General features: G+C 62.6%; 50 protein-coding genes (2 of these 50 running past the window's edge). 27 read left to right on the top strand and 23 right to left on the bottom strand.

All coding sequences use genetic code 11. From position 1 onward, the window contains the following. On the bottom strand, positions 1 to 113 hold the 5' portion of the coding sequence (locus ACLFLU_RS14680) for a molybdate ABC transporter substrate-binding protein (RefSeq protein WP_426412884.1). It extends 637 nt beyond the left edge of the window; only the first 113 of its 750 coding nucleotides appear in the window; it begins with the start codon at positions 111 to 113; its stop codon lies off the left edge, out of view. On the opposite strand from ACLFLU_RS14680, the gene ACLFLU_RS14685 reads away from it, so the two are divergent. Together ACLFLU_RS14685 and ACLFLU_RS14690 are read left to right on the top strand one after the other, a co-directional pair. After that, positions 112 to 1,179, top strand: a complete 1,068-nt coding sequence (locus ACLFLU_RS14685) for a LysR family transcriptional regulator (RefSeq protein ID WP_426412885.1) — start codon at positions 112 to 114, stop codon at positions 1,177 to 1,179. The genes ACLFLU_RS14680 and ACLFLU_RS14685 overlap by 2 nt on opposite strands. A 329-nt stretch (positions 1,180 to 1,508) precedes the next feature. After that, positions 1,509 to 3,479, top strand: coding sequence for an oleate hydratase (locus ACLFLU_RS14690; RefSeq protein ID WP_426412886.1), 1,971 nt, complete (start codon positions 1,509 to 1,511; stop codon positions 3,477 to 3,479). 25 nt (positions 3,480 to 3,504) lie between these two features. Here the strand turns inward: ACLFLU_RS14690 and ACLFLU_RS14695 are convergent, their stop codons facing one another. Beyond that, positions 3,505 to 4,482: a DUF2336 domain-containing protein gene (locus ACLFLU_RS14695; protein ID WP_426412887.1), complete on the bottom strand. Its 978-nt coding sequence runs from the start codon at positions 4,480 to 4,482 to the stop codon at positions 3,505 to 3,507. A gap of 252 nt (positions 4,483 to 4,734) precedes the next feature. Between ACLFLU_RS14695 and ACLFLU_RS14700 the strand changes: the two genes are divergently transcribed. From ACLFLU_RS14700 to ACLFLU_RS14725, 6 genes are all read left to right on the top strand, one after another. Then, positions 4,735 to 4,923 carry a hypothetical protein gene (locus ACLFLU_RS14700; RefSeq protein WP_148778718.1) on the top strand — a complete coding sequence of 63 codons (189 nt, stop codon included), beginning with the start codon at positions 4,735 to 4,737 and terminating at the stop codon, positions 4,921 to 4,923. A gap of 15 nt (positions 4,924 to 4,938) precedes the next feature. After that, positions 4,939 to 5,700, top strand: coding sequence for a hypothetical protein (locus ACLFLU_RS14705; protein WP_426412888.1), 762 nt, complete (start codon positions 4,939 to 4,941; stop codon positions 5,698 to 5,700). Between the two features lie 302 nt (positions 5,701 to 6,002). Beyond that, positions 6,003 to 9,422: a CHAT domain-containing protein gene (locus tag ACLFLU_RS14710; RefSeq protein WP_426412889.1), complete on the top strand. Its 3,420-nt coding sequence runs from the start codon at positions 6,003 to 6,005 to the stop codon at positions 9,420 to 9,422. Positions 9,423 to 9,463: 41 nt separating this feature from the next. Beyond that, the gene (locus tag ACLFLU_RS14715; RefSeq protein WP_426412890.1) at positions 9,464 to 9,910 is read left to right on the top strand and encodes a hypothetical protein; all 447 of its coding nucleotides are present in this window, start codon (positions 9,464 to 9,466) and stop codon (positions 9,908 to 9,910) included. Positions 9,911 to 9,922: 12 nt separating this feature from the next. Further along, positions 9,923 to 10,120, top strand: coding sequence for a hypothetical protein (locus ACLFLU_RS14720; protein ID WP_426412891.1), 198 nt, complete (start codon positions 9,923 to 9,925; stop codon positions 10,118 to 10,120). A 2-nt stretch (positions 10,121 to 10,122) separates the two neighbouring features. After that, the gene (locus ACLFLU_RS14725) at positions 10,123 to 10,887 is read left to right on the top strand and encodes a hypothetical protein (protein ID WP_426412892.1); all 765 of its coding nucleotides are present in this window, start codon (positions 10,123 to 10,125) and stop codon (positions 10,885 to 10,887) included. 32 nt (positions 10,888 to 10,919) lie between these two features. Here ACLFLU_RS14725 and ACLFLU_RS14730 read toward each other — a convergent pair whose 3' ends face one another. Further along, positions 10,920 to 11,750: a LysR family transcriptional regulator gene (locus tag ACLFLU_RS14730; RefSeq protein WP_426412893.1), complete on the bottom strand. Its 831-nt coding sequence runs from the start codon at positions 11,748 to 11,750 to the stop codon at positions 10,920 to 10,922. Positions 11,751 to 11,844: 94 nt separating this feature from the next. On the opposite strand from ACLFLU_RS14730, the gene ACLFLU_RS14735 reads away from it, so the two are divergent. Then, complete coding sequence (locus tag ACLFLU_RS14735) at positions 11,845 to 12,672, top strand: MBL fold metallo-hydrolase (RefSeq protein ID WP_426412894.1); 828 nt, start codon at positions 11,845 to 11,847, stop codon at positions 12,670 to 12,672. On the opposite strand, the gene ACLFLU_RS14740 is transcribed toward ACLFLU_RS14735, so the two are convergent. Next, positions 12,669 to 13,358, bottom strand: a complete 690-nt coding sequence (locus tag ACLFLU_RS14740; RefSeq protein WP_426412895.1) for an L-2-amino-thiazoline-4-carboxylic acid hydrolase — start codon at positions 13,356 to 13,358, stop codon at positions 12,669 to 12,671. The two genes, ACLFLU_RS14735 and ACLFLU_RS14740, sit on opposite strands and share 4 nt — an antisense overlap. Before the next feature lie 136 nt (positions 13,359 to 13,494). Here ACLFLU_RS14740 and ACLFLU_RS14745 point away from each other — a divergent pair, with 136 nt between their 5' ends. Continuing rightward, positions 13,495 to 14,121, top strand: coding sequence for a LysR family transcriptional regulator (locus tag ACLFLU_RS14745; RefSeq protein WP_426412896.1), 627 nt, complete (start codon positions 13,495 to 13,497; stop codon positions 14,119 to 14,121). Positions 14,122 to 14,361: 240 nt separating this feature from the next. On the opposite strand, the gene ACLFLU_RS14750 is transcribed toward ACLFLU_RS14745, so the two are convergent. The 3 genes from ACLFLU_RS14750 to ACLFLU_RS14760 all read right to left on the bottom strand — a co-directional run bounded on the left by ACLFLU_RS14750 (position 14,362) and on the right by ACLFLU_RS14760 (position 18,695). Next, positions 14,362 to 15,282: an outer membrane protein gene (locus ACLFLU_RS14750; protein ID WP_426412897.1), complete on the bottom strand. Its 921-nt coding sequence runs from the start codon at positions 15,280 to 15,282 to the stop codon at positions 14,362 to 14,364. 395 nt (positions 15,283 to 15,677) lie between these two features. After that, positions 15,678 to 17,207 (bottom strand): DUF1254 domain-containing protein, encoded by a 1,530-nt coding sequence (locus ACLFLU_RS14755; RefSeq protein ID WP_426412898.1) that lies wholly within the window; start codon positions 17,205 to 17,207, stop codon positions 15,678 to 15,680. A 12-nt stretch (positions 17,208 to 17,219) separates the two neighbouring features. Then, positions 17,220 to 18,695, bottom strand: coding sequence for a DUF1254 domain-containing protein (locus ACLFLU_RS14760; protein ID WP_426412899.1), 1,476 nt, complete (start codon positions 18,693 to 18,695; stop codon positions 17,220 to 17,222). Positions 18,696 to 19,222: 527 nt separating this feature from the next. Between ACLFLU_RS14760 and ACLFLU_RS14765 the strand changes: the two genes are divergently transcribed. After that, a complete protein-coding gene (locus ACLFLU_RS14765; RefSeq protein ID WP_426412900.1) occupies positions 19,223 to 19,504 on the top strand; it encodes a hypothetical protein in 282 nt (93 codons plus the stop codon). 253 nt (positions 19,505 to 19,757) lie between these two features. Here ACLFLU_RS14765 and ACLFLU_RS14770 read toward each other — a convergent pair whose 3' ends face one another. Both ACLFLU_RS14770 and ACLFLU_RS14775 read right to left on the bottom strand, forming a co-directional pair. Beyond that, positions 19,758 to 21,494, bottom strand: coding sequence for an adenylate/guanylate cyclase domain-containing protein (locus tag ACLFLU_RS14770; protein WP_426412901.1), 1,737 nt, complete (start codon positions 21,492 to 21,494; stop codon positions 19,758 to 19,760). A 334-nt stretch (positions 21,495 to 21,828) separates the two neighbouring features. After that, the gene (locus tag ACLFLU_RS14775) at positions 21,829 to 22,527 is read right to left on the bottom strand and encodes an alpha/beta hydrolase (RefSeq protein ID WP_426412902.1); all 699 of its coding nucleotides are present in this window, start codon (positions 22,525 to 22,527) and stop codon (positions 21,829 to 21,831) included. A gap of 230 nt (positions 22,528 to 22,757) precedes the next feature. Between ACLFLU_RS14775 and ACLFLU_RS14780 the strand changes: the two genes are divergently transcribed. Continuing rightward, positions 22,758 to 23,609 carry a class I SAM-dependent methyltransferase gene (locus tag ACLFLU_RS14780; RefSeq protein WP_426412903.1) on the top strand — a complete coding sequence of 284 codons (852 nt, stop codon included), beginning with the start codon at positions 22,758 to 22,760 and terminating at the stop codon, positions 23,607 to 23,609. A gap of 161 nt (positions 23,610 to 23,770) precedes the next feature. Here the strand turns inward: ACLFLU_RS14780 and ACLFLU_RS14785 are convergent, their stop codons facing one another. The 3 genes from ACLFLU_RS14785 to ACLFLU_RS14795 form a co-directional block, all read right to left on the bottom strand. Continuing rightward, positions 23,771 to 24,757: an ABC transporter substrate-binding protein gene (locus tag ACLFLU_RS14785; protein ID WP_426412904.1), complete on the bottom strand. Its 987-nt coding sequence runs from the start codon at positions 24,755 to 24,757 to the stop codon at positions 23,771 to 23,773. Between the two features lie 390 nt (positions 24,758 to 25,147). After that, a complete protein-coding gene (locus ACLFLU_RS14790) occupies positions 25,148 to 28,396 on the bottom strand; it encodes a CHAT domain-containing protein (protein WP_426412905.1) in 3,249 nt (1,082 codons plus the stop codon). Positions 28,397 to 29,138: 742 nt separating this feature from the next. Then, positions 29,139 to 31,106 (bottom strand): autotransporter outer membrane beta-barrel domain-containing protein, encoded by a 1,968-nt coding sequence (locus ACLFLU_RS14795; RefSeq protein WP_426412906.1) that lies wholly within the window; start codon positions 31,104 to 31,106, stop codon positions 29,139 to 29,141. Positions 31,107 to 31,298: 192 nt separating this feature from the next. On the opposite strand from ACLFLU_RS14795, the gene ACLFLU_RS14800 reads away from it, so the two are divergent. The 9 genes from ACLFLU_RS14800 (at position 31,299) to ACLFLU_RS14840 (ending at position 38,942) form a co-directional block, all read left to right on the top strand. Further along, positions 31,299 to 32,483, top strand: coding sequence for a helix-turn-helix transcriptional regulator (locus ACLFLU_RS14800; protein ID WP_426412907.1), 1,185 nt, complete (start codon positions 31,299 to 31,301; stop codon positions 32,481 to 32,483). A 181-nt stretch (positions 32,484 to 32,664) separates the two neighbouring features. Continuing rightward, positions 32,665 to 33,027 (top strand): ArsR/SmtB family transcription factor, encoded by a 363-nt coding sequence (locus ACLFLU_RS14805; RefSeq protein ID WP_426412908.1) that lies wholly within the window; start codon positions 32,665 to 32,667, stop codon positions 33,025 to 33,027. Further along, entirely contained in the window at positions 33,020 to 33,580 is a 561-nt protein-coding gene (locus tag ACLFLU_RS14810; protein ID WP_426412909.1) for an arsenate reductase ArsC, read from the top strand. The genes ACLFLU_RS14805 and ACLFLU_RS14810 overlap by 8 nt, the downstream gene beginning before the upstream one ends. Then, positions 33,580 to 34,281, top strand: coding sequence for an aquaporin (locus tag ACLFLU_RS14815; RefSeq protein WP_426412910.1), 702 nt, complete (start codon positions 33,580 to 33,582; stop codon positions 34,279 to 34,281). The genes ACLFLU_RS14810 and ACLFLU_RS14815 overlap by 1 nt, the downstream gene beginning before the upstream one ends. After that, a complete protein-coding gene (arsC, locus tag ACLFLU_RS14820; RefSeq protein WP_426412911.1) occupies positions 34,278 to 34,688 on the top strand; it encodes an arsenate reductase (glutaredoxin) in 411 nt (136 codons plus the stop codon). The genes ACLFLU_RS14815 and arsC overlap by 4 nt, the downstream gene beginning before the upstream one ends. A gap of 94 nt (positions 34,689 to 34,782) precedes the next feature. Then, the gene (locus ACLFLU_RS14825) at positions 34,783 to 35,100 is read left to right on the top strand and encodes an ArsR/SmtB family transcription factor (RefSeq protein ID WP_426412912.1); all 318 of its coding nucleotides are present in this window, start codon (positions 34,783 to 34,785) and stop codon (positions 35,098 to 35,100) included. Between the two features lie 50 nt (positions 35,101 to 35,150). Continuing rightward, complete coding sequence (locus tag ACLFLU_RS14830) at positions 35,151 to 36,518, top strand: NAD(P)-binding domain-containing protein (protein WP_426412913.1); 1,368 nt, start codon at positions 35,151 to 35,153, stop codon at positions 36,516 to 36,518. Further along, the gene (locus tag ACLFLU_RS14835) at positions 36,509 to 37,735 is read left to right on the top strand and encodes an MFS transporter (RefSeq protein ID WP_426413994.1); all 1,227 of its coding nucleotides are present in this window, start codon (positions 36,509 to 36,511) and stop codon (positions 37,733 to 37,735) included. Before ACLFLU_RS14830 ends, ACLFLU_RS14835 begins: the two co-directional genes overlap by 10 nt. A gap of 28 nt (positions 37,736 to 37,763) precedes the next feature. Then, entirely contained in the window at positions 37,764 to 38,942 is a 1,179-nt protein-coding gene (locus tag ACLFLU_RS14840; protein ID WP_426412914.1) for an MFS transporter, read from the top strand. Positions 38,943 to 39,428: 486 nt separating this feature from the next. On the opposite strand, the gene ACLFLU_RS14845 is transcribed toward ACLFLU_RS14840, so the two are convergent. The 3 genes from ACLFLU_RS14845 to ACLFLU_RS14855 are packed head-to-tail and all read right to left on the bottom strand — an operon-like array spanning position 39,429 to position 42,889. Continuing rightward, positions 39,429 to 40,013 (bottom strand): DUF1254 domain-containing protein, encoded by a 585-nt coding sequence (locus ACLFLU_RS14845; RefSeq protein ID WP_426412915.1) that lies wholly within the window; start codon positions 40,011 to 40,013, stop codon positions 39,429 to 39,431. Further along, positions 40,010 to 40,588: a DUF1214 domain-containing protein gene (locus ACLFLU_RS14850; protein WP_426412916.1), complete on the bottom strand. Its 579-nt coding sequence runs from the start codon at positions 40,586 to 40,588 to the stop codon at positions 40,010 to 40,012. Before ACLFLU_RS14850 ends, ACLFLU_RS14845 begins: the two co-directional genes overlap by 4 nt. A 9-nt stretch (positions 40,589 to 40,597) precedes the next feature. Beyond that, complete coding sequence (locus ACLFLU_RS14855) at positions 40,598 to 42,889, bottom strand: transglycosylase domain-containing protein (RefSeq protein WP_426412917.1); 2,292 nt, start codon at positions 42,887 to 42,889, stop codon at positions 40,598 to 40,600. A 292-nt stretch (positions 42,890 to 43,181) separates the two neighbouring features. Between ACLFLU_RS14855 and ACLFLU_RS14860 the strand changes: the two genes are divergently transcribed. Together ACLFLU_RS14860 and ACLFLU_RS14865 are read left to right on the top strand one after the other, a co-directional pair. Then, on the top strand, positions 43,182 to 43,697 hold the full coding sequence (locus tag ACLFLU_RS14860) for a YcgN family cysteine cluster protein (RefSeq protein WP_426412918.1): 516 nt from the start codon (positions 43,182 to 43,184) through the stop codon (positions 43,695 to 43,697). A 170-nt stretch (positions 43,698 to 43,867) separates the two neighbouring features. Next, a complete protein-coding gene (locus tag ACLFLU_RS14865) occupies positions 43,868 to 45,457 on the top strand; it encodes an MDR family MFS transporter (protein ID WP_426412919.1) in 1,590 nt (529 codons plus the stop codon). A 6-nt stretch (positions 45,458 to 45,463) separates the two neighbouring features. Here ACLFLU_RS14865 and ACLFLU_RS14870 read toward each other — a convergent pair whose 3' ends face one another. The 8 genes from ACLFLU_RS14870 to ACLFLU_RS14905 form a co-directional block, all read right to left on the bottom strand. Next, positions 45,464 to 47,095: an alpha/beta hydrolase gene (locus ACLFLU_RS14870; protein WP_426413995.1), complete on the bottom strand. Its 1,632-nt coding sequence runs from the start codon at positions 47,093 to 47,095 to the stop codon at positions 45,464 to 45,466. 78 nt (positions 47,096 to 47,173) lie between these two features. Beyond that, the gene (locus ACLFLU_RS14875) at positions 47,174 to 49,138 is read right to left on the bottom strand and encodes a GAF domain-containing protein (RefSeq protein WP_426412920.1); all 1,965 of its coding nucleotides are present in this window, start codon (positions 49,136 to 49,138) and stop codon (positions 47,174 to 47,176) included. Between the two features lie 95 nt (positions 49,139 to 49,233). Continuing rightward, on the bottom strand, positions 49,234 to 50,868 hold the full coding sequence (locus ACLFLU_RS14880; protein ID WP_426412921.1) for a thiamine pyrophosphate-requiring protein: 1,635 nt from the start codon (positions 50,866 to 50,868) through the stop codon (positions 49,234 to 49,236). Between the two features lie 217 nt (positions 50,869 to 51,085). Continuing rightward, positions 51,086 to 51,496: a hypothetical protein gene (locus ACLFLU_RS14885; protein WP_426412922.1), complete on the bottom strand. Its 411-nt coding sequence runs from the start codon at positions 51,494 to 51,496 to the stop codon at positions 51,086 to 51,088. A gap of 239 nt (positions 51,497 to 51,735) precedes the next feature. Beyond that, a complete protein-coding gene (locus tag ACLFLU_RS14890) occupies positions 51,736 to 51,900 on the bottom strand; it encodes a Flp family type IVb pilin (RefSeq protein ID WP_426413996.1) in 165 nt (54 codons plus the stop codon). 186 nt (positions 51,901 to 52,086) lie between these two features. After that, a complete protein-coding gene (locus ACLFLU_RS14895; protein ID WP_426412923.1) occupies positions 52,087 to 52,230 on the bottom strand; it encodes a hypothetical protein in 144 nt (47 codons plus the stop codon). A gap of 222 nt (positions 52,231 to 52,452) precedes the next feature. Beyond that, positions 52,453 to 52,689 (bottom strand): hypothetical protein, encoded by a 237-nt coding sequence (locus tag ACLFLU_RS14900; protein ID WP_426412924.1) that lies wholly within the window; start codon positions 52,687 to 52,689, stop codon positions 52,453 to 52,455. A gap of 58 nt (positions 52,690 to 52,747) precedes the next feature. Continuing rightward, a complete protein-coding gene (locus tag ACLFLU_RS14905; protein ID WP_426412925.1) occupies positions 52,748 to 53,758 on the bottom strand; it encodes a Ku protein in 1,011 nt (336 codons plus the stop codon). Positions 53,759 to 53,993: 235 nt separating this feature from the next. On the opposite strand from ACLFLU_RS14905, the gene ACLFLU_RS14910 reads away from it, so the two are divergent. The 4 genes from ACLFLU_RS14910 to ACLFLU_RS14925 all read left to right on the top strand — a co-directional run. Continuing rightward, positions 53,994 to 54,149 (top strand): hypothetical protein, encoded by a 156-nt coding sequence (locus ACLFLU_RS14910; protein WP_194463199.1) that lies wholly within the window; start codon positions 53,994 to 53,996, stop codon positions 54,147 to 54,149. Positions 54,150 to 54,377: 228 nt separating this feature from the next. After that, positions 54,378 to 55,049, top strand: coding sequence for a response regulator transcription factor (locus ACLFLU_RS14915; RefSeq protein ID WP_027531116.1), 672 nt, complete (start codon positions 54,378 to 54,380; stop codon positions 55,047 to 55,049). Positions 55,050 to 55,137: 88 nt separating this feature from the next. Next, positions 55,138 to 56,514: an ATP-binding protein gene (locus ACLFLU_RS14920; protein ID WP_426412926.1), complete on the top strand. Its 1,377-nt coding sequence runs from the start codon at positions 55,138 to 55,140 to the stop codon at positions 56,512 to 56,514. Positions 56,515 to 56,662: 148 nt separating this feature from the next. Next, positions 56,663 to 56,910: the 5' portion of a hypothetical protein gene (locus ACLFLU_RS14925; protein ID WP_426412927.1), read on the top strand. Its footprint extends 1,156 nt past the window's final position; the window shows 248 of its 1,404 coding nt (coding positions 1-248); it begins with the start codon at positions 56,663 to 56,665; the stop codon falls past the right edge of the window.

Raw genomic sequence — 56,910 nt, forward strand, 5'->3', positions numbered from 1 at the left:
CGGGACAGCACAGGCTTCAAGGACGGAGTGCTGAATACGGTAATCTCCTCGGCAGCCGCGGCCGGTGCACCCAGGCAGGCCGCGACGACTGCGAATACGACCGCTTTCCTCATGACGCTCCCAGCTCCAACAGGCACATTCGAGCTGGAAGCTAGCGAAGCCAAGGCGTATCTTGAAGCTCGCATTTGCTACATATCCGTAGCTTCCTGGGTACGCCTCATGGAATGGTCAGATCGTATCGGGCATCGCATTTCCCCCCGCGATCTGCACGTGTTTCTCGTCGTCGCCGCCGAACTCAACATGGCGAAGGCCGCCGAGCGCCTGTCGGTATCGCGACCGGTCGTCTCGCGCACCATCGCGAGTCTCGAGCACGTGCTTGGCGTGCCGCTGTTTGACCGGGGCGCGCGCGGAAGTGAATTGACCCGCTACGGCGTCGCCCTCGCGAACCACGCCGCCGTCGTTTTCGACGAACTTCGCCGCAGCGTCGCCGCGGTCCAGGAGATGGCGACCCCCGGCACCGGCGAGGTTCGGTTCGCGTCCAGCGAGATCTGGGTGGCTGGTCTCGTTCCCGCGGCGATCGAGCGCGTGTCCCGGCGATATCCTCGCCTGAGATTCGACGTCGAGGCTATCACCCCGTCCACGCTTCAGGCCTATCTCGGCGAGCGCCGCGGTGAGTTTGCCATCACGCGACTGACCCGGAATGCGCCGGAGCCGGACATCGAAGTCGAGGGCCTCTACCGGGAACGGCTCGTGGTCGTCGCGGGTTCGGGGAATTCCTGGATCGCCTGTCGTAAGCCGAAACTGGCGCAGTTGATCCACGAGCCCTGGATCGTCTCGCCATTCGAACTCGACGAGAGCTCGCCCTTCATGAAAGCGTGCGCAGCGGAAGGCCTCTCTCCACCTGCAAATCGCATTCTGAGCAATTCTCTCAATCTCCGCGCCGGGCTGCTCGCCACTGGGCGGTTTCTGACACTCGTTCCGGGCTCCGTCCTCGCGTTCCCGCCGTGGCGCACGCTTCTAAAGCCCATTCGCGTTGATCTACCGAGATGGGAGTTCCCGACAGCCGTGTTCAAGCTGAAGAACCGGACCCTGAGCGCCGGCGCCGAAGCTCTTCTGAGTGCCGTCCGGCTGGAAGCCAGGCGATTCGAAAAGGCCGGCGGCGGCGCAGTCGGGCTCTGATCCTACCGATCCGATGAACCGCCGGTGCCGCCCGCACCGTTCCCGCGTGACGCCGCGCCAGGCCACGAGCAACGCGAGCACGGGCCGCACTTACGCGGGTTTGAGCGCGCGCATTTCCCTGCGCGATCGGGCCGAGCGGGAATCTCAATGTGGCGCAATCGTGATGACACTGCCGACGTGCGTGCGGCAAATTCGCATACGATTGAAGCCAGGCGGAATCCCTTGCGCGATTCACACATCAGGTGTGACCAATGGCGCGAGTATCAGACATAGAAGTCCGGTAAATTCACCAAGCTGAAATCTTCAACTTGGTCCGAGAGAACACCGCCATGGCCAACGCAACGCGAAGCAATCCCGGCAAGACGTTCAAGGTGGAAAACAACACCACCGGCGCATTTTGGCACAATAGCGCGCAAAACACGCTGCCGCCTCCCGACATGATGGGCGCTTACATGCGCAATCGTCCGGTTCCGGCCCATCCCGTGAAGGGTTGCAAGGCGTGGATCATCGGCAGTGGCATCGCGGGCCTCGCGGCCGCGTTCTACATGATCCGCGATGCCGGCATGGCGGGCGAGGACATCACCATCCTGGATGCGCTGCATGTCGAGGGCGGGTCGCTCGACGGCGCAGGCGATTCCGAGAACGGCTACATCATTCGCGGCGGCCGCGAAATGAACTGGAACTACGACAATCTGTGGGACATGTTCCAGGACGTGCAGGCGCTCGAGCTGCCGGCAGGTTACAGCGTGCTGGATGAATATCGTCTGGTCAACGACAACGATCCAAACTTCTCCAAATCGCGGCTGATGCACAAGCGGGGTCAGATTCGTGACTTTGCGACGCTCGGCCTGTCGAAACCGCAACAGTGGGAATTGATCAAGCTGCTGCTGAAGCGCAAGGAAGATCTCGACGACGTCACCATCGAGCAATATTTCAGCGCGGGCTTCCTCGAGACCAATTTCTGGTATCTCTGGCGATCGATGTTCGCATTCGAGAACTGGCAGAGCCTCCTGGAAATGAAGCTCTACATGCATCGCTTTCTCGATGCGATCGACGGGCTGGCGGACATGTCGGCCCTGGTTTTCCCGAAGTACAACCAGTATGACAGTTTTGTTCGTCCGCTCGTGAATCATCTGCGCGAGCGGGGCGTGAAGGTGCAATTCGACACGCGCGTCTACGATCTCGACATGAGCGTCGAAGGCGATACGCGTACCGTGACCGCGATCCGGGCGAAGGTGGGTGGCGCGGATACGACCATTGCCGTCGGTCCGCAGGACAGGGTCTACGCACTGACGGGGTCGATGACCGAGGGCACCGCCTATGGCGACATGGACCATGCCCCGGTGCTCCAACGCGGCAAGCACGAACCGGGCGAGGACAGCGATTGGACGCTGTGGAAGAACCTTGCAAGAAAGTCTCCCGTTTTCGGCAAGCCGGAGAAGTTTTACGGCAATGTCGATCGCTCGATGTGGGAATCGGTGACGCTGACCTGCAAGCCGTCGGCCTTCGTCGAAAAGCTGAAGGAGCTGTCGGTCAACGACCCCTATTCGGGCAAGACGGCCACTGGCGGCATCATCACCTTCACCGACTCGAACTGGGTGATGAGTTTCACCTGCAATCGCCAGCCGCACTTTCCGACCCAGCCCAACGACGTTCTGGTGGTTTGGGTTTATGCCCTGCTCATGGACAAGGAGGGCAACTTCGTGAAGAAGCCGATGCCCGCCTGCACCGGGCGCGAGATCCTTGCCGAGCTCTGCTATCATCTCGGCATCGAGGGGCAACTTGACGACGTGGTGGCGAATACGAAGGCGAGGCTCGCCTTGATGCCTTACATCACCGCGATGTTCATGCCGCGCGCGGCGGGCGATCGGCCACACGTCGTTCCTGCCGGCTGCACCAATCTTGGCCTGATGGGTCAATTCGTGGAAACGTCAAACGACATCATCTTCACGATGGATAGTTCGATCCGTACGGCGCGCGTCGCGGTGTACACGCTCATGAACCTGCCGAAGCAGGTTCCCGACATCAGCCCGACGCAATACGATATTCGCAACATCCTCAAGGCCGCCCGCGCGCTGAACAATGGCGAGCCTTTCCCCGGCGAACGCCTGATGCACCGGCTATTGGACAAAACCTATTACGCTCACATCCTGCCGCCGCTACCCGAGCCCGAGGGGGCGAGACGCGAGATGGCCGAGGGCGAGCTGACTGGAATTTTGGGCAAGGGCAATCAACTGCTCAGCGTCGTATCGGGTTGGCTGGAGCGGATTCGCGAAAACGTCACGGCGCGCAAGAGTTAGAGCAGCTTCGCGGAATCGCGTGTCTCTAGTGGTCCGATGATCCGCCGGAACCTGTCCGCACCGCAGGCGCGGAGCCGGGCTGCACGCCCGGCCGCGTCTGGCTTGCGCCCGCACGTGCGCGCTGGCGTTCGCCGTCATGCAGCGACGGCTGATATTTGGCGCGGGTGACGGCGAGCGTCGAGCCGCGCCAGGCGGCGAGCATCACCAGCGCGGAACGGTCGCTGAGGCGGTCGTAGAGGCGCGACAGCCGGTAGACTGCGTCCACCGAGTTGCCGATCTCCGGCTTGAAGAACAGCAGGATGCGCTGGAAGTTCGGGCTCGGCATGTCGAGCGCGCGCGCGGCGATCGCGAGAGCCTCGCCGCCGGCATCGTCGACGATCTGCGCCGCGACGCGCGAGGGCAGGATCAGGCTGTCGCCGAGCTCATAGGTGAAGTTCTCGACATCGCCCGCGATCGCCGCCATCTCCAGGATCTGGATCGCGCGCTTGGCGCGCACGGTCGGAATCCGCGGCGCGGCCTTCAGCGGCGTCTGCGCCAGATTGTGCAGGATCAGCGCGCGCTGGCTCGCGTCGGCGCCGAAGAACATGTCGTGGATTTCGGCGGCTTCCTTCGGCTGCATCGCCATGCTGGCGGCCATGCGCTGCTCGGCGTCGGTTGGCGTGCGGGCAGGCGAGGGGGCGGATGCAGCACGCGGGATTTCGCGCGCGAGCGGCACTCTGCGGCCTTCCTGCGCTGCGACCAGTCCGAGCTTCTGGAGGACTGGGATCGGCGTCTGCGGATAAATCGCAAGCTTCGCCTTGACGGAAGCGCGTGTCGCGTCGTCGACTTGCTCGATCAGCCGCGTGGCGAGCTCGACGAATTGCCGCTGCTCGTCCTCGCTGTGGGTGGGCGCCTGGACATACAGATCGGTCAGCACCCGCAGCAGCGTCGGGCGAACATCGACGCCCTCGCGGCGGGAGAGTGTCATCAGCCCGTCGAATCCGGGAAACAGCGACTTGGTCATGGAGGCGTACGCAACTTGGAAGAGACGGTTGCCTCAGCCTATCAGGGGTTCCTTTAAAGGCTCGTTAAGGAAAACGAGGTGTGAAGCAAACGCGCTCATTTCAGCCGTTTTCGTGTCGCTGCGGGACGCTCGGGCCGGCCCGTGCGGTTACGGTCCGAAACCCTTGTTTACACCCCGTTAACCATAAACTGATCCTAATGACGCCCATGTTGCAGGGGCGCATTTTGTCGCGCGGCAATTGAGAGAGCTGACATGGGGACCATCATCGAATTTCCGGCCGGTCGCCGGGTGGGCTCGTCGGGGGACGTCACACCGCGCGCGGACATGGGGACGATTCTGATCCTTCCCGTCATCCGTATCGAGCGCGAGGCGGACGAAACCAACGGCGATCGTGGGCCGGAAGCGGGCACAGCGCCGGGGCGCCGTCGTCGTCGTCGCTAGGTTCCGGCCTTTGCAATGCCGGACTCCATCCGCCAGATCCGCACAATCGCAACGGCCATCCTGCTCGCAGCTGTGGGCGCGGCGCTCGCCGCTTGTAGCGGCGGCGATTTCGGCCGCACCCGTGCCGACATGCGCAGCGACGACATGCATCGCTGGCTCGGCGCCGAGGTCACCGGTAGCCTCGGGCTGAAGGCCTCTCAATTCCAGCTCACCGACGAAGAACGTCAGCTTCGCGACCTCGCCTATCCCATGATCGAGCCGCCGCTGTCGCGGCCTGCGTGGAAGAGTGTGTTCGGCGACTACAAGGCGTTGCCGTCGCCGTGGCGGCAGACGATCGTGTTCGACCGCACCATGTATGGCCGTACGCTGATCGACGAACCGCATCGCTCGCATTCCTCGCGCTATGCGCAGCTGATCGAGGACGTGCGCAACGACATCACCCGCTTCGAGCCGTTCTTCGCCAGCGCGATCCGCGTCATCGATCTCGACAGGAAGCGTGAGGCCAGCATGGCGCGCGTCTCGGTGCTGTCGCCGCAGGAAAGGGCCGACGCCGTCGCACGCATGCAGGAGAACTCGCTGATCATCCAGTGGGTCCAGCTGTCGCTCGAGCAGCGTGTCTCGTCCTATCGCTTTGCGCTGGAGCGGCTGGTGATCCAGGCGCCCGACGGCATGGCTGCCGATGCCGACCGCCTGATCGGCGAGCTCGCCGCCCAGACCACCAATCCGCCGGTTGCCTCGCAGCCGGCTTACGGCCGCGCCGTTGTCTCGAAGGGCTGACGGCTCGAAGGGCTGACGGCGGATCGCCGCGCCTGCCGACGCATCCGGTTGCGGCCGTCTCGGCGTCTGCAGCTCCCATCGGCGCGAGCCGCGATCCCGGGCCGCCGTGACGGCGGCCATTCCTGCCATCATGGCGAGAATCACGTCCCGGTGCTACAGGGACGGGGGCGAGAACTTATGTTGGCCGCGGTCGACGCTGTTCAGCTTTTGGTCGAGCCGCCCCGATTGGTGCTTGTTCTCCCAAGCCATGGCGCTAGGATTGGGCACTTATACCAAGTCATTTTGCACGAAGGTCTTTGGAGATGAGCATCAATTCCGCGATGCCGCTTGACGCCCGTCGAAATTCCACGCCTCTGCGAAAATTGCTGGCCCTTGCCATCCTGCTCGGATCGACCGGATCCGCCGCCGCCCTGACCAAGGAGGCGGCGATCGAGAACTGCCGGATGACCGTCGGCAAGCCGATCGTGCACGCTTGCATGCAGGCCGGCGGCGGCCGCAAGGGCGGCGCCGACCTCGAAGCTTGCCGCGCCACTGCGTCTCCGAAGGTCAAGGCCTGCGTGACGGCGGCGCTCAACGCCGCGAACGGTCGCGCCAACGTCGCCGTCGAGTTGCCGAAGGAGGCTGCGCCGAAGCTCGATCCCGGCACCGCCCTGCCAAAGGACTTCGTCGCGCCGCCGCGCAATATCTCCGACATCACGGCGATTCTCGACGGCGAGAAGCCCGACGAGAAGATGATCGCGGAGCTGAAGGCGGACGCTGGCGCTACGCCGACCGGCAAGGAGTCCCGTCAGGATCTCGCGCAATTCTATTTCGATCGCGCCAATGCCCGTGCGCAGCTCGGCCGGCTCGCCGAAGCCACCGCCGATGCCAATAAGGCCGTAGAGGTGGGAAGCGGGGCCATCAGCGCGAACATGATGGGCCGATTGATGCAGCTCCAGTCGCAGCAATATGCGCTTGCAGGCGATCCCAAGCGCGCGCTGGAGATCATGCAAAAGCTGTTGCGCGAATTTGCCACCGTGCCAGGTGGGAAGGGATACGTTTTCAACGCAAACCGCACGGTTGTGGCCATTCTCATTCAGATGGGCGACATCGCGCAGGCAGAAACCTATCTGCGCCGCAGCCTGGCTGCCATTCAGGAATGGCGCACCAGCGGGCTTCCGGGATGGCGCGCCAGCTATGCCAGGTTCGGCCAGACCTGGGAGGGCGAGATCGAGATTTCGCGCGGCATGATCTTCGAGGCGCGGGGCCAGTTTCCCGAAGCCGAGGCTGCCTATCGCGCTGCGGAGATTCGCAAGCTCGCGGGCAACAAGAGCGTGCTGGAGTCGGACAATCCGCCCGCAGAGACCCTTCTGCTGCAAGCCGTTGACACCATGGTGTTGAATCAGGCGCGCATGAAGGCCAGGCAGGGCAGGCTCGCCGAAGCCGAGGTCGATGTGCGCCGGGCACTGCTGTCGCGCCTGAAGGACACCGGCAAGTACAATCCTGTCACGCCGCGCTTCGTCATCGGGTTGGCCAGCATTCTGGTCGATCAGGGCCGTTACGACGAAGCCGAAAAGTTGGGACGGGTTGCGCTGGAGATCAACAAGACGACGGGGGTGCCGGATGACTCGCAGGCGACGGTGCAATTGCTCTCGCAGCTCGCCGGCATTCTGGGCTTGCAGCGAAAATCTGCCGAGGCGAACGAGATATTCGCGAGGATCGATCAGGCGATCGCCAATTGGGAGCCGACGCGCCGCCAGGTGTTCGAGCTGAATCCGGGGCGCATTCTCTCGCTCTACAATTCCGGCCAGCTCGACGCCGGCATCGCTGCCGCCGAGCAACTGGTCAAGAAGCAGATCGGGCGGGTCGGCGAGAACCATTTCGATGCGGCGTCGGCGCGCGGCACGCTCGCGATCGGATTGATGCGCGCACAGCGCGATGCCGACGCGATCCGGGAGTTCAAGGCCGCCATTCCGATCTTGATGGCGAACGCAAACGAGAACGCCGACGACGAGAATACGACCGTCGTGGCTGCGCGCAGCCAGCGGCTCCAGACCATCGTCGAGAGCTACCTCCTGCTGCTCGCGCGGGCCGAAGGCACCGGCAGCGGCGTCGGCGAAGAGACGTTCGGTCTGGCCGACGCGATCCGCGGCCACTCCGTGCAGCAGGCGCTGGCCGCCTCCAGCGCGCGCGCGGCGGCGAAGGATCCCGCGCTCGCCGAGCTCGTGCGCAAGGAGCAGGACCTCACCAAGCAGGTCAATGCCCAGCTCGGCACGCTCACCAACGTCCTCGCCATTCCCTCGGCGGAGCGCGACGAGAAGGGCGTGCAGCAGATCCAGGCCTCGATCGTCGCCTTGCGCGGTGAACGCGACAAGGCGCGCCAGGAGATCAAGCAGAAGTTTCCGTCCTATGCCGATCTGGTCTCGCCGAAGCCGCCGGCCGTCGCCGAAATCCGCGCGACGCTGGCCGACAACGAGGCCATGCTGTCGTTCTATTTCGGGCAGAGCGGCAGCTTCGTCTGGGCGGTGCCGAAGTCGGGCCCCGTGGCGTTCGCGGCCGTCAAGGCCAGTATCGGCGATATCGAGACCAAGATCCGCAAACTGCGCGAAGCGCTCGAGCCGCAGGCGGCGATGATCTCGGACATTCCGCCGTTTGATCTCAAGCTTGGTTACGAGCTCTACGAGCTGTTGCTGAAGCCGGTCGAAAGTGGATGGAAGCCGGCCAGAAATTTGATCGTGGTCACGAATGGCGCGCTCGGCCTGCTGCCGTTGTCTCTGCTGCCGACGGCGCCGGCCGAGGTGGCACAAGACGAAGACCCGTTGTTCGTCAGCTACCGTAACGTGCCATGGCTGGCCCGTACCCACGCTGTGTCGACCGTGCCATCGGCAGCCGCGTTGCGCACGCTGCGGCAATTGCCGCCTGGCAAGCCCGGCCGCGGGGATCTCGTGGCGTTCGGCGATCCTTATTTCAACAAGGATCAGCAAGCCGAGGCAGAGAGCGATCAAACCAAGGTTCAACTCGCCGACGCGGGTGGCAACGTCACGCGCGGCATGCCGCTGAAGCGTCGCAGCAGCCCGAAGCTCGACGGTGTCGATAGCGCCGAGCTCGGCCTCTTGCCTCGTCTTCCCGATACAGCCGACGAGCTGAAATCGATCGCGCTGGCCCTGCAGGCAGACCCTTCGAAGGTGCTGTTCCTCGGCAAGAATGCGACCGAGAGCGCCGTGAAGACGATGAACCTCTCGGGCTTCAGGATTCTCGCATTTGCCACGCACGGTCTTGTTCCGGGCGAGCTCAACGGCTTGACGCAGCCGGCGCTCGCACTGTCATCGCCAGCGGTGACGGGCGAGGGCGGAGACGGCCTCCTGACCATGGAGGAGATCCTCGGCCTCAAGCTCGACGCCGACTGGGTCATCCTGTCGGCTTGCAACACCGGTGCCGGTGCCGGCGCCGGCGCCGAGGCAGCCTCCGGCCTTGGCCGCGCGTTCTTCTACGCCGGAACACGTGCCTTGCTGGTGACCAACTGGTCGGTGCATTCGCAATCGGCGCGGCAGCTGGTGACCGACCTGTTCAAGCGGCAGGCCGACGATCCCAAGTTGTCGCGGAGTGAAGCGCTGCGGCAGGCGATGATGGCCCTGGTCGACGGTCCCGGTTACCTGAACGGCGAAGGCAAGACCGAGTTCGCCTATGCGCATCCGCTGTTTTGGGCTCCTTACACGATCATTGGCGATGGCGGCGTGCGCTGACGGCAAATGAAGAACGGCAAGTGAAGAGAGGTGGAATTGAAATGAAGCGGAATATCTTGCCGGCGCTGATCGCGGCAGGTCTCCTGTTTTCGGGAGCGGCGAGAGCGGCAACACAATTGATCACGGACGAGGAAGCGAAGCTGCCGCCCCCGAAGGGTGCAGTCGCGGCCGACCGGCGCGGCATCTTGCGCGGGCCGAAGGTCGAATTTGTTTCGCCGAGCGATTCGGTCAGCTCGCCCTTGCACCTGGTCTTGAAGTTCGAGTCCTTTGGCGGAGCCAAGATCGATCCGGAGTCGGTCAAGGTGATGTTTCTGAGGACGCCGAACGTCGATCTGACGGCGCGAGTCAAACCGTTTGTCCAGGCCGACGGCATCAACATACAGGATGCCGAACTGCCGGCGGGCGAATATATGGTTCGCGTCGACATCAAGGACAGCGATGGACGGCCCGGCACGAACATCTTCACCTTGAAGGTCGCGCCTAAATGAGGTGTCGTTGAGGTGAAATGTCCCTATTGCCAATCCGAGAATCTGGAGGGCGCCCTGATCTGCGCGTCCTGCGGGCGTGACGTCGCCGTTCCCGCGACGCTGATCGCCGAGCGCGACGATCTCTTGCGCAAGCGGGACGCCTTGCGCGCCGAGCTCAGGCAGGCCAGGGAGGAGATGGAAGCGATTAGGCTACGCAGGAAGTCGCGCTAGCAATGGAATGCCCGTTCTGCGCCGAGACGATCAAGGACGAGGCCATCGCGTGCAAGCACTGCTCGCGCGACTTGCGCGTCGTGCGGCCGACTCTCATCGAGATCGAGGAGATCGTTGCCGAGCTCGACAAGCTCAGGCGCGATCTCGATCGCGTCAACATCCGGCTGGAACGGCAGAAAAATCCACTGCGATATCTCGGAACGCACGCGGTTCTCTACGTCATTATTCCGTCGATATTGCTCACGGTCACCCATATTCTCGTAACCATCACGTTCAATCTCTCGCCGGTCCCGCTCCGGATAGCGTCGATCATCATCCCGCTTCTGTTCGGGCTCCTTGCATATCCCCTGCACAGGGTTTCCGCGCTCGGCGCGCTCGTGCTGGCGTTGCTGCTCGCCAGCGTCAGCATCCAGACAATGCTGACGGTGACGGGCCTCCACGATAGCGTTCCGATCCTGCCGACGGTGTGGGTCGAATGGCGCGAGGTGTTCGAATACGGTGCGAGCATCCTTCTCGCTTTCGTTTCCGGAAACATCCTCGGAGTCGTGATCTTCCAGGTCTTGCCGCGCGTGCTCAGCCAGGGAGGCAAGCCGAACGCATTTGCCTTCAGGATGGCGCGTCTGCTCGGGCAGCATGTCGGTGAGGAACAGCTCCGCCGCCGCGCCCGCTTGATTCAGGATCTGATGCAGACCGTCGGGCCGCTGGCAGGCGTCGCCGCAACGGCCGTTGGTTCGATCTACGCCGGCCTGAAGGGCTTGCTTGGGTAGTCGGACCGTGGCCTCATTTCGCGCAGCCGCGATCAGCGTCCGCGTTTAGATCGTTGCTTCCGCAGCTTCCCGACAAAATCCTTCAGCGCGTCGGCAAGCGGCACAGATGCGCGATAGGCCAGCCCGACCTCGCGTTTGACCTTCACCTCGATCTCCCGGATCGCGATATCAGGATGGCCCTTGGCCACGCCCTCCGGGACGATGGCGATGCCTACGCCGGCCGCGACCAGGGCCATCGCCCAATCCTCCGATTGCGCGATGGCCGCGGATTGACGCCGTTGCGCGGCGCGGCCGAAGAACGCGCTCTGCTCGCAATGGCAGCGATCGATCATGGGGAATTCGGCGAGGTCGGCGGCGCGAAGCCGCTCCTTCAGCGTCAGCGGATGCGACGGCGGCAGTGCGGCGACGTAGCGCTCGCTCCAGAGCGGGACGAAATGCTCGTCATGCCCAAGCATGCTCTTCGAGATGATCCTTGCATCCGCGCGCTCGTCGTGGCCCACGAGCCGGAGCGCGATGTCGCTGCGTGACGTGAGCGGTTTCAGCAGCGCGATGGTCCGGGGCACGTCGAGCGTGCGCATCAGGCCGAGCGTCAGATTGGTCCTGGTGCTGGGCTTGCGGAACAGGCTGCGTGCGGCATCGGCCTCGTCGATGATGCGGCGCGCCAGCGCGTGAAACTGCTCGGCCGAGGCGGTGGGCGCGACGCCCTTCTTGTGCCGGATGAAGAGCGTGGTGCCGAGCTCGGCCTCCAGATTGGTGATTGCGGTGGAGATCGACGGCTGCGACACGAAGCAGGTGCGCGCCGCGGCCGTGAGGTTGCGTTCACGATAGACGGCGGCGAAGTAGCGAAGCTCGCGGATGTCCATAGTCCAATCCTATAGATATCATCAATAGTCGATATTTTACCTATTGATCGGAGGATGACAAGAACGCCGTGTTCACAACAGGCGGGCCTCATCCATGAAAATCCATCATCTCAACACCGGCACGATGTGTCCCATGGGCCGGCGGCTGGTGAACGGCACCGGCAGCCTGTTCCAGCGCGCCCGCATGGTCTGCCATTGCCTGCTGATCGAGACCAGCAGCGGCCTCGCGCTGGTCGACACCGGCATCGGCCTTGGCGATATCGCCACGCCCGGCCGGCTCGGGAAACGCTGGCTGCGACAGACCGCGCCAAAGCTCGATCCGGCGGAGACGGCCGTGCAGCAGGTGAAGGCGCTCGGCTATTCGCCTGACGACGTGCGACACGTGCTGCTGACGCATCTCGACCGTGATCACGCCGGCGGCGTGCCCGACTTCCCCCATGCCGCGATCCACGTCCATCGCGCCGAATACGACATGGCGGTGCTGCGAAAGCCCGCGCCGCCTGAAGGGCGCTATGTCGAGGGGCAATGGAGCCACGGGCCGAGCTGGTCATTCTACGGCGAGGCCGGCGAGGATTGGTTCGGCTTCAAGGGCGTCCGCGCGCTGAGTGACCGGGAAGGGGACATCCTGATGATCCCGCTCGCCGGCCACACGCTCGGCCATTGCGGCATCGCGGTGCGCTCAGGTGACAAATGGCTGCTGCACGCCGGCGACAGCTATTTCCATCACGCCCAGCTCGACGCGTCACCACGCGCGCCGCTGGTGCTCCGCTATTTCCAGCGCAAGGTCGACATGGACCGCAATGCCCGCATCGCCAACCAGACCCGGCTGCGCGAGCTGAAGCTCAGCCACGGCAGCCGCGTGACGATTTTCAACAGCCATGATCCCGTGGATTATGAGAACTGCCGGTGTGGCGCACATTAGCCGAGGCGCAGCCGCGAGAAGCGGAAATTGCAGTGGCTCGCGCCCCCAGCCAGCGTCTGCGTCCGTTCCAGATGGATACCCCGCGTCGCATAGGCGTCGAAATCGAGCCCGCAAATGTTCGGCAAAATCTCCTTGTCGCCATGGCGGCCCGCGAATTTGCAGAAGCCGCATGCCTTGTAGTTGATCCCGAATTCAAAGGTGTCATTCGGCCCCGGCTCGACGAAATCGTAGACAAAATCCTCCGGATACTCTGCCTGATGGCCTTCCGTGATGCTTTTCGCCGCCTGCTCGCGCAGCAATATCTGGTTCTCCGGCGACATGAATTGATCTCCCGCGGCGAGGCGTTCCGCCTCGGGCGCGGTGAGCAACTGCGCCTTGTAGGTCTCCCGCTCGATTTCGCCGATGTCAGGCAGCGGCACGCCGTGCCGCCGCAGCACCCGGCTGATCGCCATGAAGCCGATCAGTCGCATGAAGAAATCGCTCATGCGGCTCGCGGCGCCGCCGACATAGGGCATCTGGGTGAGCACGACGTCGAATTCGTCCATCACATCCTGCCTGATCCCGTCGATGTCAGTGAGATGCGCGCGCTCGCGCAACATCGCCTCGGCGAGATCGAGCCGATGGCGCATCGCGGCCTCCATGGCGCTGCGATGCTGCGCGTAGAAAGGATGAGTCATCTCAGTCATTGGACACCATAAAATCTCCGGATTGCGGGTCGACCCTATCCGGCGACATCGCCGCGGCGCAAAGCATCATTCCTGCGGTTCAGGGCAAGAAAATCTATTGCAAGGCCGCGGCCCATCGGTGTCAAACTGCGGTGCAATGACCTACACCCTTCCGCCGCTCAACGCGCTCCGCGCCTTCGAGGCCGCCGCGCGCCATCTCAGCTTCAAGCTCGCCGCGCACGAGTTGCACGTCACGCCCGCAGCCATCGGGCAGCAGGTGAAAGCGCTGGAGGCGCGCCTCGGTGTGCAGCTGTTCGAGCGGCTGCACAAGCAGCTCGTCCTGACCGCGGCAGGCCAGGCCTACCTGCCCAGGATATCCGACGGCTTTCGCCGCATTGCGGAGGCGACCTCGCAATTAAAGCCGGCAGGTGCGGTGCTGCTGCAATTGGGCGTGCATGCCAGCTTGGATTTGCGCCGGCTCGATCTGGCGGCGTTTCGTGAGGCGCATGAAGAGATCGGCTTGCGCGTGCTGCAGCCCGCCGGCCTGCACGAGCTGGTCGAAGGCAAGGTCGATTTGTTGATCGCCCGCGGTCTCGGCCATCATCCGGGCTATCGCTGCGACCGGGTCAATGAGGGATCCGGTCTCGGCGACTGGCTGATCGCGCCCGAGGGCACGGCGGATTGCCCTGAGATCGTCAGTTTTCGCGCATGGTTGCGCGCCCAGTCGGTTGAGAACCCGCGCGCGAACCGCCGCCCGCGACTGGTTGGGGGCGTCGGAAGTTGAGGCGGCCGCTAGGCCGGTCTTGCCTGGCGGCCGTGTGGCGTCACCACGACGCCTGATCGACGCCCGGAAAATACGGCTTGGAAAGATCGGCGAACGCGAACGCATCGAACGTCGTGTTGGCGTTAGCCTCGTTTTGTCGCAGCCATTTGGCAAACCTTCATGAAGCAACGGAGAGCTGCTTGCCTACTGGCACAACAAAACCCCGGACAAGCCGGGGCGTTGAGTTCGAGCGCGAGAAGCTCAGTAGCTGGCGACGACTGGGCCGCCGAAATGATAGTTTACCCCCACACGCGCAATCGCGCCCGTAAAGCGCAGCGAAGTCACGCCGGTGGTGCTTCCAATGATTCCGCCAACTAGGGCGCATCCAGCAGACGTACAGACTTGCTGAAGGGAGGTGGCGTAGTTCACACGCCCGAGGTCATAGTAAAGGCCCTCAAGCTTCGCGCTCCAGTTCGGCGCAAACATCCATTCGCCGCCGGCACCAGCGGTCCAACCGACGCGAGTTTCTGAAAAAGAGCCTCCGCCGACGCCTGCACACGTGGCGCCGCAGTTTATTATGGAAGCGGTCTCGATAGTTGAGCTCCGCGCGCCGCCATAGGCGAGACCGCCGGTCCCGTATAGCAGGAACGATGGAGTGGCGAGGAACCCGAGACGGCCGCGCACGGTGCCGATGTAGTCGAGATGACGCGAAATCGTCGCCGCATAGGCCTGCGAACTTCCAGGGAAGCCTGGGAACGGAGTAACGCTGGCAAAAGTCACGCTTCTATTCTGGTCCGTCCAGGCAATGTCAGCTTCGAAGCCGGCCACGCCGCTGCCATTGAACTGCCAATTATAGCCCAATTGACCGCCGCCGGTGAAACCGACGTTATTCCCGAAACCCGAAGAGAATGATGAACCGTTTGCGAGCAGCGTGCTGGCATTCGCGAGCGTACACCCGGCGAACGCGGGATCACATGGACCGGCAATCGCGGTGTGAGCGATGCCATTGTCGTTCGGCCAGATCCCGCCCGCGTTCAAACCAACGTACCAGCCGGTCCAGCTTGCCACCGGCGGGGGCGGAGGTGCCTTGGCTTTGAGCGGCATATCGGCCGCCTGTGCTGCGCCTACAGCCGCGCTGATCGCAAGAACCGATCCGCCGACAAGATTGAGAAACTTGCCCATCCCGCAACCCCAAGCATTCGCTCAGAAATAATACGTAGTCGTACAATCGCGGGTAGGTCGAGTCTGTGCCCCTTGAGCAACACGTCAAAGGAATCAGGGGACGGTGACGACCGGCGGAATTGCAGATTCCCTGAATGACTCTGCCAGAGTTTTGCCCGGACGTGTCAAACGTGAACGCGCAGAGCCCGGCGGATTCATATCGTGGTCAATTGTCCACACCCATGACCCGGAGAGTCGAATTGCAGATCCGACCTACCAGCGATCGATAATCTGCCAATGCGATTCCGCGTCGCTTTGATGTTGGCATGGGCACCAAATCGCACGAGGCTATCTGGAGCGGGCGGATGGGCGCGGAAATTTCCGCCAAGGCCGATAGAAGGCCTGTGCAACGCGAATTATTTCGCAGCTGTAACGGGGGGCGGTGTCCATGACCCGTCGAGAACCTCCGCCTTGGGCCAGTAGGCCCGCACATAGAGCGAGAAGTCGCCTTTCGGTGCCGGAAGCCAGTTAGCGCGTTGCACCGGATCGGTCGGCGCTTCGGCTTGCACATAGATCGTCAGCGAACCATCAGGATTCGACTTCAAGTCCTTGTTCTTGGTGCCGACAGAGAAGCGATTGATCGCATTTGCAACGAAGAAGTGGTGCTGGTTGTAGATCGACAGCGACCAGAACCCGTTGACGGGCGGCGTCTCGTCCTTGCCAAAGTGGACAGTATAGCGGTTGTCGCTGTTCAGCCGCCCACCGTTGGCATCGAGGTCCTGGTAGAAATACTTTGTCTCGTTGGGCGAGTTGACCAGGATGTTCGACTTCGCCGCGGCGGTGCGCGTGTAGTAGTCGGTGCCGAACGCGGATTCGTTGGAAATGGTGCTCCAATGATGGGGTAGCTGTTGCCCATAATTGCGGAACTCGAACAGCGGCTTGACGAGCTGTTCGTCCGCTTCCTTCGCGCCCTCGGTCACCGCCTGCTTGATCTTCGGATCGTCTTTGGCCGCAGCCAGGACGGCGAGCACCTGCGCGTAGCGCGCTTCCTCGCCCGGCAGCGGCGTCGCGTCGGCGAGCACCGTCGGCAGCTCGTCGGCGAACTTTTCCGGGATGACCCACTGCGCTTCCTCGTCGCCCTGGGACGGCGCAGGCGCGCGGGGAAGGTTGACCCAATCCTTCGTCTTCATCCGGCCGTCGTATTCCGCGAGCGGATACATCAGCACGCCGGTGAGCACGTTCTGCACGGCGCGTCTGTCCTCAGCCGTATCGTCCAGGAAGACCCTGGGCCCTACCAGACCCGTGTTGGTCGGCGAACGGAAGACCTTGGTGATGCCCTTCGGCACTTCGCCCTTCCAGTCGGGTCCGACCAGCAGGTAGAAGCCGGGCGTCGTGTTGTACATCTTGCCGATCTGCACGAAGCTGTCCGTGCGCAGATCGACGACCTGATAGACCCAGAACCTTTCGCCGAAATCCGGAACCTGCAGCACCACCGGCGAGATGTCGAGGGCGATCCCGCCGAGACCATAGACGACGTCCTGGTTCGGACAGGCGACCGCCCGCTCGCCAGGGTCCACATAGTCGGTGAGCATCGCAAACTGATTGAGTGGAGCTTGGATCAGCGGCCCAAACTTGGCCGGCTCCTTCACGGTCGCGAAGAGCAGACGTCGATTGTAGACGTTGACCATGGGCCAGGCCCAGAAATAGGCGTCGCGCCCAACATGCCGTGCGTACGCTTCGGTGATCTTCACCCGGCGATCCGGCGCCGGAGGCATCGCACGGGCCCAGGTCGGCGAAATGGGAACGGCGTTACCGGGTGCCGTGGTCTGCGCCTCGGCGGATACCATCGGCGCGGCGGAAGCCAATGCCGAGGCGGCGGCGATCCCGCCCGCGAGGAGAATGTCGCGGCGCGTTGCGCCGACAGGGGTCTCGCGCTTGACGCTCATGGTCTCCTCCGTTCAGTTGAATTTCACGACGTCGTCCGGAATCCAGCTCTGGTCGTAGAACGGCATCGTCGCGCCGTAGAGCCGCAGCGACAGCACGAAGCCTTGGCCCGGCACCGTTTTGATCCAGTTCGATTCCGCTTTCCCGTCGGGAAGCTTGGGGCCGAAGTAGAGGTCGTAGGAGCTGTCCGGATTCTCGGCGAGCTTGCTCATGGAGTTGATCGACGGGAACGCCTGGCCGGCGTCCACCATCCTGCCGTCGACCGGCGAGTAGGCTGTGATCGACCAGAACAGGCCGGCCGGCACGTTGGGCGGCAGGTGCAGGCGATACGTCTTGTCGCCCTTGAGATAGTCGCCATCTGCATCCTTGAAGGTGCTCGGATAGCGCGCTCCCAGCCCCGGCATGTTGACGTTCATGTAGGGGGCGGACGAATAGGCGACCAGAAAGAAGACCGACTGCACATCGACGTCGAAATAGCTGTTCGTGTTGAACTTGTCGTCGATGCCCGAATAGGCGTTGATCCATTGGCGCTTGCCCGGATAGTACAACCGCCCCGGGATCGCCTCGCTCGAAATATTGAGCGCGCCCGCCATGTTGACGGCGGCCTTGGCCGCTTTGTCGAGGATCTGGCGGTGCCGATCGTCGGGTTTGAACGGCTGCCCCTTGACGATGCCGATCGATGCCATCATGCCGCGCAGATAAGGGTCGACCGACGCCACCGGTTCGTAGTCGATGAATTTCGCCAGGCGATCGTAGAACGTCGCATCCCGCGGATACATCATGTCGAGCGGTACACCGGATGCGTCCGGAAACTGCATCTTCTTCCATTCGCTCGGAATGCCGGCGCGTAGCGGATAGACGAGCGTCTGCTCGATGTGGGCCACGGCCTGCTTCGCGTCCGGGCCATCCGGCCCCTTCTGCAGCGGTGCCCGCCAGAACAGGAAGACGTTGTAGGTCGGCGAGCGATAGGTGTTGTAGCCGCTCGGCACCGCGCCGTCGTAGTCCGGTGGCAGCAGGAGGTAGAGCCCACCCTGGCCCTTGTCCGGACCACCAACGCCGACGTCGGTGAGCGCACGCTGCCAGAAGTCGGTGAACATGCCGATCAGGCCCGGGGGTGCCACGACCACGAGTGGGCCGTCTTTCTTCAAGTCGAGATAGCTCTGCGCGTAGATGACATCTGCATTCGGTGTCGGGATGATCGCTTTGGCATCCATCCGCTTCTTCCAGGTCGGGAGGATGTTGTAGCCCGAGCCGAACTTGGCCTCGGACCCGTCGCGGATCGCCAGCATGTTCACTGCCGCCAGACCGCTGAGGTAGACCTGGACCGCGCGCTGGAAATACAGCTCGTCAAGCAGCTGCAACCGTGTCTGATCGGATGGATAGCTATTTGGGAAGGGAGCTTTGGCAAGCTCGTCCCATCGGGACTCCTGGGCGATCGCGGGGAAGGTCAAGGCGAGAGCGACAGTCGCGGCAAGTGTGAGATTTTTCATCGTGTTTTACTCATTGCGATACGACACACGGCTTTAATGCCGGCGCAGCCGTTACAACCGTAGCCACATACCCGGAGGTTGGGATGTGCAGTTTGTGCCAGTTCGTAATATCGCTCAATTTCGGCGCCGGGGTTAGCCGGTGCTGTCGTATCCCGCTGGAATGCAAGCGCATCGCAACGCGCAGCATCACGCTCTGCAAATGGGTGCATCCGACAGAGGAGCGTTAGGCCAGGCGAGCCCCGACCTGCGACACTCCACCGCGTCGGTCGTCAGTCTCCAGTCAGCTTCTCGCACTAGCGTTCTGAAAAACGAAGAACGGACGTGCTGGGCTCTTGCGCCGCTGGCCTCAACTCTGCCCCGGGAGCGGGCCAGCGGCGGCAACGCAAACGGCATGGAATCCGGCGGCGAGGGGAGCTAATCTCCTCGCCAAATGACTTAGCAAATGACTTAGGGAGGCTCCGATGATTTGGCGCCATTGCCTATTGGCTTTTCTGCTATGTCAAGGATCGATCGTTCAGGCCGCCTCGATGAACAAGCACGATCCTTGGGACGCGCACCATATTTCCGATCTGCCCTTGGAGGTCCGGCAATACATCGCCGGGCTTTGCAAGGGTCCGGCCGCAGCGCAGCATGATTTTGCGACCTACAATCCGCAAGAACATCGCTGGCGGATCAACATCGAATATCTCAATTGCCAGGGGCTTGCCCGCGGTTTCCGCGAGGGCAACCAGTGCCTCGATGTCGACTTCGTTGAGGTCGGATCGCACTATCATCTTGCTCGCAAGACCTACGCTGCCTGCGGCTTCTGATAGAAGCCCGTTGGCGTGACCCTTCCAGCTCGTTCGGCTGAGGTGCCCAGGTGGCTGGACCGGCGCCGTAGTGGCCCGAGAAGATGTCGGACCGAGCCTCTGCTTTATCTCCGGCAAGCCACCGGGCCACGTCCGCATGGGGTCTAAGCGGTTCATGCCATGAACCGTCGAAACGTCAGCTACGGGGCCACTTCCGCACTCATGCAATGCAGCAACTATGTTCCATCATCTCGTCGGCATGGCCGAGCACGGTTCATTCGGGCAATCCGGCTTTCCGAAGACCCTCAATGAACAGCTTCGCCCTTGCCAGTCCGCCCCAGGCGATCAACGGAGATATTGTAAAGGCGGGATCAAGCTCAAGCACACGCATCGCCGCCTCACGCGCCTCAGCATCGCGTCCGAGATGGGCGAAAGCGGACGCGAGACAGCGGTAAGCTATCGGAAGGGAGGGGTTGTGGCGCTGAGCTTTCTTCCCTGCCACGATGGCCTCGTCAAAGCGACCGAGCTCGATAAAGGCCAACCCCATCAGGGCAAACGTGTTGTGAAGCCGCGGGTCGACCGGGCTCATGCGAATGGCACGTTCAAGGCTTCGGAGCGCTTCCTCCCACAGCCCCGCAGTTCTATAGACCTGGCCTCTGCAGTGCCATGCCTGAAACGAATTTGGATTGAGCGCAACCGCCCGATCAACCAATTCGATCTCGCTTTCACAATCGCCGACGACGAACGCAGTGATGGCGCCGGCCATCGCTAATATGTCCGGATCACCATCATCGATGCTTAAAGCCAACCGAGCAAGCCGAACTGCTTCCTCGGCCTCGAATTGACGATCGCTCGCATAGCCCCAAAGGGCGTTTTGCATGTGACAGGCACCTGCCAGTGCGGCGACCAAGCCGAACCGAGGGTCCAGCTCCAAAGCGCGATGGGCCAGCCTGATCGTCTCGGCCACACCTTCGCGGGTCGTTAGGTAAGACTGCTGCAGAGCGCGGAGATAAAAATCATAGGCGGTGAGGTTCTCCGGTCGCCGCCGCGCCGCCATTGCAATTTCTGTTTGAAGCAACTTCGGCTGAATAGCTGAGACAACAGCGACCGTTACTTCGTCCTGGAGAGCAAAAATGTCCGTCAGGTCACGCTCGAACCTGTCCGCCCATAGGTGCGTGCCCGTCACCGCGTCAATCAACTGCCCCGTGATGCGAACTTTGCCTGATACCTTGCGCACAGCCCCCTCAAGGACGTAGCGCACGCCGAGCCTACGCCCGACCTCCCTTATATCGACGGCCTTGCCTTTGAACGCAAAGCTCGAATTGCGGGCGATGACGAACAACCATTTGAACCGCGAGAGCGCCGTGATGATTTCGTCGACCATCCCGTCCGCAAAGTACTCCTGCTCGGGATCGCCGCTCATGTTCTCGAACGGCAGCACCGCTATGGAGGGCTTGTCCGGAAGTGGCGGCGCCGTGCTCAGCCTATCGCTCAGCGCGCCCGCACGCACGGCGTAAACGCGGACCGGCCTGGAGATGTTCTTAAGCTGCTGCTCGCCGCGATCCTCGAAGTTGACGTCGAGCTTGCCTTCGACTTCGCTATACACCTTCTCGGAAATCAGGATGCCGCCCGGATCGGCGATCCCCTCAAGCCGAGCCGCAATGTTGATCCCGTCGCCGTAGAGGTCTCCGTCCTGTCCAACGATAACGTCACCAAGGTTAAGCCCGACGCGCAACCTGAGGGGACTGCTGCCCGAAGCGAGATGATTCTGTGTCTCAACCGCACATCTCACGGCGGCTAAGGGACTCGCGAACTCGGCGAGAGCGCCATCACCCGTAGTCTTGATAAGTCGCCCTTCGTGGCGAGAGAGGCTGGGCTCGATCAACTCCCGCATGAGCCGCTCGAACTCGGCGTAGGTGGCTTCTTCCGCCCGTTCCATAAGACCGGAATAGCCGACCACGTCAGCGGCCAAAATGGCCGCTAGTCGCCTTTGAACCCGCTGCTCGGTCACAGCGCCCTCCGAACGACCAGACTAACCTGGAACACGCGGACCCTAGCACTTTGTTGTGCACCCGTGAGCAGTAATCGCAGGAGTCGGCCGGCCCAACTGGTATCTTGCCCAGCTTCGCGCTCGTGGCGACAAATGTCTGAGTTGGGTCAAAATGCGAAGAACTCAACCTGAGCAAATCTAATCCGCCTTACCATACTAAGCGGACCTCAACGAAACGCTCCGCGACTTCGCTGATGGGCCAACGGCGGACATCCGGGACGATGTGAATGAGAAAGAAAGACCGCCTTGCGGCGGTCTCTCAAAATCGCGTCACGCCTTCACGCAGTTCTAGCTGCTACGCTGCCTTGGATTTCTGAACGGCCTGTGCGGCGTTGCGGATCACGTCCAGCACAGCCTGTGGCTGGGAGAGCATCGGGACGTGACTGGAGCGTAACTCGACAGTTGTGGCGCCCATGCGCTTTGCAACGAAGCGCTCTAGTTCCGGCTGAACGGTTCGATCTTCGGTGGCCACAACGTACCAACTCGGCTTCGACTGCCAAGCGATACCGTCGACCTTTTGGTTGAACAGGTCGGGTACAGGGGCGGCCTGGGTCGCCCACACAACCTTCTGCTCCGCCTCGGGCAGATCACCCGCGAAGCGCGGGATGCCGTCAGACTTTAGCCAGATGCGTCCATCAGCGACTTCGATGTGAGAAAATACCTCCGTAGCGGGAAACTTCTGCTGCAGGCTTTGCGAGGTTTCGGTCTCGTCGGGTGCGAGGGCGGCGAGGTAGACCAGTGCGGCGACTCGGCTGTCCGTCCCGGCATGGGTGATCAGGGTGCCGCCGTAAGAATGGCCGACAAGGACCACGGGACCACTGACCCGCCCGAAGCAGCGGGTGACGCACTCCACATCGCCTTTGAGAGAGTCCAGGCCATGCTGGGAGCACATCACTTCGTGCCCATCCGCCTGCAGTGCGGGGATCAGCTTCTGGAAGCATGAGCCATCGGCCCAAAGTCCGTGGGCGAATACGATGCTTGGTTGCTTTGCCATAGTGCGGCTCCTGATTTGATTTGGCTGTGTACGCCCCCAGTAAGCGCCGGAACGCTCTCGTCTAAAGTTGGTTCCAATGGAGCCGACTGAAATTCTGTCATGTCCGCGTTGGGCCAAAAGGCGAGATCAGACGATAGGCCACAATAGGTCAGCTTCGGGCCGCATCCGGACATCTAGGATGTTGCCGCTCCCCGAGAGCTGTTATTGTTGAGCGGTCTTGCGTCTAGGGGATGATGATTGTGTCTCCAGCAGAATTGTCGAGCAGCGAGGCGGAACGACTGCGGGCCTTCGAACGCCAAGGTCATGATGCTTTGGCAAAGAGCTATCACGCATTTTTTGCGGCGGTGACTGCTCTAGCTACCAATCCTCTTTTCGACGACGTGCATTTGCACCCCGGTACACGTCTGCTGGATGTCGCGAGCGGGCCGGGTGCTCTTGCAGCCGAAGCCGCAAATCGCGGCGCACGCTCGGTCGGCGTTGATTTGTCGCCGCGGATGATAGAACTGGCGCAGCGACTGTACCCCACGATCGAATATCGTGAGGCTGACGTAGAACATCTCCCATTTCCTGATCATACGTTTGATGCAGTCGTCTGCGCTTTCGGGCTTGGACATTTTCCCCGGCCAGAACTTGCTGTCGCAGAGTGCATACGAACCTTATCGCCGGGCGGACGCATTGCATTTTCGTGGTGGGATGATCCGTCGCGCCAACGTATTCAAGGCATCTTCCGTGACGCCGTTGCCGAGATTGGCGTATCGGCAACGCTGGACGTGCCACAGGGTCACAATGTGTTTCGTTATTCCGACTCGGGCGAATTCCTTCGGTTGCTGGACGGAGCTGGCCTCACGGAGGTGAAGATCACAGAGCACGCTGCAACCTACTTCGTCCCCGATACGGAGACCCTTTGGCGAGGCGGGTTGGGCAGTCTCGTTCTGACCGGCGCTGTCATCAGGAAGCAAGATCAGGCGACTCAAGACTTGATCCGAACCGCGTTCGAACGTTGCGCCAGCGTCTACAGATCAGCCGATGGGCTGAACCTGCCTATCGCATTCAAAATAGGCTCGGGCCAGCGACCAACTTGATGGACGCGCAAGCGAAGTCTGCAACGGGTCCAAAAAGGCGAAGAACTCAACCTGAGCAAATCTAGTCCGCCTTACCATACTAAGCGGACCTCAACGAAACGCTCCGCAACTTCGCTGATGGGGCCAGTTCCGGACACCCGCAAGTGCGTGAAGGCGCAGCCCTATTCGATCAACTCGTCGGCGCTGGCGAGCAATGTCGCTGGTATGGTCAAACCAAGTGCTTTTGCGGCCTTTAGGTTGATCACGAGCTTCAACCGTGTGGGCTGTTCTACGGGAAGTTCAGCAGGCTTCGTTCCTTTGAGAATTTTATCCACGTACCCCGCTGTCCTCCCCACTATCTCAAAAGCGTCCTGTCCATACGACATCAGCAGTCCATATTGGACCTTTTCGGCAAATATCGACATTGTCGGCATTCGATGTGCCAGCGCTGATGCACCGAGCCGCGCTCCTTCGTTATTCAACATCGACCCGTGCACAACTGCAGCGTCACACCCCTCTCCAGCAAGTGCCGAAAATATCGCATCGATTGCGTCCGGTGTCGGCACTTCAACTGGACGCAGGAGAAGGTTCATAGTCTTGGCGGCGTTCGAGTAAAGTGAGACGTTTTTGCTTATGTTGTTCGTACCTATCGACGGGTCTTGTATCAGTGCCACGCGGCTCAGACTCGGAATAGCTTCATGCAAAAGGCTGAGACGTTTGCCGGTAAGATCGAACGATATGGTCGATAACCCGGTTAGATTGCCCCCAGGATGTGCCAGACTAGCGACGAGACCAGAACCAACTGGGTCTGGTGAGATAGCAAAAACAATGGGGACTGTGCTTGTGGTCTGCTTGAGTGCGATAGCACCAAGCGGCGTTATAGCAATAGCAACGTCGACGTTGCTTTCGATCAAGTCTTTGGCAAATATGAGAAACCGATCGGGCTGTTCGGCTGGAAACCGATGCAAGAACACGACGTTCTTGCCCTCAATGTAGCCAAGATCACGAAAGGCCTTCGTCAAGATATCGAGATAGACCTTTTCTTCCTCCGCGCTGCCTGCGTGCCAAAGCACGCCAACTTTCACAACCTTCGCGCGTTGCTGCGCGTGCGCCAATAGCGGCCAGGTTGTTGATACGCCAACGAGCCGGATAAACTCCCGCCTGCGCATGTGCCCCCTCCCTTCAAGGAGACCACCCGTGGGAGCGACAGCTTAACACTTTCTCGCGGACCTGTGAGCCGCTTTGAAGGACCGCTTTAGGGCCATAACCGGAAGTTAGGGGCTGGCTTTTTGGGAGCCCTCGACCAACAAGGCTTGCGGCACGGCCGTGTCACCGCCGCAACTCGCGCGGATCGGCGCTTGTTCGTCCTTTTCCCCGCGGCCGAATGGACATTGCATCAGGGGTTGATCGTCAGCAGAACGCGAGTTCTCGATACCCGGTCTTGACCTGAAAGCGGATGAGCGAAATGACGGTATTCTCCGCCACTAACGTGATCTTCAGGCCACGTGTAATGCCGCGGTTGGAATTCGCCAAGGCGCCCTTAACGTGGCCTCGCAGCGTCAACGACGTCCGCCGTCGCCGATGATCGTGTAGGGCGCCCAAAAGAGCGGGTGCGCGTAGGCGAACTCGGTCTTTCCGGTAGAGTCGGTGTAACCTGGTCCATCAATCATTGACAGCATCGCCTGTTGCAACGCTTCGCCGCGCGCTAGGCGCTTGTCTGCCGCCTGACGCTTGAACAGGTCGGAGACCAGTTCGCGCGCCGACTGCGAGTGGACTGACCAGTTCGTCACGAGAAGCGCGCGCGTGCCGGCGTAGAAGAAGGCGCGGCCGAGACCGGAGGCCGCTTCCGCGCCGGCGTCTTCGCCCGAGCCGGTGTTGCACGCCGAGAGCACAACCCAGTCGGCATCGAGCTTCAGTGCGAGGATCTCCTCCATGGTGAGGAGACCGTCGCCATCGCCGCCCGACACGGCCGGTGCCGACAGCGCCAGCGCAGGCTGGGTCAAGCCGTTGAGCTCGCCGGGCACCAGGCCATGGGTGGCGAACGCCAGCACCTTGAAGGCGGAAAGATCGGTGGCTTTCACCTTGTCCTCGTTGGCGTCCTTGCCGAGATTCAGCACCTTGTCGGGATCGGCCTGGAGCGCGAGAGCGATCGACTTGAGCTCTTCTGCCGTATCCGGAAGCCGCGGCAACATGGCTAGCTCGGCGCTGTCGACGCCGAGCTTTGGCGAGCTGCGCCGTTTGAGCGGAAGGCCGCGCGTGGCAAGCGAACCCGGTGCGCCGCCGGAGGCATCGGCAGGCTTCGTTGCCTTCGCTTCCTCTTCCTGCTGCTCAATCGAGAAGTAGGGATCACCGAAGGCGATCAGCTCACTGCGTTCCGACTTGCCAGGCGGCAGGTCGCGTAGGGTGCGAAGAGCGGCCAACGATGGCACCGTCGTCACGGCATGCGTCCGCGCCAGCCACGGCACCTTCCTGTAGCTGGCGAACAGCACCTGCTCATTGGTGTCGATTTGCGCGGGCGCGGTAGGCAGTAGTGAAAGTGGCAGAAAGCCGAGCGCGCCGTTCGTCACCACGATCAAGGTTCTTGATCGGTTCCAGCCATTCTCGACCGGCTTTAGAAGGAGAGAGTAAAGTTGGTAGCCGAGATTGACGTCGAACGGCGGAATGTCGGAAATGAGTGCAGCTTCAGTGTCTAACGCCTTTCGCAATTGTTCTATCTTGCTTTTGACTTCTTCAGGTCTGGCTTCGATCGAAGCAAAGGCCACGGGGCCACTCTTTGGTACAGCCCAGACAAAGCTTGCGCCATCTCCGAAGTAGAACGATAGCACCGCCTCATCGTCGTGTAGCGCCTCCTTGATCTGATCGATACTTGGTGGCTGGGGATTGACCAGATTGGCATAGGTTGGGAAACGCTCTTTGATCTCGGCACGAGCCGCGTCGCGATCGGAACGCAATTTTGCAACCGATCTCTCGACGCTGCGGAGAACATGCTCGTCGCGCTGGTTCGACGGCACACTTAGAAGGTTGTTGAGCAAGCCGAGCTGAGCCCAGGCCTGCTTGCTCAGGTCTTGCTCACTGCGCACAAGACTGGCGAGAGCCGGATTCGTTGCAGCAGCCCGCGCACTGGATTCTGCAAAGGCCTTTTGCACGGCGCGGCCGCGAATCGCATCGGCCCAGGCAAACGTTTGAGCCGCAACATCGTCCTGCGCGATGGGCGTCCTTGCCATCAGCAAAATATAGTTTTCAACGATCAACTTTAAGCGGGCCTGAGTCCCGACCATGACCGTGACATCACCATCATCAGCATTCTCCTGCGCCGCAGCCTGCAGCACCGGCAATGCAATCCTGAATTGGTGAATAGCTTCAGCGTCTTTGCCTAGGCGCATCAAGGCGATGGCGAGAAACCCGTGTGCGGAAGCGCAATCGTAGTGGCCTTCGCCGACGCGTTCGATCTCATGTTGGACAAGCGCCCGAGAAGCGACCAAAGCTTCCTTGTTTCGACCAGACGCCAAAAGAGCGTTGAGCCGCGGGACCTTCGATAGCAGGGCTTCTCGCTGTCCCGAATCCCAATTGGCGGTCGCTTCCTGAAGCTTGTCAAACACCTCGTTTGCCTCGGTATACCTTCCTTCGCCAGTCAAGATTGACCCAAGTGAGGACAGGGCAACCGCACTATTGAATTGATCATCGCCGATACCAAGCGTCCGCTGGATATCGAGGCTTGTTCGCACCAGCTTTTCGGCCTCCGGGAAACGACTTTGCAAGGTCAGAATCTCGGCAAGACCCGTCACATATTTTGTTATTAGGGGATTATATTTGCCGTCGGCCTTCAGGCGAGACAGCAACACAGTGCGGGCGTCCAGTTCGGCTTCTGCCAGACGTCCCTGCCGCGATTTCATCTCCGCAATACTCAATAAAAATGAGTCCGCTTGTCGTTGCTGCTCCGAAACCAGGGGCACGTCTGGATTTGTCTCTTTTAATTTCCTGAAGGCTTCGATCGATCTCAATCTCAAGTCACGCGCTTCGACAAACGCGTTCTCGGCATCGCTGAACCGACCGCGCGCGGCAAATATGCGCGCTCGCATCAACGCTACGGAACATTCCCAGGACGCACCTCTAATAGGGTAACCACTCCATCGGCTCCGAGCCTCCTGGATCAGAGCCAGGCCTTGTTGAAGGTGCTCTTCGGCTTTCTCCAGATCTCCCATGCGGACCGCAATTCCGACCGCGGTATGGTGCAGGGGGAATAGATTACCCGTCGGAGGGCGGCTGGCCTCAGCGATCAAACTTTCTATTGACGCCAAGCCGCTCTTTAAGTCGCCTACCGATTCAAAATACCCATGGTTGAGCATCCCGATTCGAACGGGAAGCCATCTATTTCCGGCATTTTTCGCGGCGACAAGTGCTTGCTGACCATCCGCAAATGCCTCGGCCATCCGGCCTAAAATTTGTCTCGCCTCGGATCGCTCGTAGTAAAATTGCGCCAAGGCGCCCTGTGAAAGGTCAGTTGCAGGTTTTGCGTCGGCGGCAGACTTCATCCTTGCCAGAGTTATGGGGTCAGGTTTTTCGCTGTCGAGAATAGCAGTGATGTCAGCGATCGATGGCGGTGGAGGAAGGAAGCTAGGGGACGACAGCTTCTCCTCCGGGCTTCCCTTGTCGTTATCGGTCCCGCCAATCGACTGCATCGGATCGCAGCCGGGCTTCCTTACTGCCGTGTCGGAATGACATTTGTCGCTTTCCTGGCTGAGCGCGTTTACGCCGCCAAACGCAGATAAAAGCCCTAACACAAGCGCCCACGTCGACAGGCTCTTCATTCGAGCCCCTCACATACACACGCGCTCAACGGCTTCAACAGCACAGGAAGATCCTCTTAACCCTTCGCGAGCATCAAGAATGTCTACTCTTCAGGCAGATCGACTACTCCGGTTAGAGGCAAGTCCAATTGATCGAGATGACTGGGAGGCGCGCCAGCAAACAAATGGGGGTTTGCAAACAACCCCCATCGAAAAATCTTCAACTATGACTTCGGTGAACACGCCCGATAGCCAAATTTCCGGATTATGTCCCGGCCTGAGATTGTCGTGAATGAGGAAGTGTCCATGATGTGATTCGCCACCAGGTAACTGCGGAGCGACCCATTGTATGAATTCAGCATTCTCTGTGTAGCCTGTGGGGTCTCGCCCGCGTGAAACAAGAGTTCGGCGTTCGGATCGACGCACGCAGTCTTGAGCTTGAGAAACATTGTACAGGCCGACTGACAATGACCCTCAATTCGGAACGGTTGGCCGGTTTCGGAGAGCTGCTGACGGATCTGACCGAAGTGCTTGGTTTGTCCCCCCATCCCGTACCGGTAAGATGACTCTTGACCAAACGCGGTTCCGTAAAAACAAGTTAATGAAGAAAAGATCAGGAATAAAAAAATTGTCGGAAATCGATCCACGTTGACATTCTCCGAAATGATGCAGTTCAGCTTACTCAGCATAAGACAATTCCTCTCAATGCATTCTGCAATTAATTGCCGGGGAGCGCCAAGCCGGCGAACGCCGGGAACGAGCCTCAATACCTTGCTGTGACACCCGGTGGATTGAATGCGACGTTCAGGCCAACCTGCCCGCCATAGCTCGTCGCATTGCCTTGGCCCAATTGATCCGTCAACGCCGCGTATCCGCTCACATTGCTTGCCAGTCGCACACGGGTCCCAAGCGTTGCCGCCGCCCAATCACGTCCGAGGATGACAGCGGGCATCGAGAAAGCCGGTGCCACGATCGACGTCAGCGAAGCGCCAACCAGCCGGTTGAGATCGGCGAGCTCATGATCCCAAGTCAGCTTGGCATAAGGCTCCCAAATCCCGACCTTGAGATTCGCTTGGTAGCCGAGCTCGGTGACCGCCGAGTTACGGGTTTGCGAAGCGAAGGCCAGCGCAGTCGGCGCGCCGCTCGGGTTGGTTTCAGTAAAGCCATCGACATAGACCTGTTGGAGAATGATGCCGACCACGGGCCCGTGCCTCAGCACGAAAGGCGCCTCAGCGGGTGCCTTGTAGGAAATACCCGCCGCGGCTGGTACAGGGCCGAATGACGCGCTGAAATCATATCCGACTTCACCGGCAAATGAGATGTTGCTGCCGTTCGTAGAGCCCTGGTTCGATTGCACCGTCACGCCCAGCGGCATTTGCCGGTTGACGGTGTCGTGCAACCTGCCCCAGGTTCCGATGGCATCCGCCCAGAAGGCGCTGTGGCGATAGGCCGTGTAGAGGCTGACCGCAAATTCGTTCTGCTTGTAGTCGCCGCCAAGGCTGAAGGACTGCCTGGTCGTCAGGCCGGAGAATGCCGCACCAACCAGCCAGTTGGACGTGATGGAGTAATCGAAGCCGGCCGTGGTCGCGAGCGGCGTGCCCGGATCGTCGGGGAAGCCGTTGACGCCGCTCGTCATCTTGAGCCACGACACATCGCCGCTGACCCAGCCACGAAACGCTCCCGCCTGGTTGAATGAAAGCGGAATCTGGTTCTCGATCGAATTGATGACCCCGAGCCGCGACTTCAGAGGCGCTTCGGCGAGAAACGAGATCTCGCTGGGCGCGACGACGAGACTGTAGAAATAGTCGGCCACGATCTGCTGTACGGCCCCCGTCGTGTGTCCGCCACCATCTGGCGCGGCGGGACCATCCGCCCAGAAATGCGTCTTGTTGGCGTCCGGCGTGACATAGTTCGCGGGGGTGCATTGGTAGGAGTTCACGCTGCCGCAGGCCGCATTGAACACGCTCGTCACGGTGATCCCAAAGGGCGCGGGATTGGCAAGAACGTAATTGTAGATACCTGCGACGTCCGCGGGGATGAACCTGATGCCGCTGCCTGCCAAGTCGTTCCACAATGTCTGGTCATAGAGAGCGCGCGAGGCAACAAGCGTCGGGTCGTATACCCGACCTGCCGCGGCGCTAGCTTCCGCATTCAAAGCGATCTGGTTGGGCACCATGATATACTGCGCGCCAGCGTTCCAGAGCTGCGCGACCTGGCTTGCCGCCTTGCCCGCCACAGCGATGAGCTGAGCGACATTCTGCGGGTCGACGATATTGCCGGGGGAAGACCCGGACGCAGCGGTGGTGGTCTTGAGGTCGTTGCTGCCCGCCCAGAAGGTGTAGATGGCGTTCGGATCAGCCACGCCACCAGTGCTGGCGAGATAGTTCGCAATCTGCGTTTGGGTTGACAACACGTTGCCGCCTTGTGCCACAAGGCGCGCGCCGCCGATTGCATAATTATTGCCGCCGACGCCGGGCGTGTCGGAAGGCGTCGCCGAATAGCCGAACTTGTTGGAGAAGATTTGGGCCCAACCCGGATCGGGATTTGTCGTCCATGTCCCGGCACCGGGCGGCGCGAGACCAAATTTGGCGCCCCCCAGCGGCTTGTAAAGAAACCAACCGCTATCGGTCAGACTGTCGCCGAAGAAGAACGTGTTCGAAAAGTTCTGTGCGCTCGCTGCGGTAGTAACTGCCGAGCAGACGACCGCCAAACCCCACTTGATGCCCCGCATTTCGTCCCCGAAAAGTTCTTAAGAAATACGCCCATAGCGTTGCCAGCGTGTTCATGACGCCGCATGACCCAAATGGGTCCATTTGGGGGTCTCCACCCTGCAACACGGATCACGCGCCCGCCGGCTGGTCCTGTCAGATCCCCGCTTGGCCTAATCAGAAATTTAGGTATCTTATCCTTTTGATCGGGCCCTGTGAATTCCGGCCAGAAAAATTCCTGTATTCTCTTTGATCCGCCGGACCCTATGCCCCCGACCACAGACCGTCTCCTCGCCGCCGTCGAAGCCATCTACGATGCGGCTCCCAACCCGTCACTGTGGCCGGATGCCCTCGGCAAAGTGGCAAGCTGTTTCGATGACGCCGGCGCGCTCCTCCAATGGCAACGGGAGGACGGGACGTTCGGAGTGATCGTCTCCGAAAGCCTCACAGTGGCGGCCCGCGAGTATGAGGCGCGGTGGGCGCAGCACGATTTCAAGGGCGAGCGGGCGGTACGAGCGGGCCTCTACTTCGGAGGCGAGCCCGTCACGGATCGGCACGTTGGACCGGTCGACGATGCTTACCTCAATCATCCCTTCTACAAGGAATTCCTCGTCAAACACGGCTTGGGCTGGTTTGGCGGAGTGCCGGTGTCGCCGGATCCAGGGATCGGTGTGGTGCTCAGCGTGCACCGACATTACGCCCAGCCGCAATTTTCTGATGCTGACCTTGACGTTATCGGCTCGCTGGGACGCCACATCGAGAAATCCTTGCGGTTGTCGATCAGGCTGCTTGATACCGAGCTTGCCAATCTCGGCCTCGGCGACGCGCTCGCCCGGATCGGCATCGGCGTGTTTGCGCTGGACTGGTCGGCGCGCGTGCTGTTCGCCAATCCGGTCGGCGAGCGTCTTCTCGGCGAGGTGTTCGACCTCGCGAACGATCGTCTGCGTGTCCGTTTGGCGGCGAGCCGGGCTCTGTTCGAGACCGCCGTTTCGCAAACGCTTCGTGCCGAGGGGCGCGACCTGCTGGCCGAGCCGAGGCCCATTCTGGTCCAGTCGGCCGAAACGGGCGGGCGTTTTGTCATCTACGTGCTGCCGATCTCGGGGGGCGCAGCGTCAAAGGGCAATTTTCTGACCCGCACCCGGGCGATCGTGCTCGCGATCGAGCAGAAGTCGGCCGAGCCTCCCGACCCTGCGGTCGTGCGCGACATCTTGGGGTTGACGCTTGGCGAAGCCAAGGTGGCCGCCCTGGTGGGCTCGGGCGTTCCTCCGAAAATGGCTGCGGACCGGCTCGGAATTGCCGAGGACACGGCCCGTAACGTGCTGAAGCGGGTTTTTGAAAAGCTGGACATTTCGCGGCAAAGCGAGCTCGTGGCGCTGCTCGGACGGCTGATCTTGCGATGACCCCACCCTTGCGATCCAAACGTCACGTCCAGGATTTTTTGGCGCATCACCTGGTTTGTGACATCTAATTTCTTTGCTGCTTCGGTCATGGTGGGTCATTCGCCATCTTCGGATTTCACGACTCGCCAAATTTTGACGGCCAAACTTGACAGCAATCCGTAATTTCCATAACTCTGGATGTATGGAAAGCGAAGAAGCTGTCTTGGCGCTCGCCGCGCTGGCCCAATCGACGCGGCTGCAGGCGTTTCGTTTGCTCGTGGGCCACGAGCCCGATGGTCTCGCGGCCGGCGATCTTGCGCGGCTGTTGGAGGTGCCCCCAAATACCCTTTCGGCTCACCTCTCGATCTTGTCGCGGGCAGGTCTTGTGACCTCGGAGCGATTTAGCCGATCGATCGTCTATCGCGCCAATCTCGACGAGTTTCGTGACGTCGCTGTTTTCCTGCTGCGCGATTGCTGCGGCGGCCGGCCAGAAGTCTGCACGCCGGTGATGGAAAGCTTGCGGCCCTGTTGTCCTCCCAAGCGAAAGGAGAAAAGCCGTGCCTGAGCGCATCTACAACGTTCTGTTTCTCTGCACGGGCAATTCCGCACGCTCGATTCTCGCCGAATCGATCCTTCGCAAGGACGGCGCCGGCCGTTTTTGCTCTTTTTCGGCGGGCAGCACGCCCAAGGGTGCTGTTCACCCATTGGCCCTGCGCGTGTTGGAACGATTGAACTACCCGACCGACGGCATGCGCTCCAAGAGCTGGATCGAGTTTGCAAAGCCCGATGCGCCCGTCATGGATTTCATTTTCACTGTCTGCGACGACGCGGCCGGCGAGTCGTGTCCAATCTGGCCAGGTCAACCGACCACGGCCCATTGGGGCATTGAAGACCCGGCCGACGCGCAAGGTACGGAGCTTGAAAGGGAAGCGGCCTTCACCACCGCCTTTCGCTACCTCAAGAACCGCATCGGAACCTTCGTCAGCCTGCCGCTGGACAGCATAGAGGTCTTCAAGGCGCCGCCGCTGGACAACATGGACAAGCGCATCCTTGCGACCAAGTTGCGGGAGATCGGTGATCTTCCTGGAGCGACAGATCGGCGACCAAAGGCGAGCTGATGGACGCGTTCGATCTTTCGCGCCGTGTCGTGGCCGAGGCTCTGGGCACCGGCATTCTTGTTGCGACCGTTGTCGGGTCCGGCATCATGGCCGAGACCTTAACCAAGGACGTGGCTCTCGCGCTCCTTTGCAACACGCTGCCGACGGGGGCGATCCTCGTTGTGCTGATCACGGTTTTGGGGCCGATCTCTGGCGCCCACTTCAATCCGGCGGTTACACTTGTGTTCACGGGCCAACGCGAACTGCCGGTGAACGAGGCCGTTGCTTACATCATCGCCCAGATCGCTGGCGGCATCGCGGGCACTGTCGCTGCCCATCTGATGTTCGGCCTTCCCCTGATCGATTTCTCGATGAAGGTGCGCACCGGAGGCGCGCAATGGTTCGCGGAGGCGGTCGCCGCGTTCGGTCTGGTCGCCACGATTCTGGCGGGCGTCCGCTTCCAGCGCACGGCTGTCCCCTGGCTGGTCGGCCTCTACATCACGGCAGCCTATTGGTTCACCGCATCGACCTCGTTCGCCAACCCGGCCGTTGCCATCGCGCGCTCGCTGACCAACACATTTGCGGGAATCCGCCCCATTGATCTGCCCGGCTTCATTCTTGCCGAGCTCTGTGGTGCAGCTGCAGGAATGTTGCTGATGAGCTGGCTGCTCGGTCGGCCCGCGGTGCGCGGTCCCGTCCCGATCGCTGAGACCCGCACATGAGCATCACCATCTACCACAATCCGGATTGCGGCACCTCGCGCAATACCCTTGCGATGATCCGTCAGAGCGGCGTCGAGCCCACCGTCATCGAGTATCTCAAGACACCGCCGAGCCGCGAGAAACTCGTGGAATTGATCGCGGCCATGGGAATTTCGGTTCGCGCGCTGCTCCGCGAAAAGGGCACGCCCTACAAGGAGCTTGGCCTCGACGATCCCAAATGGACCGACGACGATCTGCTCGACGTCATGATGAAACACCCGATCCTCATCAACCGACCGATCGTCGTCACGTCGAAGGGCGTCAAGCTGTGTCGCCCATCGGAAGCCGTGCTCGCGATCCTGCCCAATTCGAACATCGGACGGTTCGTGAAGGAAGATGGTGAGGTCATAGAGGGCCTTAAGCCCTGAAGAGACTGTTGAAGCGTTCTTCGTATCGGACTATATTTCGAACATTCTAGAAATACCGTTGACAAGCGCCGTGAACAGTCGCAGTGTATGGGCCATGAAGATCGACGACGCAGCAGCACGCCTGGAAGCGCTGGGTAACCGGACCCGGCTCCAGATCTATCGTGCCCTGGTTCGGGCAGGACACTCCGGCATGCCGGTCGGTCGCTTGCAGGACAAGCTGAAAATCCCGGCGTCGACGCTATCTCACCACATCAAGTCTTTGGTCGCGGTCGGGCTCGTCAGCCAGGTCCGCGAATCCACGACGCTTGTTTGCCATGCGAACTACGATGCGATGCAGGGTCTGGTCGATTTTCTGGTGGCGGAGTGCTGCGCGGACGAAGCCGCGTGCGGAAGTGCTCAATCGGCGGCCTGATTTTTTTGGGCCAGCTTATTCGATGATTCTAGAATGATGGGAGTAGCGAGATGAGCGACGGAAAGACGGTAGCGATCATCGGGGCAGGGCCTGTCGGCCTCGCAGCAGCGGCGCACGTGCTCGAACGCGGAATGTCGCCCATCGTGCTGGAGGCCGGGCCAGAGGCCGGACACGCGATCCGCCATTGGCAGCACGTCCAGCTCTTCTCGCCGTGGGAATACAATGTCGACAAGGCCGCCGCGCGGCTGCTCGCGCCGACCGGCTGGAATTCGCCAGACCCTCAGGCCTATCCGACCGGTGGTGAATTGCTCGAGGGATACCTCAAGCCGCTTGCGACAAGAACGCAATTGCGCGACGTGATCCGCACCTCCAGCCGCGTCTCGGCCATCAGCCGTGTCGGCTTCGACAAGGCGAAGACCAAGGGCAGGGGCCAGGCGCGTTTCGAAATCCGCTATCAGAACGGCAAGGGTCCCGAAGTCCTGCGCGCGGATGCGGTTATCGATACGTCCGGCACATGGTTCTCCCCCAATCCGGCCGGCCGCAACGGCTTGCCGGCGATCGGCGAGCCTGAATGCGCCGACCACATCGCCTACGGCATGCCGGATGTACGGGGATCGGGCCGTTCCAGATATGCCGGGAAGACCGTTGCCGTCCTCGGTGCCGGTCATTCTGCGGTCGGCACGCTGATTGATCTCGTGCATCTCGCCGACGAGGTGCCGGGTACGCAAGCCATCTGGCTCTTGCGCGGCGTCGATCCCGCGAAGGCCTTCGGTGGCGGCCGGAATGACAAGCTTGCCGCGCGCGGCGAGCTGGGCAGCGCCTTTGCCGCTCTGGTTGCCTCCGGGAAAATCAAGATCGAGGCCGAATTCGGTGTCACGCGTCTTTTGGAATCCGAAGGTCGCATCAAGATCGCTGCCGATGTCTGTTGCGGCGCGCGAAGCGTGATTGCGGACGAATTGATCGTCTCGACGGGCTTCCGTCCCGACTTTTCGTTCCTGTCCGAGCTGCGTCTGCGGCTCGACCCGGCCATCGAGGCGCCGGTCGCGCTGGCGCCGCTGATCGATCCCAACGAACACAGCTGCGGGACGGTGCGTCCGCACGGCGCGCGCGAGCTCTCGCATGATGAGCCGGGCTTCTACATCGCCGGCATGAAGTCGTACGGTCGTGCCCCGACCTTCCTCATGGTGACGGGCTATGAGCAGGTCCGATCGATTGCCGCCGATATCGCCGGCGACAGGGCGGCCGCGGAGAAGGTCGAGCTTGTGCTCCCGGAGACCGGCGTGTGTACGCGCGGTGGCGTCGAGTCAGGCGAGGCCGCAGGATGCTGCGGCGGCCCGGCGAAGGAAGAGGCGACGGCGTGCTGTGCCGCAGACGAAACAGCCAAGAGGGCTGGCGCTGCGGGTTGCGGATGTTCATGACTCAGGTTCCTCCGGGCCGGGCCTCTGGCTCACTCGCTGTCGTCATCGGGCTCGGCACCACGCAAACGATTGCGTGGGCGTCGAGCTACTATCTTCCGGCTGTCCTCGCCGCACCGATCGCGCGAGATCTCGGCCTTGCGCCGACTTACGTGTTCGCGGCCTTGTCGGGAGCACTCGTTCTGTCCGGATTACTCGGCCCGCGTGTCGGTCATGCGATCGACAGGTTTGGCGGGCGTAGCCTGCTCGCGAGTTCGAATGCGGTCTTTGCCGCTGGGCTGTTGCTGCTGTCCATGGCCCACGGGGCGGCGTTGCTGATCACTGCTTGGATGATGCTCGGGATCGGCATGGGCCTGGGCCTTTACGAGGCGGCGTTCGCGACGCTGACCCGCATCTACGGCACACGCGCTCGAAAGGCGATCACCGGCATCACCTTGATTGCCGGCTTTGCCAGCACCGTCGGCTGGCCGCTCACGACCTGGTTGGCGGCCGAGTATGGCTGGCGTGAGGCCTGCCAGATTTGGGCGGTCATCCACGTCTGCCTTGCTCTGCCGCTCAATCTTTTGCTGCCGCGCGCCACGCCACTCGATCAGGTCTCTCACCCGATCTCCGCAGCGAGCCCACATCCCGAACGCCAGAGCGAGACCTTTGCGATGGGCGTGCTGGCCTACATGTTTGCGGCAGCCAGCTTCGTCAGTTCGGGTGTATCGGCCATTCTGCCGTCGATGCTGGTCGCATTTGGAGCGACGCCGGGGCAGGCTCTCCTCGCAGGAACACTCGTCGGCCCGGCTCAGGTCGGCGCCCGCCTCCTCGAAGCGGGCTTGCTCAACCGTTTCCATCCGCTGTTGTCGGCGCGACTCGCCATGCTGATGAATCCGATCGGTGTCGTCACACTGATCGCGGGCGGCTCACTCTTTGCGCCGGTTTTCGCCGTCCTCTATGGCGCCGGCAACGGTATCATCACGATCGCACGTGGCACGCTGCCGCTGGTGTTGTTTGGCCCGGTGGGCTTCGGGAAACGCGTGGGCATGATTTCGCTCCCGTCCCGGCTGACGGGTGCCGCCGCGCCGCTGGTGCTAGGGCTGATGGTGGAGCACATGGGGCGCAGTGCGCTGTGGATCAGCGCGCTCGCCTCGGTCTCGGCGTTCTTCGCGCTTCTGCTCCTTCGTGCAGGCCCGTCACCATCAACCCCTGTTCAAGTAGGAGAGCAACATTCGTAGCCTGAACGGTCGATCTCTCATTGCGGTGATGTGCATCGGGCAGGTCGGCAATTTGCTTCCGCATGTGACGTTATCTGCAAATCTCGCGCAGCACCTGATGCCGGCATGGGGGCTCTCCGCCGCCGAGGGCGGATTGATGGCGAGCGGTTACGCGTTCGGCTACATGCTCGCGGTGCCCTTGTTGACGACGTTGACCGACCGGATCGATGCACGGCTGGTGTTGCTCTGGGGTTCGATCGTCAGCGGGCTCGCGACCGCAGCGTTCGGTATCTTCGCGCAAGGCTTCTGGTCGGGTACGGCGATCTGGTCGCTTGCAGGGCTTGGATTTGCCGGCGCCTACATGCCGGGATTGAAAGCGCTTACGGACCGGCTCCCCGCCGGCGATACCTCACGGGCCGTCACGTTGTACACGTCGAGCTTTTCGGTCGGCGTCGGCCTCTCGTTCCTGGTGGCGCAGATCATCGCCGATCGCTGGGGGTGGCGGAGTGCTTTCATTGTGACCGGCTTCGGCCCCATTGCGATGGTCGTCGCGTGCCTTCTGATGCATGAGCAGCGACCCGCGCCGAAGGTAAGGCGCCTCCTCAATTTCGCGCCCGTCTTCTCCAACCGTGAGGCGCTCGGATACATCTTCGGCTACGGCGCGCATTGCTTCGAGCTGTACGGCATCCGCACCTGGCTGGTCGGCTTCTGGACGTTCGTCATCGCTCATCAGGGCGCACCTTCATGGCTGAGCCCTATCGTGATGAGCTTTTGCTTCGCGGTGATCTCGATGCCCGCCAGCATCCTCGGCAACGAGGCGGCGCTGAAGTTCGGCCGACATCGCGCGATCACGATAGTGATGATTGTGTCGGCCTGCGTCGCACTGATCATCGGCTTCAATGCGACGGCCCCGGCAGGGCTGCTCGCGTTGCTGCTGATCATCTATGGCCTGACCGTGCCGGCGGATTCAGGCGCGCTGACGGCAGGCATGTCGGCCGCCGCTGTGTCGGAGCATCGCGGCGCAACCCTTGCCCTGCATTCGACGATCGGCTTCGGCCTGTCGGCGCTCGGGGCCTGGGCAACCGGTGCGGCGCTCGACGCGGCCGGCGGCCCGCAGAGCGCGACCGGCTGGCTGCTGGTCTTCATCGTGCTCGCGGCTGGCATCGCGTTGGGTCCGCTCGCCCTGCTTTGGGCGCGAATGGGACAGCCTGAGAAGCAACCATCCTGAACACGAAGCCGTCTTAAGAATGCGATGGAACGCGACTTAGCACTCGTACATTCGCTAGGGCGGCGCGCGCTGGCGCGGGCTCAACTCCCGAGTTTGTCGGCGCTTTGATCCCTGGCTGATTTGCAAACGCTTCGCGCATCCAACGGGGCCAGCGCTCCGGATCCAGTTCTGAACTCGCAGGTGCAGCGGGCCCGAGGACCCCGGCGGGCGGCAGTGATTCATTGATCATGGCATTCCTCCTCAGACATGAAAAAACCCGCGGCGGATTTCTCCGCGCGGGTGTTGCGATTTCTCGATGATGCCACTCTGCCAGTGTTTTGCCCGACGTGTCAAAGCGGAAAAGTGCGGGGGAGCGGGGGATGTCTCGACCCTGCACGCGCCTGCTTTGGCGCGAAGTCAGAATTGCCAATCGCTTCAATGCCCCCGCTACTGTGCATGGGGTTGTTTTCGCGCTCTTGGCTTTGAGCGTGGTTAAACGCCCGCGCGTCAGCGCCGTCCGCGCGGCGCTTCGGCCTTGGCCGGCGCTTCGGTCTGTGGCCCGCAACTCGCGGCGGCAAGCGAGCTTTGTGCCTGCGGCATCAGGCCGGGCTCGGCGGCCAGCGCCTTCATCACGATCAGGCCGGTGGTGCTTGGGGAATCGATGATCAAGCGGTCGGCCGCGGTGATCTCTTCGTCCTCGGGCAGGGCGTCGTGCTGCGCTTCCGTCATCAGGTCGAGCTCGATCACCTTCTTGCCGGCCGAACGGTCATTGATGGCGTAATAGGCGATCTCGTTGCGGGTGTAGAACGACACCGACGTGTAGGCCTGGCTGACCGGCACGGTGAGCTTGATCGGCCCGCCCGACAGATCGTAGCGGCAGATCGCCAGCGCAAAGGCCGGGTCCATGAACGGCATCGGCGAGGTGTTGGGATCGGCCAGCGGAAGCTGCGTGACGCTGTTGAGCTTGGTCATCGGCGTCAGCCGCGAATAGGCGTCCTGGGTCGCGATCCGCGGCAGGGCCAGCACGCTGACGAGATGGACCACGAGGCCCAGCACCACGCCGGCAACAATCGTGAACAGCAGCCGGATCATGAGCAGCCCACCGTCGCAATCGTCGGCATCGGCGCATCGCGCTGGGTGCGCGTCGCAACCCCGACCGGCGTGTCGTAGAGGCGGAACATCAGCGCGTAGCGCTCGATGCCACCGGTCGGGAGCCAGTTGCCGGCGCGCGAGCGCGCGGCGATATGGATCTCGAACGAGCCGTCGGACTGGCGGATGATCTCCTGGCTGGTGAAGCCGTAGCGCTGCAGCGAGTTGGCGACCAGATGACCCTTGCGATCGTACAGCGTCAGCGTCCAGAACCGCGCCGGCGGCGTCACGCCGGAGACGACGACGTCGCAGCGGCCGTCGAGTGCCTTCTTCTTGTCGTCGGCGGTCGCGGTGAAGGCGACGCCGTCGCCGGTGCCGATCGGCAGCTCGCCGTTGCGCACGATGGTGGCGCGCGAATAGGGATCGACGTCGGCGGTGCCGGTGCGGGGGCGGGCGGTCCAGGCGCCGATGGTCAGCGCGCCGATCTCGGTGCCGCGCGTTGTCGTCATCCAGGTCGCACCCAGGCCGACCACGGTCGCGAGCAGAAGGGTCGTCAATGTGATCAGGATCAGCCGCACGGGATCAGATCAGTTCTTGCGCGGGGTGGATGCGTTCGCGTTCTCCTCCGCCGCATAGTTCTGCGGGAAGGCGAGCGCGCTCGTCGACGACGCCGGCTTGGCCGGCTGGCTGTCGTTGGCCGTTGATTTGGTCGCGGTCTTGGCGGCGTCGTCGAGCAGTTTCTCGACGCGCACCAGGATGTCGGCGCCGCGCTTGGTCAGCACCGGCGGCGGACCGGGCTTGGTCTCCAGTACCTTCGGCGCTGCATTGGCTTGCGCGTTGGCGACGCGCTCAGGCGGCAGCTTCTGGCCCATGCCGATGCCGGGAATTTCGCGGACCTCGACGCCCTGATGCGCGGCGACCATGATGTCGTGCCAGGTCTGCGCCGGCAGCGAGCCGCCGGTCATGCGGTTGGTCGGCGAATAGTCGTCATTGCCGTACCAGACCGCGCAGGTGAAATTGCCGGTGTAGCCGACGAACCAGGCGTCGCGATACGCATTCGTCGTGCCGGTCTTGCCGGCGGTCGGAATGCCGTCGAGCGCGGCGCGGCGCGCGGTGCCTTCGCTGACGACGTGGCTCATCATGCCGGCCATGTCGGCGGCGATGTTGGGCGGAATGGCCTGCTTCGGCTTCGGGCCGTCGCGATCCCAGCGCCAGACCAGATCGCCGGCGCCGGTGCGCACCTCGAGCACCGAATGCGGCGTCACGGCCTTGCCGCGGTTCGGGAAGGTCGCATAGGCCACGGCGTGCTCGAGCACGGTGACTTCGTCCGAGCCGATCGGCAGCGACGGCGTATCGGGCAGGGGCGCCTTGAGCCCGAAGCGGCGCGCGACCTCGACGATCTTGGCGCGGCCGATCTTGGCCGGGTTCGGTGCCTTCGGCTGTTCCTTCTGGCCGATCGCGATCGACAGCTTGACGGGCACGACGTTGATCGAGCGCGTGATCGCCTGCGTCAGCGTCACCGCGCCGGAATAGGAATGGCCATAGTTCTGAGGACACCAATTGCCGATGCAGACCGGGCCGTCGACCACGATCGAGTTCGGCGTGAACCCGTTCAGCAGCGCCGTGGTGTAGACGTAGGGCTTGAACGACGAGCCGGGCTGGCGGTACGCGTCGGTGGCGCGGTTGAACTGGCTCGCACCATAATCGCGGCCGCCGACCATGGCGCGGATGCCGCCGTCGAGATCGGACACGACGGTCGCGGCCTGGGTCGCGTGATAGTCGCGGCCGAACTGGCGGAGCTGGTTCTCGATCGCGTCTTCGGCAGCCTTCTGCACGTTGGTGTCGATCGCGAGGCGCACGACGAAGACGCGCTCGGTGTACGACTTCGGGAAAGTGTCGACCAGCTTGCGCATCTCGTCGAAGGCGTAGTCGAGATAATAGTTCGGTGAGGCCTCGTCGCGGCGGTCGACCGCGAAGGCGGGGTTGCGGCGGGCGCCGAACACCTGGCCCTCGGTCATGAAGCCGGCATCGACGAGGTTGTCGAGCACGACGTTGGCGCGGGCACGCGCGGCGGGCAGGTTGATGTGGGGCGCGTATTTCGTCGGTGCCTTGAACAGGCCGGCGAGCATCGCCGCTTCCGCCAGCGTCACGTCACGCGCCGACTTGTTGAAATAGAAGTGGGCGGCGCCGTCCACGCCAAAAGTGCCGCCGCCCATATAGGCGCGGTCGAGATAGAGCTTGAGGATCTCGTTCTTGGTCAGGCGCCATTCCAGCCAGACCGCGAGGAAGGCCTCGTTGATCTTGCGCTCGATGGTGCGCTCGTTGCTCAGGAACAGGTTCTTGGCGAGCTGCTGCGTGATCGAGGAGCCGCCCTGGCGGACGCCGCCGGCCTGGGCGTTGGTGACGAGCGCGCGCGCGGTGCCGGCGATGTCGATGCCGAAATGCTCATAGAAGCGGCGGTCCTCGGTGGCCAGCGTCGCCTTGATCAGGACATCAGGAAAATCTTCCAGCGGGATCGAGTCGTTGTGCTTGATGCCGCGGCTGCCGATCGGATTGCCGTAGCGGTCGAGGAACGTCACCGCCAGATCGGACTTCTTCAACCAGTCCTCGTCCGCGGTCTCGCGGAAGGCGGGGATGGCGAGGATCAGCATCAGCACCATGCCGCCGAGGCCGATGGTTGCGGCCTCCGACAGCGGCTCGATGAACACCCAGCGCTTCCACCGCCCGACATAGAAGCGGTCCATGAAGGTCGAGTAGCGCTCGTAGAGCTCGCGGATGCCCTTGGCCGAGGAGAACAACGAGGAGTCGATGCGCGCATCGAGGTCCAGGAAGAAGTTCCTGATACGGCTCTTCCAGTTGGATGGTGTATTCTGGACCACCTAGAACCCTTGAGGCTCGCTTCGAAAGCGTTCAAGCACCCGGCCGGGGCGGCATCGAGACGTCTTGCGGGATTGTTGCGGCAAACCCAAGGCGCTCGTTTCGCGTCCGAGGGGACTTGCTGTTCTTCTAGCCGAGCGGGGCCTATAAACCAATGGTCAGGCTCGCAATTTTGAACAACAGGCCTAATTGAACCCCGGGTCATTACGGGCCTTGCGGGGGCATTGCTTGCAGCTTTCCGGCCGCGCGCCCTAGATGGCGCTGGCCGTACCTCTTGGGAATCGTATCAGTCGCATGACCGCAGCTCGCAAACGACCTTCCGACCAGGATGGATTCTTCTGGAAAACCAAGAAGATGGAGGACATGTCGACGGCCGAATGGGAGAGCCTGTGCGACGGCTGCGGCCGCTGCTGCCTGAGCAAGCTCGAAGACGAGGATACCGGCGAGATCTATTTCACCGACGTCAGCTGCAAGATGCTCGATTCCTGCACCGGCGGCTGCAAGGACTACGCGAATCGCTTCGACTTCGTCCCGGACTGCGTTGTCATGACTCCCGAGAAGGTCCGCACGCTGCCTTGGCTGCCGCCGAGCTGCGGCTACAGGCTCGTCGCCCAGGGCCGCGATCTCTATTGGTGGCACCCGCTGATCTCGGGCGATCCCAATACGGTGCACGAGGCCGGCGTCTCCGTGCGCGGCCGGGTCTCGGGCACCGAGGACGAGGTCCCGGATGACAAGCTCGAAAACTACCTGGTGCAATGGCCGGGGCAGATCCCGAAACGGGCACGCCTGAAGCGACGTCCCAAGGACTGATCACGGACTGATCCGTCCGCCATTTCAGATCAATTGTTCGGGATGACCGTGGTGCGGGATGCACCCATGCGCCGCGGTGCCTGCCCGAGAAGAACTTTGCTGTCTAGATTGGCTTCATAGAACGAATCCTTCGCGGTTTTGCGCCGCAGCAAGATGTCTGACAGCCCGAAATGAACCAGTTCGCACGGCAGAGCAGCCAGTCTGCCGACATCCAGACATTGCCCGATGAGATCGCCGAGGAACTGACCCGCCTTCCGGGCGAGGTCATCAGCGTCAGCGACGCCCCCTCGCTCGCACCGCCGGTACCGCTGTCGCAGGACGAGGTCCGTACCATCGTCCTCAGCCTGATGCTGACGATGTTCCTGGCAGCCCTCGACCAGACCATCGTCGCCACTGCGCTGCCGACCATCGGGCGCCAGTTCCATGATGTCTCGAACCTCTCCTGGGTCATCACCGCCTATCTGCTCGCCTCGACCGCGGTTGCGCCGGTGTTCGGGACGCTGAGCGACATCTACGGCCGCAAGGCCATGATCATCGTGTCGTTGAGCCTGTTCATTGCGGGCTCCGTGTTGTGTGCGATCGCGCCGAGCATGCCGATGCTGATTTTGGCGCGCGGTCTCCAGGGACTGGGTGGCGGCGGCATCATGCCTGTCGTGCAGACTGTGATCTCCGACGTCGTCTCGCCGCGTGAGCGTGGTCAGTACCAGGCTTATTTCTCCAGCGTCTGGATGGTCGGCGGCATTTTGGGCCCCGTCATCGGCGGCGTGTTCGCCGAGCATCTGCACTGGTCCATGATCTTCTGGATCAATCTGCCGCTGGCAGCCGCAGCCCTCGCATTGCTGCTGCCGAAGATGAAGAAGATCCCGGTGTTCCACCGCAAGCGCAAGGTCGATTGGCTCGGCGGCGTGCTGCTGATGGCCTCTGCCGTCGTCTTCATGCTGGTGCTGACCTGGGGCGGCACGCGCTATCCCTGGCTCTCGCCGACCGTGCTGTCGATGGTGGGCGGCGCCGTCGCGCTCGCGGTCACCTTCGTGTGGCACGCGCGCCGCGCCGACGAGCCGTTCCTGCCGCTGCCGCTGCTCTCGGGATCGGTCGCGCCGTTCGCGCTGACCGCCGGCGGCTGCGGGCTCGGCGCGATCACCGGCCTCACCGTGCAGCTGCCGCTCTATTACGAGTCGGTCTACCACCTCAGCGCCAGCGAAGCCGGGCTTGCGCTGATTCCGCTCGCGGCGGTCTCGACCTGTGGTGCGGCGATCGCCGGCCGCACCATGGCGCGCGCCAAGCACTACAAGCGCGTCGCCATCATCGGCACCTCCTGGGCTGCGATCTGCGCGCTCGGCCTCACCGTCACGACGCTGCCGCTGTGGGCTCTCTTGACCCTGATGGCCGCGTTTGCGCTTGGCCTCGGCACGACCTTCCCGGTCTGCGTGGTCTCGCTGCAGAATTCCGTGGCCCGCCCGCAGGTCGGCACCATCACCGGCGCGATGAACTTCTTCCGCTCGCTGATGTCCTCGTTCACGGTCGCAGCGTTCGCGGCCATCCTGCTGATCGCGCTCGGCGCCGACATTCCGCTGGCCGGCGAGCATCACGCCGCAGGCGCCATCCCTGCGATCCCCACTGAAGACATGCGGCACGCCTTCCGTTACGTCTTTGCGGCTGCGACCGCGCTGATGACCACCGCCGCGCTCTGCCTGGTCATGATGGAGGAGCGGCCGCTGGCCGGTCCCTCGACGGCGCAACCCGTCGAGATGGCGGAGTAGGGCGCTCTATCCGCCACGGTCAGGGTCGTCGTCAGACGTCGGTCGTGCTCTGGCCGCAAGATGGCTCTTGAGCCGCGTCAGCGCGTCAGCTGACCAATCACTGACATCGGTGACCGCGACCCAGGCATCGACATAATGCTCGGGCGCGTAGACATGGCCAAAGCCCATTGGCGTATTGGTCGCGACCGCCATGTCGAGGGCGAGCTGCAGCATGGTGACGATGGGATACCATCGCAGCTCCGGGGACACGTCGGGCCCGCGCGGCGCGTTCATCCAGGCCGGGGCCTGATAGGCGTCGCGGTAGGCGAAGAACGTGATCGCGTCGCTGGCATATTGCAGATAGACGACACGCATAGGTCCCCAGGGCGCATCTGCGGGCACTGTCGGCCCGTTCTGGTTCATGAAGCGCACGAAGCGGCCGTCGCGGAATTCCGGCAGCCACGTCGGCGAGCCCGGATTGCGGTTGTCGGTGATCGAGCGCCAGATGCGGCTCTCGAACGGCGGACCGCTCCACAGCGCTCCCGCGATGGGATCGCCGATCATCTCGAACAGTTCTGCTGACTTTTCCGAGTTCATGGCGCCGAGGCTGAGCCCATGCAGGTATAGCTTCGGCCGCTTGTCCTTCGGCAGCGTCGTCCAGTAGCCATAGATTTCGGCGAACAGGGCACGCGCGGCTTCTGCGCCGTATTCGGGCTGAAACAGCAGCGACAGCGGACTGTTGAGATAGGAATACTGCATCGCGACGCTGGCGACGTCGCCATGATGGAGATATTCGACCGTATCCATCGCGGCCGGATCGATCCAGCCCGTGCCGGTCGGCGTGATGACGATCAGGATTTTGCGCTCGAAACCGTGCTGGCGCTTGAGCTCGTCGAGCGCAAGCCTGGCGCGCGCCTGCGCCGTGTCGCGGGCAGCGAGGCCCACATAGACGCGCACGGGCTCTTGCGCGGGCCGTTCCGTGACGGCGCTGATCTCGGCTGCGGTCGGGCCGGAGGCAATGAACCGCCGCCCCATGCGCCCGAGTTCCGTCCACTTCACCAGGGAAGCCGCGCTTCCTGTCTTGTCGGCGGCGGTCGGTTGCGGGCGCTCGGGTTCGAACAGAACGTCGAGCTCGCGGAACGAGGAATCGAGTGCGTTGAACGCCGTGCGGATCAAGATATTGCTGGCGATTGACCAGAACAGCAGGCCGGCGACCAGGACGCCGATGACGTTGGCGACCTTGCGCGGAATGACGCGCCGCGTGCCCGCAGCAAGGAGGCGCGCGACAAACGCAAACAGCCGCCCCAGCACCAGCAGCACCGCGAACGTGATCAGCGCGATGGCGCAGACCTTGAGCGGATGTGCAGTCTCGACCGGCGCCATCTTCATGACACTGCGGATCGCGTTCTGCCATGCGGTCGTGCGCCAGAGAGCTGCGATGACGACGAGCAGGCAGCCGACGGCGACCAGCGCATTCGCAACAGATCTTGCGCGCGCCGACGGCTCGGGCAGTTCGAGATAGTGCCACAGCCGGCGCCACAGCTCGCCCGCGAGATAGCCGATCGCAAAGCAGCCGCCGGCCAGCGCCCCCTGCGTGAGATAGCTGCGCGGGATCAGCGTCGGCGTCAGCGCGGCCGCGAAGAACAGCGCGCCCAGCATGAGGCCGACGCCGGACAGCGAAAGCAATTGCCGCCGAATGAACCGTGCGAGACCAGTCAAGCCATCCCCCGAACGATGCTATCCCTTGTTGTCCGCAAGGCCGCTCTTCCGCGGCAGCAGAATCGTGAATTCCGTGAACTGACCCGGCTCCGTTGCGACGTCGATCGTGCCGCCATGTTGCTTCACCACGATGTCGTGGCTCATCGACAGTCCGAGGCCGGTGCCTTCGCCGGCCGGCTTGGTGGTGAAGAACGGATTGAACATCCTTGCCTTCACGTCATCGGGAATGCCGGTGCCGTTGTCGCGGATGCGGATCTCGATATTGTCGCCGCGGTCGCGGGTCGTGGCGGTCACGACCGGCTCGAAAGTGCCGGCGCCGCTTTCCGCCTGGCGCTTTGCCACCGCATAAAACCCGTTCGAGATCAGGTTCAGCAGCACCCGCGAGATCTCCTGCGGAAACAAATTTGCGAACCCCGCCGCCGGATCGAGCTCGCGCTTCAGTGTCACGTCGAACTGCGGCTTCTCGGCACGCGCGCCATGGTAGGCGAGGTTGAGGGTCTCCTCGACCAGCGCATTGACGTCGCTCAAGCCGTACTCGCCGCCGCCTTCGCGCGAATGCAGCAGCATGTTCTTGACGATGGAATCGGCGCGCTTGCCGTGCTGCACGACCTTTTGCAGATTGTCCTTCAGCATCCCCGTCAGCTCGTCGACCTCGCTACGGACTTCGTTGCAGAGCGAAGCGGGCGCCAGCACCTCGCTCAGCTCGTCCGTCAGCTCGGCCGAGAGCGCGGCGAAATTGTTGACGAAGTTGAGCGGGTTCTTGATTTCGTGGGCGATGCCGGCGGTGAGCTGGCCGAGCGAGGCGAGCTTCTCGGTCTGGATCAGCCGGTCCTGCGCTGCGCGCAAATCGTCGAGCGATCTGGCGAGCTCGATGGTGCGGGTCTGAACCTGAGTGAACAGGCTGACATTCTTGACCGCGATCACGGCCTGGTCGGCAAAGGTTTGCAGCAGCCGCACATGATGCTCGGCGAACGCGCCGGTCGTCCGCCGCGTGGCGATGATGACGCCTTTGGCCTCGCCCTCGCTCATCAAAGGCGTGAACAGCATGCTGCGAAAGCCACGCGCGCGGGCGATGTCACGCGCCGCGGGCTCAAGCTCGGTGTCGGGCAACTGCGCCGATTGACCATTGACGACGAGCTGGTAGGCCGGGAACTGGGCGAACGGCACCGGAAACGATGCCTGCAGCACGCGGTCGCCGGCGGGATCGCCCGGCGTGAAGGCTGCAAGATGCGCCGCGCCGTCGATATAGCGCAGCACGGCGGTGGAGAAGCCGCCGATCAGCCGGTTGGCATTGGCGGCGATGGCGTCGAACACCGGCTGCACGTCGGAGGGCGAAGCCGCCATCACTCTCAAAATGTCGGCCGTGGCGGTCTGGCGCTCCAGCGTCTCGCGCGTCTCGTTGAACAGCCGTGCGTTATCGATCGCGATCACCGCCTGGTCGGCAAAAGTCTGGAGCAGCTCCACGAGCTCGGGCGCAAACGCGCCGGTCTCGGTGCGCGTGACGCTGATCATGCCGACCGCCGTGCCGCGATTCATCAGCGGCATGAACAGCACGCTGCGAAAGCCGCGCAGCCGCGCGAGATCGCGGTTCAGTTCCGGAACGTCACTGGCTTCGCAGTCGGGAAACTGGATCGTCTCGCCACCGCGAACCAGCGCAAAGGTCGGAAAATCCTCGATCCGCCGCGGGAACGACGCCTTCAGCCCTTCGTCCCCTTCCGGGCTGGTCGGCGTAAACGCCACGAGGTGCAGCTCATCGCCGATGAACTGGAGCACGGTGGCGGAGAAGCCGCCGAGCAGGCGTTTTGAGCTGGACGCGATCGCCGCGAAGACGGGCCGGGCATCGGAGGGAGAGGCGGCGATGGTGCGCAAGATCCCGGCGCTGGCATTTTGCCGATCGCGCAGCCGCTCGTTCTCGGCCGCGGCGGACTGCAATTGCCGTTTCAGCTCGTCGATCCCGGCAGCATCGTTGGAAAGGGTCGTCATTCGCATTCCGGCTGCATGCCGCGTCAGTCGCGGCACCGTGCCGGATTATCACATCTCCTGCGGCCGGAGCCAGCACCCGCGGCGCTGCTTCTGCCTCACGTGCCCGGCCGCGACACTTCGGTCTCCTTGCTGGTGATGAACTCCAGCAGCACAGGGATGCCTTCCTTCGTCTTCTGGATGCCGCGCTTGATCGCGGGGATGATGTCCTCCGGTTTGGTCACCCGTTCGCCATAGCCGCCAAAGGCGCGCGCCATCGCGGCATAGTCGCCGGAAATGTCGGTCGAGCGATATTTCTCGGTCGAAATCGGCATCACCTTCAACTCGATCGCCATCGAGAAATTGTTGAGCAGGATCGACATGATCGGAATCCGCTCGCGCACCGCGGTCTCGAAATCCATGCCCGTGAAACCGATCGCCGCATCGCCCCAGACATTGATGCAGAGCCTGTCAGGCTTGGCGAGCTTGGCACCCATGGCGAGACCAAGGCCGTAGCCTAGCTGCGTCGTCTTGCCCCAGCCGAGATAGGAGAGGGGCGTTACCGCCTTCCAGAACGGCGAGAGCTGGTCGCGCGGGCTGCCGGCATCATGGGTGATGATGGTGTTGTCGATGTCGACGGTGTGTTGCAGGTCCCACAGCACGCGATAGGGGCTGAGCGGCGCGTCGTTGCTGGTGAGCTTTGGCATCCATTTGGCCAGCCACTCCTTGTGTGAGGCCGCGATCTCGGCCGTGACGGCCGAGGCATCGCGATCGGCGGTGACGGTCTTGTTGATCTCCTCCAGCAGCGCGTCGAGCACGAGCCCGGCGTCGCCGACGAGGCCGATCCTGGCTTCCACATCCTTGTTGAGATGGTTCGGATCGAGCGTCGAATGGATGATGGTCTTGCCCTTCGGCATCGCGATGCCGAAGCTGGTCTCGGTGAAGGAGCAGCCGATGCCGAAGATGACGTCGGCCTCGGCAAGGAATTTTGGCACCGCGCGCGGCACCGCGAGGCCGCCGGAGCCGAGCGAGAGCGGATGCGTCTCGGGGAATGAGGATTTGCCGCCAAGGCTGGTGGTGACGGGAATGGCGAGCCGCTCCGCAAGCCGCTTCAATTGCGGCCACGCCTGCGCGTAATGCACGCCCTGGCCGGCATAGATCACGGGACGGCTGGCGTTGACGAGCAGGGCGGCCGCTTCCTTCACGTGAACAGGGTCGGCGCCATAGCGGGTGCGCAGCACCGGCGTGTAGTTCAGCGGTTCCGGCACCTCCTCGTTCCACATATCGGCGGGTATCTCGACAATCACCGGCCCGCCGCGCCCGTTCTTCAGCTTGGTGAAGGCGCGCCGGAAAATATTGGCGACCTCAGCCGCCAGGATGATCGGCTCGGACGATTTCGAAAACGGCTTCATCGCTTCGCTGGAATTGAAGTTCGGCTCGATATGCGCAAGCCTGCGCTGATAGCCCATCGGCAGCACCAGCACGGGGACGGATTCGCCAAAGCATTGTGCGACGCCGCCCATGGCGTTCTCCGCCCCGGGCCCATGTTGCATGCAGAACGCGCCGATCGTGCGTCCCGATGTGACCCTTGAGATCGCATCCGCCATGTGCACGCCGACGCGCTCCTGGCGCACCATCACGGGGCGGATATCGGCCTTGGCCGCGTGCTCGATCAGATGATTGACGGGATAGCCGCAGAGGATCTCGATCCCCTCGCGCCGCATGATTTCCGCAATGGCGGTGCCGAGCTTCATGGCGTCTCTCTCCCTGAGGCAGGCCGGTTGGTCCGGCCTATTAGGGAGAGAGGATCAGGAAACGGCGGGAGGGTAAAGCGTAGGTTAGTGACAGTCAGCTATGCAGCGAGCTGTCGTAGCCCGGATGGAGCGCAGCGCAATCCGGGAAAATCTTTCCGCGAAGCGAGCGCCCCGGATTTCGCTTCGCTCCATCCGGGCTACGAGCTTGGCGACCGTTCTATTTACAGTTCTTGCAGATCGTCAGCTTTCGCTTCAACGCCTCGTCTTCCTGATCGACCAATGATTGCGCGTCGAGGCTATTGGTATCCCGATTGGAGCCCTTTGCCGCGCGTGATCTCACGGGCGGCGTCACCTGACTCGGTGTGTCATTGTCGTCGGTGCCGGCGCTGAAGCCGTCATAGTCGGCGCCAGGAGCTGGGTTCGGCAATTGTGGAGGTCCGCTGGTCGCCGGTGTCGACGACACCCTGTCGGATGTTGACGGCGGATTTTTCGTACCCGCGCGCGGCGGCGATGCCTTGGGCGGGGTCAGCGAAACCGGTGGTGCGGCCGAACTCTGTCCTCTCGCGCTGTGCTGCGACCAGACGCCGACCAAGATGAGGCTGAGAGCCAGGACGGTCGTGCGTCTCATCCGCATCCCTCAAACAGTCTGGGTTCAATGACTGACAGCACGGCGCGTCGTGCCGCGCCTGGAAGAATATCAGGACTAAAATGGTCGTCAAAGGTGACGGAAATGGGGTTCCGTCATTGGGAGCCACCGGGTCCGCGCGAAGCGCGGCCCGACGACAGGCTCCGCGAAGCAATCCAGACTGGTCTCCGCGGAGAGATCCTGGATTGCTTCGCCGCGCTCGCAGTGACGAACTGAGGGAGTTACTTCGTGGCCGCGCTGATCGAGTTGAACTTGTTGCTGAGGAGGGCGCTGCCCGTGTTGGTCACGACGGTGACGATGGCGAGCGCGATGCCGGCGGCGATCAGGCCATACTCGATCGCGGTGGCGCCATTTTCATCGGCAAGAAAAGACCTGAGCAAAGTCATCGCCAACTCCTCTTCGTCCGATCCAATGTAAGCGCGCGGCGTTATCAAACTGGTAAAGTGGTCGACGGGCATTCGCGCGCGTCAAATATGCGTGGCTCGGCCGAACCTGGCCTGCTGTGTCTTAACGTAACAGCCGTTAAACGAAGGTTTCATTATCCAATTCAAATGAATGGAAGCCGGCTCGCCTCAACCCGTGGTGGTGCGTCCCGGCGCACCCTTGCGAGCGCGTCCCAGCACTGTCGCGAGACGACCGACCAGATAGCCCACCACATACGGCTGCACGCCTGCCGCATGGTCGGCGACGGGCTCTTCCTCGGTCGTGTCACTCACGATGCCGATGTAGTTCTTTCTGGCGTCCTGCTGCGGCACGAAGGTGCAAACCCTGGCTCAATCGATGGCTGGACCATGGTGCGCGCAAAGGGAATCGTAGGTTAATTTTGGCTTCCGTAGGAATACTCGGTGCGACACGATGACATGATCGTGCGAAACGTGAGCGCGCCGTTTAACGGATTGTTGAGGCTGTTCGTCAACCGAACGGCAAGCATGCCGGGCTCATTCACGCCGGCCGTCCGCGTTCAACGCCCGCAGCATCCCGACGCGCGCGAACATCAGCCAGCCGCCGCCGGTCTCCGCCGCGTTGATCAGCATCTCGATTGCGGTCTGCCAGCGCGGCTCCTGCTGCTCGGATTCGGGCAGCTGCATGATGAAGTCGGCGGCCTCTTGTAGCGTGCGGAGCCGGCGTCCGCCGCGCAAGTCGATCGGATCGTCGAACGGCGTCGACCAGGGCATGTCAGGCAGCCCGATCGGTGAGGGGAGACGTCACGGCGCGATCGGTAATGCGAATTCGTCAGCCGGCCTTCTTCGTCCGTGTGGTCGCGCGCACCGGCTTGTCGGCCTTCTTCGGTGCAGCTTCCTTGGCTGCAGCGTCCTTGCCGCCCTTGCCGGAGATCGGCAGCAGCATCTCGCGCTGGCCCTCGACGCGCTTCTTCGGCTTCTTGGCCTTGACGGTTTCCTTGACGGTTTCTTTGGCGGTCTCCTTGACCGTCTCCTTGGCGACCTTTGCTGCGGGCGTCGCGTCCTTTTCGCCGGCGAGGCTCTTCTTCAGCGCGTCCATCAGGTTGATGACGTTGCCACCGCTCTTCGGTGTGGACCTGGCTGCGATTGGTGCGCCCGAGCGCTTCTTGTTGATGAGATCGATCAGTGCGGTCTCGTAATGGTCTTCGAACAGCTCGGGCTCGAACGCACCGGACTTCTTCTCGACGATATGCTTGGCGAGGTCGAGCATGTCCTTCGTCAGCTTGACGTCCTGGATGTCGTCGAAATATTCGCTCTCGCTGCGCACCTCGTAGGGGTAGCGCAAGAGCGTGCCCATCAGCCCGCTCTCGAGCGGCTCGAGCGCGATGATGTGCTCGCGATTGGTGAGCACCACGCGGCCGATCGCGACCTTGTCCATGCTGCGGATGGTCTCGCGGATCACCGCGAAGGCGTCGTGGCCGACCTTGCCGTCCGGCACGAGATAATAGGGGCGGATCAGGTAGCGGCTGTCGATGTCGGTCCTCGGCACGAACTCGTCGATCTCGATCGTGTGGGTCGAGTCCAGCGCGATGTCGTCGAGCTCGTCCTTGGTGACCTCGATGTAGGTGTCGGTGTCGACCTTGTAGCCCTTGACGATGTCCTCGGAGGTCACCTCGTCACCGGTCTCGGCATCGACCTTGAGATACTTGATCCGGTGGCCGGTCTTGCGATTGATCTGGTTGAACGAGACCTTCTCGGTATCCGACGTGGCCGGATACAGCGCGACCGGGCAGGTCACGAGCGAGAGGCGCAAAAATCCCTTCCAATTGGCACGGGGGGCCATGGGCTACTCCAAACGCAACGGGGACAGACTTATGAGAATACCATCGGGGAACACCGAATCATACACGGCTCAGCGCGGATTCTTGCAACTGCGTTAACCAGTCGCTGACCGTGCGGTTCGGCCCAATCCGATGGCAAAAGCCGGAACATCAAATCGGATCGGGCGTTGGCTCTGGACAGCGGGCCGTGATGACGTCGCGGTCATCGGAGGCGACATCCTGAGATTGAGGTCACCAATGGCAACCACGCGCGAGGACCATCAGATCGTTGAAACTGCGACCGAGGCACGCCAGGGCGAACCTGGCCCGTCGGTGGCCGCGCTGCTCGCCATCTCGACCGGGCTTGCGATCCTGATTCTCGCCGTCATCTGGTTCGTGTTCTTCCGGACCTGACGGCAGGCTTACAGGAAGGGCGGACCTTCCGACTCAGCCGCTAACGCGGCACATTGCGCCCGCCATGCCACAGGCCTCGTCCGGTGGCCTGGCGGGCGCAGTCGCGTCTGTCTCGAACACATCGTAAATGACAAAAAAGTAACGCGACCGGTTCCCCGCGTTCATACTCAGTTCACGCCGGAATTGCTCATCTCTGGCGTAGTTGATGCAGCCATCTCGGAGAGAAGCGTGCGCCTGCTCGTTGTTGAGGACGACCCCGATCTCAATCGTCAGCTCACCAAGGCGCTGACGGACGCCGGCTATGTCGTCGACCGCGCCTTCGACGGAGAGGAGGGGCATTATCTCGGCGACAACGAGCCGTATGACGCCGTGGTGCTCGATATCGGCCTGCCGAAAAAGGACGGCATCTCGGTGCTGGAGGCCTGGCGCCGCAACGGCCGCACCATGCCGGTGCTGATCCTCACCGCGCGCGACCGCTGGAGCGACAAGGTCCAGGGCTTCGATGCCGGCGCCGACGATTACGTCGCAAAGCCGTTCCATCTGGAGGAGGTGCTGGCGCGGATCCGCGCGCTGCTGCGCCGCTCGACCGGCCATGCCCAGAGCGAACTCAGCTGCGGCCCGGTCACGCTCGATACCCGCACCGGCCGGGTCAGCGTCTCCGGCAATCCCGTCAAGATGACCTCGCACGAATATCGGCTTCTGGCCTACCTGATGCACCATTCTGGCCGCGTCGTGTCGCGCACCGAGCTCGTCGAGCATCTCTACGACCAGGATTTTGATCGCGACTCGAACACGATTGAGGTCTTCGTCGGCCGCATCCGCAAGAAGCTCGACGTCGACATCATCCAGACGGTCCGCGGTCTCGGCTATCTCCTGACCCCGCCGGCCCCCGGCGCCTGAAGGGCTTGACGGGCGGCCCGACACGGGCCTTGGTCCGGTCATGACCGCCGAAGCCATGCCGCCACCTCGCGCCTCCGGGATCATTCCGATGCCCGCCAGCTCGCTTGCCAACCGACTGTTCCTGTCGGCGACCGCCTGGCTCGTGGTGATCCTGGCCATCACCGGCGTGGTGCTGTCGTCGGTCTACAAGAACGCCACCGAGCGTGCCTTCGACCGCCGGCTCAACCTCTATCTCCGCACCCTGATCGCCGAGGTCGCGACCCCCGACGAGCCGCCGGACCGTCAGTTCCAGTCGCTCGGCGAGCCCCTGTTCGAGCTGCCGCTGTCCGGCTGGTACTGGCAGATCACGCGGACCGACACCGAGAAGCCGGAGGTGCGGTCCTCGCGCTCGCTCTGGGACAAGAAGCTGCCGAAGCTGGAGGATCAAGGCACCGAGCTCACCGCGGCCGGCATTCGCCTCGCTTATGTCGATGGGCCGGAAGGGCAGAATTTGCGCATGGTCGAGCGTCCCGTCGATCTCGGCGCCGACGGCAAATACCTGGTCAGCGTCGCCGGCGACTCCACCGAGATTTTCGACGAGACGCGCAGCTTCGATTACTATCTCGGCGGCACCTTCACCGCGCTCGGCATCGTGCTGCTGCTGACGACCGTGTTCCAGGTCCGCTTCGGCCTCGCGCCGCTCAAGCGCATCTCGGAGTCCATCGCCGACATCCGCTCCGGGCGGGCGGAGCGGCTGGAAGGCGAATTCCCGGTCGAGATCGCGCCGCTCGCGCGCGAGACCAACGCGCTGATCGACGCCAATCGCGAGATCGTGGAGCGCGCGCGCACCCACGTCGGCAATCTCGCCCACGCGATCAAGACGCCGCTGTCGGTGATCGTCAACGAGGCCGGAACGCACGCCGCCGACCCGTTCGCGGCCAAGGTGATGGAGCAGGCGGACGTGATGCGCAACCAGCTCGCCCATCATCTTGAGCGCGCCCGTATCGCGGCCCGCGTCTCGATCGTCGGCACGGTGACGGAGGTTGCCCCCGCCATCGAGGCGTTGCGGCGGACCATGGAGAAGATCCACCGCGGCCGCGGCATCGTCGTCGAGGCCAAAGCCGATCCGTCGGCGAAATTCCGGGGCGAGCGGCAGGATCTGGAGGAGATGGTCGGCAATCTTGTCGACAATGCCTGCAAATGGGCGGCCTCGCGCGTCTTCATCGAGGTGTTGGTGGAGGCACCGACCCAGGCGGGCGCAGGCCCGTGGCTGCGGCTCATCGTCGATGACGACGGGTGCGGCCTCTCCGAGGCCGAGCGCGCCCAGGTCTCGCGGCGCGGTAAAAGGCTCGACGAGTCCAAGCCGGGCTCCGGGCTCGGGCTGTCGATCGTGACCGACCTTGCCGCGCTCTATGGCGGCAGCCTCTCGCTCGGCAGCGCGCCGATCGGGGGCCTGCGGGCCGAGCTGGTGCTGCCCGGAATATAATCCTCTGATCTCAAACGATTATTTGGGCTTCCGGGCGAAACCGGAGGTATTCGGAGCGACTTCCTCAACGGCTTCTTAAGGCGCACCCGCCTATGATCGCGCAGGACGCATCCTACGTCCGCCATTTTACCGTGCATTACCCGGGCGCATGAGCCAGACATCGATCGAGCGGCTGAGGGAATATCTCGCGCAGCTCCCGCCGCAGGCGCAGGCGCTGCTGATGCGGGAGTTCGAGCGCGCACTCGAGCGCGGCCAGGACACCGCTGTGGCGACCCTCGTGCTCGAGCAGCTGCGCAAGATCGTGCGCAAGACCGAGGCCGACGAAGTGCCGCCGCCGCGCACAGACGATCTGTCGCGGCTGCTGTTCCAGGTGCTGGAACCGTTCCTGGTCGAGGC

This window comes from Bradyrhizobium ganzhouense, from assembly GCF_049949285.1.
Classification (GTDB): domain Bacteria; phylum Pseudomonadota; class Alphaproteobacteria; order Rhizobiales; family Xanthobacteraceae; genus Bradyrhizobium; species Bradyrhizobium ganzhouense.

What these genes read in the sequence shown, in the direction of transcription:
- ACLFLU_RS14760 (WP_426412899.1), bottom strand. Translation starts at nt 18,695, where the DNA reads ATGAAAAATCTCACACTTGCCGCGACTGTCGCTCTCGCCTTGACCTTC.
- ACLFLU_RS14865 (WP_426412919.1), top strand. Translation starts at nt 43,868, where the DNA reads ATGAACCAGTTCGCACGGCAGAGCAGCCAGTCTGCCGACATCCAGACA.
- ACLFLU_RS14890 (WP_426413996.1), bottom strand. Translation starts at nt 51,900, where the DNA reads ATGACTTTGCTCAGGTCTTTTCTTGCCGATGAAAATGGCGCCACCGCG.
- ACLFLU_RS14870 (WP_426413995.1), bottom strand. Translation starts at nt 47,095, where the DNA reads ATGCTGGGCGCGCTGTTCTTCGCGGCCGCGCTGACGCCGACGCTGATC.
- ACLFLU_RS14695 (WP_426412887.1), bottom strand. Translation starts at nt 4,482, where the DNA reads ATGACCAAGTCGCTGTTTCCCGGATTCGACGGGCTGATGACACTCTCC.
- ACLFLU_RS14875 (WP_426412920.1), bottom strand. Translation starts at nt 49,138, where the DNA reads ATGACGACCCTTTCCAACGATGCTGCCGGGATCGACGAGCTGAAACGG.
- ACLFLU_RS14785 (WP_426412904.1), bottom strand. Translation starts at nt 24,757, where the DNA reads ATGCGCAGGCGGGAGTTTATCCGGCTCGTTGGCGTATCAACAACCTGG.
- ACLFLU_RS14735 (WP_426412894.1), top strand. Translation starts at nt 11,845, where the DNA reads ATGAAAATCCATCATCTCAACACCGGCACGATGTGTCCCATGGGCCGG.
- ACLFLU_RS14900 (WP_426412924.1), bottom strand. Translation starts at nt 52,689, where the DNA reads ATGCCCTGGTCGACGCCGTTCGACGATCCGATCGACTTGCGCGGCGGA.
- ACLFLU_RS14795 (WP_426412906.1), bottom strand. Translation starts at nt 31,106, where the DNA reads ATGCGGGGCATCAAGTGGGGTTTGGCGGTCGTCTGCTCGGCAGTTACT.
- ACLFLU_RS14705 (WP_426412888.1), top strand. Translation starts at nt 4,939, where the DNA reads ATGCCGGACTCCATCCGCCAGATCCGCACAATCGCAACGGCCATCCTG.
- ACLFLU_RS14750 (WP_426412897.1), bottom strand. Translation starts at nt 15,282, where the DNA reads ATGGGCAAGTTTCTCAATCTTGTCGGCGGATCGGTTCTTGCGATCAGC.
- ACLFLU_RS14690 (WP_426412886.1), top strand. Translation starts at nt 1,509, where the DNA reads ATGGCCAACGCAACGCGAAGCAATCCCGGCAAGACGTTCAAGGTGGAA.
- ACLFLU_RS14830 (WP_426412913.1), top strand. Translation starts at nt 35,151, where the DNA reads ATGAGCGACGGAAAGACGGTAGCGATCATCGGGGCAGGGCCTGTCGGC.
- ACLFLU_RS14790 (WP_426412905.1), bottom strand. Translation starts at nt 28,396, where the DNA reads ATGAAGAGCCTGTCGACGTGGGCGCTTGTGTTAGGGCTTTTATCTGCG.
- ACLFLU_RS14840 (WP_426412914.1), top strand. Translation starts at nt 37,764, where the DNA reads ATGTGCATCGGGCAGGTCGGCAATTTGCTTCCGCATGTGACGTTATCT.
- ACLFLU_RS14710 (WP_426412889.1), top strand. Translation starts at nt 6,003, where the DNA reads ATGAGCATCAATTCCGCGATGCCGCTTGACGCCCGTCGAAATTCCACG.
- ACLFLU_RS14765 (WP_426412900.1), top strand. Translation starts at nt 19,223, where the DNA reads ATGAACAAGCACGATCCTTGGGACGCGCACCATATTTCCGATCTGCCC.
- ACLFLU_RS14910 (WP_194463199.1), top strand. Translation starts at nt 53,994, where the DNA reads ATGGCAACCACGCGCGAGGACCATCAGATCGTTGAAACTGCGACCGAG.
- ACLFLU_RS14845 (WP_426412915.1), bottom strand. Translation starts at nt 40,013, where the DNA reads ATGATCCGGCTGCTGTTCACGATTGTTGCCGGCGTGGTGCTGGGCCTC.
- ACLFLU_RS14685 (WP_426412885.1), top strand. Translation starts at nt 112, where the DNA reads ATGACGCTCCCAGCTCCAACAGGCACATTCGAGCTGGAAGCTAGCGAA.
- ACLFLU_RS14880 (WP_426412921.1), bottom strand. Translation starts at nt 50,868, where the DNA reads ATGAAGCTCGGCACCGCCATTGCGGAAATCATGCGGCGCGAGGGGATC.
- ACLFLU_RS14700 (WP_148778718.1), top strand. Translation starts at nt 4,735, where the DNA reads ATGGGGACCATCATCGAATTTCCGGCCGGTCGCCGGGTGGGCTCGTCG.
- ACLFLU_RS14920 (WP_426412926.1), top strand. Translation starts at nt 55,138, where the DNA reads ATGCCCGCCAGCTCGCTTGCCAACCGACTGTTCCTGTCGGCGACCGCC.
- ACLFLU_RS14835 (WP_426413994.1), top strand. Translation starts at nt 36,509, where the DNA reads ATGTTCATGACTCAGGTTCCTCCGGGCCGGGCCTCTGGCTCACTCGCT.
- ACLFLU_RS14885 (WP_426412922.1), bottom strand. Translation starts at nt 51,496, where the DNA reads ATGAGACGCACGACCGTCCTGGCTCTCAGCCTCATCTTGGTCGGCGTC.
- ACLFLU_RS14745 (WP_426412896.1), top strand. Translation starts at nt 13,495, where the DNA reads ATGACCTACACCCTTCCGCCGCTCAACGCGCTCCGCGCCTTCGAGGCC.
- ACLFLU_RS14725 (WP_426412892.1), top strand. Translation starts at nt 10,123, where the DNA reads ATGGAATGCCCGTTCTGCGCCGAGACGATCAAGGACGAGGCCATCGCG.
- ACLFLU_RS14730 (WP_426412893.1), bottom strand. Translation starts at nt 11,750, where the DNA reads ATGGACATCCGCGAGCTTCGCTACTTCGCCGCCGTCTATCGTGAACGC.
- ACLFLU_RS14715 (WP_426412890.1), top strand. Translation starts at nt 9,464, where the DNA reads ATGAAGCGGAATATCTTGCCGGCGCTGATCGCGGCAGGTCTCCTGTTT.
- ACLFLU_RS14805 (WP_426412908.1), top strand. Translation starts at nt 32,665, where the DNA reads ATGGAAAGCGAAGAAGCTGTCTTGGCGCTCGCCGCGCTGGCCCAATCG.
- ACLFLU_RS14775 (WP_426412902.1), bottom strand. Translation starts at nt 22,527, where the DNA reads ATGGCAAAGCAACCAAGCATCGTATTCGCCCACGGACTTTGGGCCGAT.
- ACLFLU_RS14860 (WP_426412918.1), top strand. Translation starts at nt 43,182, where the DNA reads ATGACCGCAGCTCGCAAACGACCTTCCGACCAGGATGGATTCTTCTGG.
- ACLFLU_RS14740 (WP_426412895.1), bottom strand. Translation starts at nt 13,358, where the DNA reads ATGACTGAGATGACTCATCCTTTCTACGCGCAGCATCGCAGCGCCATG.
- ACLFLU_RS14905 (WP_426412925.1), bottom strand. Translation starts at nt 53,758, where the DNA reads ATGGCCCCCCGTGCCAATTGGAAGGGATTTTTGCGCCTCTCGCTCGTG.
- ACLFLU_RS14825 (WP_426412912.1), top strand. Translation starts at nt 34,783, where the DNA reads ATGAAGATCGACGACGCAGCAGCACGCCTGGAAGCGCTGGGTAACCGG.
- ACLFLU_RS14755 (WP_426412898.1), bottom strand. Translation starts at nt 17,207, where the DNA reads ATGAGCGTCAAGCGCGAGACCCCTGTCGGCGCAACGCGCCGCGACATT.
- arsC (WP_426412911.1), top strand. Translation starts at nt 34,278, where the DNA reads ATGAGCATCACCATCTACCACAATCCGGATTGCGGCACCTCGCGCAAT.
- ACLFLU_RS14815 (WP_426412910.1), top strand. Translation starts at nt 33,580, where the DNA reads ATGGACGCGTTCGATCTTTCGCGCCGTGTCGTGGCCGAGGCTCTGGGC.
- ACLFLU_RS14780 (WP_426412903.1), top strand. Translation starts at nt 22,758, where the DNA reads ATGATGATTGTGTCTCCAGCAGAATTGTCGAGCAGCGAGGCGGAACGA.